The following is a 54,816-nucleotide window of genomic DNA, read 5'->3' on the forward strand; positions in this document are numbered from 1 at the left end:
GTTCGGCAGGCGCCTTCGTCGTCACGAGGTTCTTTCTCATCTCCACCTCCATGTGGGGTCAAGATGAGCCGCAAACCCTCCGCCACGCAATCACGCCAAACTGTTCCATGGGTGCTGATGCCGGACACCGGACAGGAAGACCCCCGCCGAGGCATTCGCCCCAGCGGCTTGACCTGTGCAGAGCCCGCTGGGTCGATACAGCGCCTCGCTGCGGTTCCTCACGGCCGCGGTCGCGCCGAAGGTGATCACCGCGCTCAAGGCGAAGAAGGCCCGCCCGCGCAAGGCGGCGTGACCGGATCGAAGCGAAGGGCGAGGGCGGGCCGAAGGGCCCGCCCCTTGGCGTTGCAGGTCCGGGCCGCGAAAGGGCCTCTCGCCCTCGCCACCCCCATACCCTCGGAAACCCGGCACCCCGTCTAAGAGACACCGGAAACCGCTTCAATCACGCAAATGCGGCGCCGACCCTGGCTGTCGCTGGGCGGCGGCACCTTGAACGGGCTTTTCGGCCGTGCCATTCGGGGCTCCTGGCATCGTCACCCTCTCATGCAGGATGAGGGAACGCCCAGGGCGTAGCGGCAGGGGACGCGCCAGACCGCCCCCTCGCTTGACGCCGCACGCCGCCGGGCGCATCTTCCGGGGGCTGGCGTGACACGGTGACATTCTCGCGGCCGTAGCACGGTCTCCCGACCGGAGCGTCATGCAGGGTTTCCGGGCAACCGGGGGCGAGGCCCTGCCGCCAGCGCCCGCGCGGTGTACCCCGATGGGCAAGGGGGCGCACCTTCAATGGGGCGTTGATGCCGGTTCAAGTCCGGCCCCGCGCGGTCCAAGTCTTCCCGTTCCCCGTCACGGCCCGGCCCTTGCGGATGCCCCGCAAGGGCTTGCGGCTGTTTCGCCTTGTCCCGGTCCCTTACGGTTCTTCCCGAGAGGCAGGCGGCCCCAGCGCCGCGCCTGACGCAACTCAAGGGACCGCATCCGATGCTGATCAACAAGTCCGTCCTGGACCTGGCCTTCCGGGGCTTCAAGCCCGTCTATTCCCAAGCGAACCTTGAGGCTTCGTCCGAGTTCGAGAAGACCGCGATGACGGTGCCGAGCGCCAGCCGCGACGAAACCTGTGCCTGAATCGGCAACCTGCCGAAGATGCGCGAATGGATCGGGCCGCGGGTGGTCAACAACCTGTCGGCCTACGGCTTCACCATCACGAACCGCAAGTTCGAATCGACCGTCTCCGTTTCCCGCGAAGACATCGCGGATGGCCGGCTTGGCACCTTCAAGCCGGCCTTCGCCGAAATGGGCGGCATGGCCCGCCGCCACCCGGACGAGCTGATCTTCGGCCTGCTGAAGAATGGCTTCAACTCCCCGCCCATGACGTTGCCCGCCCTCCCGAAGCCCTGCGCGATGGCCCAGGTCGCGCCCTATGTCGAATGCCTGGGGCCGAGGCTGCGGTGCGGTTTCTGCTGACCTTCGGCGGGGCCGAGCTCTACCTTGCCGCCGATCCGAAGGGCCGCAGCTCGGCCGAGGCCGTTGTCGGGGCCGAAGGCGTTGCCCGCATGGCGGATCACACCCGCATCGGCCAGCGCGCCCGCGTGCCTCTCGCCCGCGCCTGGTTGGCCGTGATGCTGCATTGGCAAGGCCATTCCACCGCCGGAATCGCCCGCACCATCCGCGCCCCGGATGTGTCGGTGCGCCGGTGGATCAAGGAGGGAAGGGCGTGATTGGCTTCGTCGCGGGTTTCGGGCGGTGCGGCACGTCGCTTGCTTGTGCGATGCTGGCCGCGGGCGGCTTGCAGGTGGCCGGGTTGGCGCCGGTCTTCGAGGACCACCGCTTTTCGCCGCGGCGCACCGATCCGGCCTGGCGGCTGGCGCAGACCGGCCGCGTCGTCAAATGGGTCTGCCCGCTGACGACATGGTGCCCGGACAAGGCGCAAGGTCGCGTTCTGTGGCTGGACCGCAACCCCGAAGAACAGGTGAAATCTAAGGTCAAGCTTGCTCTCGCCTGCGGCAAGCGCCGAACCGATCCGGGCAAGATGGCACAGGAGATCGCGGCACAGATCAGGCATCACACCGCGGGCGCCGATGCCTTGGCAGGGGAACAAGGGCCGGTCGAGCGACTTGCCTTCGAAGACCTGCTGGCCGATCCGCTGTATGGGGCAAGGCGCCTGGCTTCGTTCTTCCGGCCCTTCGGTGTGCTGGACGTGGCGGCGGCGGCGGCCGTTGTCCGGCCGCGCACACCGGACTGCCGGCCCGACCTTGAGGTGGATGTGGGCAAGCTTCGCCTGGGGCTCTTCAGCCATGCCTGACCGTCGCGACCCGCGAACACTGGCACGGGATGCCCGGGCCGGACTGGACGCCGCCCGAGCCGCCCTGACCGGCCTTTCAACGGCCCTTCAAGAGGGCGTCAAAACCCCCGTTTGAAGGCCCTTGAACGCCGCCACATGGCGCGCCCAGCACCGCCGCGGAACGCTGTCCAAGCTGGAAACCGACCCCGATCTCCGCGCCTTCGTCCTGGCCCGGATCGACCGCCTCACCTTCGAAGAGACAGCGCCCGAAGTCGCCGCCGCCTTCCCGCCCGACCGCCGCACCGGGGTCAGCCGGGCACCGCTGGTGGCACCGCTGGGGCAGACCGCGCCCCCCTCAATCGCGAAATCCTGGCTGTCATCGGCAAATCCCGATATTCGCCAGCCGTTGTCAGACCTTGCGATCTGCAACCCCCAGACCTTGTGAACACAGACATCAGGCGTCTCCTCGGGCGGGGGGCGCTGCCCCCGTCTTCGCGTGCCGCGAAGACTCCCCCGGGGTATTTGGGCCAAGATGAAGGGGCTTGAGGCGGTTCGGGCCGGGGCGGTAGGCTTGCGGCTGCGGGTCCGAGTCCTTTGCCTCTTCTGTCGGGCCGCCGGGTGCGTTTCCCCGAAGAGGCCGGAGCGAACGCGATGTCCGACATCCTGATCCGCAAGGCCGCCGTGGTGGTGACGATGAACACTGCGCGCGACGAGATTGCCGGCGGCGACGTGTTGATCCGCGGCGGGGTGGTGGCCGCGGTGGGGCAGGGGTTGGCGGTGCCCGCCGGCGCCGAGGTGGTGGAGGCGGCGGGCTGCGTGGTGAGCCCGGGTCTGGTGAACACCCATCATCACCTGTTCCAGACTCTGACCCGCGCCGTTCCGGGCGGCCAGGACGCGCTGCTGTTCGGCTGGCTGAAGACACTGTATCCGATCTGGTCGCGGTTCGGGCCGGACGAGGTGTTCGTCTCGGCCCAGGTCGGGCTGGCGGAACTGGCGCTGTCGGGCTGCACGCTGACCTCGGACCATCTGTATCTTTTCCCCAACGGCGCGCGGCTGGATGACACCATCGCCGCGGCGGCCGAGGTCGGGTTGCGGTTCCATCCCACGCGTGGGGCGATGAGCATCGGCGCGTCGTCTGGCGGCCTGCCGCCCGATGCGCTGGTCGAAGCCGAGGCGGCGATCCTGAACGACATGGTGCGGGTGGTGGATGCCTTCCACGACCCCCGGCCCGGGGCAATGGTGCGGGTCGGGCTGGCGCCCTGTTCGCCGTTCTCGGTCTCGCGCGCGTTGATGCGCGAGACGGCGGTTCTGGCGCGCGACAAGCGGGTGCGGCTGCACACCCACCTGGCCGAGAATGACGAGGACGTGGCCTATTCCCTGGCGCAGTTCGGCTGCCGGCCGGGGCAATATGCCGAAGACCTGGGCTGGGTCGGCGAGGATGTCTGGCACGCCCATTGCGTCAAGCTGGACGCGGCCGAGATCGGGCTGTTCGCGCGCACCGCGACCGGGGTGGCGCATTGCCCCTGTTCGAACTGCCGGCTGGGCAGCGGCATCGCGCCGGTGCGGGCGATGCGCGATGCCGGCGTGCGGGTCGGGCTGGGGGTGGATGGCAGCGCCTCGAACGACGCCGGCAACCTGGCGGCCGAGATGCGGCAGGCGATGCTGTTGCAGCGGGTCAGTCTGGGGGCGGATGCGATGTCCGCGCGTGAGGCGCTTGAGATCGCCACCCTGGGCGGCGCTCAGGTGCTGGGGCGCGACGACTGCGGCAGCCTTGCGCCGGGCCGGCGGGCGGACCTGGCGGTCTGGGATGTCTCGGGGCTGGAGACGGCGGGGGCCTGGGACCCGGTGGCGGCGCTGGTGCTGTGCGGGCCGCCGCGCGTGCGCGACCTTTTCGTCGAAGGCCGGCCGGTGGTGCGCGGCGGGCAGATCACCACGCTGGACCTGCCGCGGGTGATCGAGCGGCAGGTCCGGCTGGCGCGCACCTTGGCGGCGTAAGGGATCAGGCGCGCTGGCCGGTGCCGACCAGCCCCGCCAGCAGAAGGATCACCGCGCCAGCGCCCCATGCCCAGGCGCCCAGACCCATCAGTCCGGTGGCCTGATTGGCGATTTCCGACAGGTCGTTGGTGCCGGGCACCGGCACGCCCAGATCCAGTGCGCCCTGGCGGGCCTGGAAGAAGGTGTAGCCGACCACACCGACCGCCGCGCCACCGGTGACCAGCGCCAGCCCGCGCGAGACCACGCCCAGGATGGCCAGGATCAGGAACAGGGCCGCCAGCACGAAGGTGGCCAGGAAGACCAGCAATGCCGGCGACGATTCGCTGGCGAAGCTCTGCAGGGCATCGGTGCTGAGGTCGAGGGACTTGATCAGGTCCCAGGGCACGAAGCCAGAGCCGGCCTGGCCAAGGTTCATCCAGGGCAGGAACAGGCTGACGACCATGGCCGCAGCAGCAAGCAAGGCGAGGGCACGCATCGGAGCCTCCTAAAGATGGTGCGAACCGATAAAGGCCGGGCGCGGCCCCAGGGTCAAGCGGTCACGGCGACGCGGTCCAGTGTCAGGCAGGGCCGCCTTGCCCTGGCCCGCCGCCGTGCACAAGAAACTCGGAAAACCCGAGACGATCAAGAGCATGCAGAAAAATCATGCGATCGCAGCCGGACGGCCTGCACAATCCGCCATCAAGCAGGGCGATTGCCCGACCGCAACGCCCGCCCGCAAAGCCCCGTGTCTGCTGCCCGACCGGCAACAGCGGTTGAGGCGCCGGAACCGGCGGGCTAGAAGGTGGAATGAGCCACGACTTCGCCCGCCAGCGCCGCGAGACCTTTGACACCTTCCGGGCCTCGAAGGGGGTGAAACTGCCGGCGCGTGCGGTGGTGGACTTCGCCTTCTTCGTCGAAGAGACGGATGCCGACTGGGCCGCCTTCGAACGCGCGCTCAAGGCCAAGGGGTTCCGCACCCGGCGGCTGGAAGACGGCGAGACGGTGATCGCCTCGGTCGGGCCGGTGGCGGTGACGGCCGAGGAAATCTGGCGTTGGGAGGAACTGGCGACCGACATCGCCCTGCGCCACGATTTCTATCCCGACGGCTGGGAACTGGACCTGTAGCACAGGCCGATCCCGCGCGCGGGTCGCGCCGGCCTGGCACCTGAAGGCGCATCTTGCTGGCGCCATTTGGCGGATTCTTGCCGGGCCGCGGACGGGTCCCTTGCCTTGATTGCCGGATCGGGCAAGCGTTTGCGCGCCAAAAATCGGCACGCCACGCCAAGGCACCTGGGGACAGAAGTTCGTGACACGCAACCGCGCCGCATCGCTGCGACTGCCGTTTGTCGGCATCCTTCTGGCCCTGCTTGGCGCCTGCTCGGCGCCGGCCACCCGCAATGAGCCGCCGCCGCCGCTTGAGGTGCACGTCTCCACCAAGCAGGCCGTGGTCGAGGCACAGACCAAGCGCGCCCGGGGCGAGCGGGTCTGGTGCGTGCCCTTCGCCCGCACCGCCAGCGGGATTGCGATCCGCGGTAATGCCGAAACCTGGTGGGCCTCGGCCAAGGGACTTTTCGCGCGCGGGAATGATCCGGCGATCGGCTCGGTCATGGTGTTCTCGGGCACCAGCAAGTTGCCGATGGGTCATGTGGCCGTGGTATCCTCGGTCGTCTCCGAGCGTGAGATCCACATCGACCACGCCAACTGGAAACGCAACCAGGTCTCGCTGGGGATGTCGGTGATCGACGTCTCGCAGGCCGGCGACTGGTCGGCGGTCAAGGTCGAATCGAACCCCGGCGCCTATGGCCGGGTCTATCCGATCAGCGGGTTCATCTATCCGCAGTCGGTTGCCGCCCCCCCAGCCGCCTCCGCCGCCCCGACGGTGGTGGTCAGCACCTCAGGCACGAACTGAGGGCTTGCCGCCCAGCCAGACCGAGCGGATGGCGCGGTCGTCGCCCATCATGATGGTCGGAAACAGGGCCTGCCACAGGGTTTCGGCCCGGCGGGTGGCCTGTTCGATGGCCGGCGTCGAGGCCAGGTCCACCACCACAAGGTCCGCCTCCAGCCCCGGGGCGATGTTGCCAATCTGGCTTTCGGCCCGCAGCGCCCGGGCGCTGCCGACCGTCGCCAGCCACCACAGCTGCGCCGGATGCAGCGACTGGTGGCGCAGCTGGGCCACCTCATAGGCCGCGGCCATGGTGCGCAGCATGGAAAACGACGACCCGCCGCCGGTGTCGGTGGCCAGCCCCACCCGCACCTGCGTGGCCAGCCCCATGTCGAACAGCCCCGAGCCGATGAAGGTGTTCGAGGTCGGGCAATGCACCAGACTTGCCCCGGCCTCGATCAGCCGGGCGCGCTCGCGCGGGGTCAGGTGGATGGCATGGCCGAAGACCGCCCCTTCGCGCAGCAGGCCCGTGGATTCGTAGGTGTCCAGATAGTCGCGCGCCTGGGGAAACAGCGCGTGGACCCAGGCAATTTCGTCGGGCTGTTCGCAAAGGTGGGTCTGCATCAGGCAATCGGGGTATTCCGCCCACAGCGCGCCCAGGGCCTGAAGCTGCCCGGGCGTCGAGGTGGGCGAAAACCGCGGCGTGATGACATAGGACAGCCGGTCCGTCCCGTGCCACTTGGCAATCAGGGCTTTCGACTCGTCATAGGCCGATTGCGCGGTGTCGCACAGCCCGGCAGGCGCGTTGCGGTCCATGCAGGTCTTGCCGGCATAGGCGCGCATTCCGCGCGACCGGGCGGCGGCAAAGAAGGCCTCGACGCTGCCGGGATGGATCGTGCAATAGCTTGCGACGGTCGTGGTGCCCTGCGCCGTCACCAGGTCCAGGTAGCGCCCGGCAATCTTGGCCGCATAGGCGGGGTCGGAGAAGCGCATCTCCTCGGGGAAGGTGTAGTGGTTCAGCCAGTCGATCAGCCGCTTGCCCCAGGAGGCGATGATCGCGGTCTGCGGATAATGCGCATGGGCGTCGATGAACCCCGCCGAAATCAGCGCGCGGCCGTAGTCGTGCCGCCTTGCCTGCGGATGGGCGGCGCGCAGGGCGGCGGCCTCGCCGACGGCGACAATCTTTCCGGCGCTGACCAGCACAGCGCCATCAGCGATGTGGCGGGCGGCGGCGGGGCCGTCCACGAAGGGATCGCCCACGAAGCTGAGCACCTGGCCCAGAAGAAGATCGGCCATCGGCGGTCGTCCTTTCCTTGCAACCTCCCCAGAATAAGGGGTCGGCGGCGAAAGGAAATCCGCTGCTTTCCCCCTGTCTCGCGGAAACCGCATCCGGTAGGCTTGCCGCAGACGCCAAAGGCAGGGCGCAGGACGACGGGGCGCAAGAGGGGCGGCATGGCCGAAGACCGCAGCGGCATCGACGAGGAAGAGGCGCGGCTGATGCGCCTCGATGAGGTGCTGGCCGCGGTCGAAACGGCGGATGCGACGCGGCTGGAAGCCCTGCTGGATGACCTGCACCCGGCCGACATCGCCGACATCCTGGAGCAGATCTCGTCCGACGACCGGGCCTCGCTGCTGGCGCTGTGGCATGGCGGTATAGACGGAGACGTGCTGTCGGAAATCGACGATTCGATCCGCGAAGAGGTGATCGAGTCGCTGCCCGACGAGGTGGTCGCCGAGGCGGTGCGGGAACTTGAATCCGACGACCTGGTCGACATTCTTGAAGACCTTGAGGCCCCGGCGCAGGAAAAGATTCTCGACGCGCTGGAAGACGCCGACCGGGTGGCGGTGGAACAGGCGCTGTCCTACCCGGAAGGCAGCGCCGGCCGCCTGATGCAGCGCGAGACGGTGGTGGCGCCCGAGCACTGGACGGTGGGCGAGGCGACCGATTTCCTGCGCGGGGCGGAATGGCTGCCTGACCAGTTCTACCACGTCATCCTGACCGATCCGCGCATGCACCCCACCGGCTATGTCACGCTGGGGCGCATCCTGTCCTCGGGCCGCGACACGCGGCTGAAGGACATTGCCGAGGACAGCTTCCGCACCGTGCAGGCGACCGAGGCCGAGGCCGACGTGGCCTATATCTTCAACCAGTACCACCTGATCAGCTGCCCCGTGGTCGATGCCGGCGGGCGGCTGGTCGGCGTCGTCACCATCGACGACGCGATGAATGTGCAGGACGAAGAGCATGAGGAAGACATGCTGCGCCTGGCCGGCGTGGGCGAGGAAAGCGCGATCTCGGACGGCGTGTTCGAGACCGTCAGGCAGCGCATCCCCTGGCTTCTGGTGAACCTGCTCACCGCCAATGTCTCGGCGCTGGTGATCGGCCAGTTCTCGGGCACCATCGGCGCCATCGTGGCGCTGGCCGCGCTGATGCCGATCATCGCCTCGATGGGCGGCAATGCCGGCACCCAAAGCCTGACGGTTGCCGTGCGGGCGCTGGCCACGCGCGATCTGACCGGCGCGAACGCAATGCGCGTGGTCCGGCGCGAGGCGGCGGTGGGGCTGGTCAACGGGCTGGTCTTTGCCACCCTGATGGGGGCGGTGGGCTGGCTTGTGCTTGGCATGCCGATGCTGGGGCTGGTGCTGGGGCTGGCCATGGTGATCAACCTGATCGTGGCGGCACTGGGCGGCATCCTGGTGCCGCTGTGGCTGGACCGGCTGGGCCTTGACCCCGCGCTGGCCTCGGGCACCTTCGTCACCACGCTGACCGATGTGGTCGGCTTCTTCGTCTTCCTCGGCCTTGCGACCGTGTTGCTGCTGTGACCGACCTGGCCGCAAGCAAGGCCCGCGCCCGCGAGACCGCCTTTGCCGCCCGCGCCGCGGCGCATGCCCGGGGCCAGGGCCAGGCGGCGGAAATCCTTGCGGATTTCCTGGCGCCCCATCGCGACTTGCCGCTGTCAGGCTACATGGCGATGCGGACCGAGGTCGACCCCCTGGCGGCAATGGCGGCGCACCCCGGCCCGGTCGGCGTGCCGGTGATCCTGGGCCGCGGCCAGCCCTTGAGGTTCCGCGAATGGTCGCCCGGCTGCGCCCTGGTCGAGGGCGCCTTCAAGGCGCTGATCCCGGCCGAAGGCGCCTGGATCGAGCCGGAAGTGCTGATCGTGCCGCTGCTGGCCTTCGACGCCCGCGGCTACCGGCTGGGCTATGGCGGCGGCTTCTACGACCGCACGCTGCAAGGCCTGCGCGCGCGCCACAAGGTGCTGGCCGTGGGCTTCGCCTTTGCCGCGCAAGAGGTGGACGCGGTGCCGACCGAACCCACCGACCAGCGGCTGGATGCCATCGTCACCGAAACCGGCGTCCGGCGCTTCGGTTAGGCCGGGAACCGATTTCCGAAGCCGGAAATCGGGGACGGAATTCGACTTCGAATTCCGGGTCTCTGCGGATGACCTGCCTTGCGCGCGGCATCCGGCAAAGACAGACTGCGCGGAAAGGAGATTTCCATGATCCGTTTCACCGCGCTCTCCCTGGCCTGTCTCGCCCCGCTCGCCGCCCTGGCCGATTGTCCCGACCCATCGGCCCCGCTGACCAGGGTGTCCTACGATTCCGGCGCCACGATGGAAGTGCTGTCGCGCGACGGTGACACCGTGGTGTTCCGCCAGACCATCGCCAAGACCGGCAAGGTCGTCGAGATGACGGTAAGATCGGCCAACTTCACCCTGTCCGCCCTGCGCGACGGCGAAGGCGCGGTGTTCGACTGGAAATCCGCGCTGCCCTCCGCCGCCGACTACACCCCCGGCGCGACCTTTTCGGCCGAGGCGATCCTCACCACGCCCGGCCTGCTGCCGCCGCGGCCTTTCACGACCGAGGTCCAGGTGCTGGGCGAAGAGACCGTCACCATCGCCGGCTGCCCGTTCCCGGCCCTGAAGATGCTGGTCAAGTCCACCGAAGGCGGGCAATCGCTGGGCAGCAACACCAAATGGGTCCACATGCCCACCCTGGTCTCGCTGAAAAGCGTGGTCGAGGACCGTGGCGAGACCCGGCCGCAAGCCGCGGTCGAGGTCGAATAGCGCGCCGGCCCGGCCCTAGTGCGCGATGTCTTCCTGGCGGACGAACATGTTGCCCCAGGCGCGGTCGATCAGGTCGGGGGTCATCTGGGTGGGGATGCCCTCGAACTCGCACATGGCGATCATCTGGTCGATCAGGAAGGTGGGCTGGTAATTGGCATAGTTGTTGTTGATGGTCGGGAAGCGGACCTTCAACAGATGCATCAGCGTCTTTTCGTCCAGCGGCATCTTCTTCTTGCGCGCCACCATGGCAAAGATCTTCAGGAAGTTGGCCTGGTCCGGCCCGTCGATCTTGATCTTGAAGAAGATCCGGCGAAGTGCTGCGCCGTCGAAGATCTCGTTCGGGTGGAAGTTGGTGGAAAAGATCACCAGCGTGTCGAAGGGCACGGTGAACTTTTCGCCCGATTGCAGCGCCAGGATGTCGCGGCTTTCCTCCAGCGGCACGATCCAGCGGTTGACGATCTTTTGCGGCGGCTCGGCCTGGCGGCCAAGGTCGTCGATGATGAAGATGCCGCCGGTGGCCTTGAGCTGCAGCGGCGCCTGATAGGTGCGCGCGGTCGGGTTGTAGGCCAGGTCCAGCATGTCCAGCGAAAGCTCGCCGCCGGTGATCACGCTCGGCCGCTCGCAGAAGACATAGCGGTTGTCGTAGCGGTTCGAGGTGCGGCGCAGCGCGGTGGGGTCGTCGACCGCGGATTCGGCGGCGGCATGGACGATGGGGTCATAGACGCTGATCACCTGGCCGGAATATTCAATGGCCCGAGGCACATAGACCTTGTCACCGATGGCGGCGCGGATGCCGTGGCTGATACTGGACTTGCCGTTGCCGGGCGGGCCATAGAACAGGATCGACCGGCCAGCGGTCACCGCCGGGCCAAGGTTCGAGATCAGGTCGGGCGGCAGGATCAGGTGGCCCATGCCGCTCAGCAGCTGTTCGCGCGACAGCTTGATGTTGCGGATCGACTGCCGCTTGACCTGCTCGGCATAATGCGCCAGCGGCACCGGGCAGGCGCCGTAGTATTCCGATTGCGACAGCGCATCCAGCGCGCGGCTCTTGCCGGCGTCGGTCAACTGGTAGCCCATCTCGTTGCCGGCATTGGCGTGCAGCGTGCCGGTCGCCTCGATCAGGCGCTGGCCGCGGGCAAGGTCCACCAGTTCCTGTACCAGCGGCACCTGCAACGCCATCACCCGTGACAGCGCGCTGACCAGGTCCAGGTTGGTACGGAACACCGTCTTCAACAGCAGGTCGCGCAGCATCACGATGTTGATGCCGGTGTCGGCCAGGGTCCGCGGACTGGGCGGCGACTGCACGCCCGCCGTCTGCGGCGCCGGGTTGAGCTGCACGTTCATGTTCTTCCCCCTGACCATGGCAGATCCTCTGCTTGGTTACCCGAGGTAACGGGAAAACATGTCAGCCTTTGGGCAGGAAGGCGGCGAGAAGGTAGAACAGCACCATGCCGGAGAGGGCCAGGCCCATGGGGAACTTGGGGCTGTCCCAGCTTTTCCAGTCGGGCGTCGCGCGGCGGAAGGCGGGCACATGCTTCAGCCCGCGGTGCGCGGCAAAGGCGGCCAGCGAACAGGCGGCGTACAGCGCCAGGATCAGCCGGACATCGCCGCCGACGAAGACGGGCGACATCGCGGCGGCGAACTTGGCATCGCCGGCGCCGAACAGCCCGGCGGCATTGCCGACGAACCCGGCCAGCAGCACGATGGCCATGATCGCAAAGCCCCAGAGCCAAAGGTTCAGCGGCACCGCCAGCCAGCCGACCAGCGGCCAGACCGCGGCCATGGCCAGCACCGCCTTGTTGGGGATCTTCATCACCTTCATGTCCGACCACGCCACCCACAGCGCAATCGGGATCACCAAGGGCAGAAGCACCAGCGCGGTGCGCAGGGCCGGCAGGGCAAAGTCCATCGCGTCAGTTCACCACGTTGCCGTCCATAGCCTCCAGGCTGCGCGCGGCGGCCTCGAAATGCTGCGGATGGGTGTCTATGGCCTGCTGCAACAGGCCCTTGCCGACCGACACGTCGCCCTGCTTGATGGCCGCAAGCGCCATCGTGTACAGCAGCTCTGCCCGTTCGGTCTGGCTCATCTCGACCACCGGAAGGTCGTACTTGCGCTGGGCGGCGCGCGACATTGCCAGGTTGTTCTTGGCGGTGAACATCGTCGGGTCGTATTTCAGCGCCTCGGTGAACAGCCGCTCGGCGCCCGGGTAATCCTTGCGGGTCAGCTTGGAGAAGCCCCAGTTGTTCAGCACCCCGGCCGGCTTTTCGGTCAGCCCGGTGGCGATCTCGTAGAAGCTGTCGGCCTTCTTCCAGTTCCGCTCGCTGTCGGCGATCATCGCTTCCAGCCGGTAGCGGTCAAAGGTCTCGTGCGTGGGCGGCACCGAGTTCAGCGTCGCCTTGGCCTTGTCCCACAGGTTGGCGCGGATCTGCGCGTCGGCCAGCATCACCTTGTCTTCGTTGGTGCCGTCGGCGGACAGCGTCACCTTCTCCCAGACCTGCGCGGCCTCCAGCGGCTTGCCGGCGCGCACCAGCGACTTTGCCAGGCCGCGCATCAGGTCCACCCGACCGGGGGCCTTGGCCAGCGCGCCCTGGAAATAGGCCACCGATTCATCCGGGTCGCCCACCGTCAGCATGATGTCGTTGAGGTTGGACTCGTCGATGACGTTGACGTCCTTGAGCGCGCGCTGGACCTCGGCATCGGAATTGGCCTGACAGCCTGCAAGAAATGCCGTGCCGCTGAGGCACAGCACCAGAACGACAGGATGGCGCATTGTTCTAGCGTCCTTTTTTCGTTGACTGCTCTTCGTTCACTGCTCGGGAATGCCTTGGCCCGTCAAAGCTGCGTCAGAAGGACATATCGACCCTTCTCCCGCCGCACGAGCTGGAATTCGCCCTCTTCTTCAGCGCCATCATATACGGTGGCCTCGGTTTTCGCGATAGCCAGTTTCAGGTTGTCGCGGATCGAGTCCGATTGGCCACTGTCCAGCGCATAGGCCTTCTGGAATACCGTGCGGGCCTCGCCGTCCTTGCCCTGTTCCATCAGCACGACGCCCAGGTTGTTCAGCGCCGGCACAAAGGACGGATCGTCCTCCAGCGCCCTGCGCAGGACCTGCTCGGCCTGGCCCAGCCGGCCCAGCTTGAGATTGGCCGACCCGATCGCCGACAGGGTATCGACGTTCACCCCGCGTTCGGCCGCGGCGCGATAATAGGCCTTCAGCGCCAGTTCGTATTCGCCCGCCTCCATCAGACGGTGGCCGACGATCAGGCCATCCACCGACTCCTCCCGGGGGTTGACCCCGAACGGCGTGCTGCGCGAAACGCCCGGGCCGCCCATGTTGCCACAGGCGGCCAGAAGAAGTGCCATCAGGAAGGCTGCACCCGGTCTTGTCACATCTGCCCCTTCAGGGCCCGCCGACCGCCCCGCCGCCCAGCATCTGGGCGATGCCATAGACCGAAGGGCCAATGAGAATGATCATCAGTGGCGGAACCGTGAACAGCATAGTGCCAAGCGTCAGCTTCGTCGGCAAGATGTTCGCCTTCTCTTCGGCGCGCATCACGCGTTTGTCGCGCATGTCCGCGGAATAGACCCGCAGCGCTTCGGCGACCGAGGTGCCGAAGGTGGCCGACTGCACCAGCGTGGTCACGAAGCTGGCCACATCGGGCACGCCGACACGCTCGGCCATGTCCTTCAGCACCTGCACCCGTTCCTTGCCGGCCTTGACCTCGTTCGCCACCATGTCGAATTCGTCGGCCAGGGCCGGATAGCCGGCGCGGCTTTCGCGGCCGACGCGGATGATCGACTGGTCCAGCGACTGCCCGGCCTCGACGCAGACCAGCATCATGTCCAACGCGTCGGGAAAGCCCTGGATGATCTCGGTCTGGCGCTTGGCGACCCGCTTGGTCACCCAGTATTGCGGCAGGTAGTAGCCGATGGCCGCAGGCATCAGCGTGTAAAGGATCATCGACTGCGTCGACATCTCGGTCGTGGCCGACTGCACCAGCGTGTAGATCACGCCAAGCACCAGAAAGCCCACGCCCAGAACCAGCTTGGCGGCATGGAACACCCGGACCGAGGACTTTTCGGGATAGCCCGCGCGCAGCAGCCTGAGCCGGACCGCCGAAAGCTCTTCGGCCTTCTGCGGTTCCAGGAAATGCGCATAGCGTTCAAGCTTTTCGCCGCGGCCGGTCGCGCGGCGCAGCTTCTTGTCGGTGGCGCCGGCCGGCCGGGTCTGTTCCTTGAGTTCGGAGAACCGGTCGCGCTGCTTGCGCAGCATGGTCGGCAGCGCGATCAGGATCAGCAGAACGCCCAGCAGGCCGACCACGATGAACGGCCCCAGCGGGCCGAGGGCGTTCTTCAGGGCTTCGTTGACGGTGGTGAACATTGCCCTGCCCTCAGACCTTGATGTTGACCATGATCTTCATGAAGATCACGTTGATGACGAGGAAGGCGCAGACCACCAGCGCGGCAGGGATAAAGGCCGCGGTCTCCTTGACCTCATCGTAATAGGTCGGCTGCAGCACGTTGATCATCACCAGTGCGGCGATCGGAAAGCCCGACAGGAACATGCCCGACCATTTCGCCTCGGCGGTGATGGCGCGGACGCGGCGGAACAGCTTGAAGCGGGCCCGGATCACCTTGGCTAGGCCTTCCAGGATCTCGGCCAGGTTGCCGCCCGATTGCTGCTGGATCGACACGGCCACCGCAAGGAAGCGCAGGTCCTGGCTGTCCATCCGCTCGGCAAAGGCTTTCAGGCTTTCGGCAACGTCGCGACCATAGGCCGCCTCGTCTGCGATCACGCCGAATTCGGTGCCCAAGGGATCGGGGATTTCCTTGGCGACAATGCCGATGGCGCTGCTGAACGGGTGCCCGACGCGCAAGGACCGGACCATCAGTTCCACCGCATCCGGCAATTGTTCTTCCAGCAGCGACATGCGCTTCTTGGCCTTGTTGTTCACCCAGACATAGACGCCGCCCACGCCCATCGCGACGGCGACGATGGCGCGGACCGCGGGGTCGGCCGAGGTGCCCAGCGTCAGGCCCAGGAAGGAAAACACCGATAGGCCCGCCATGATGCCGATCAGCGCCTTGGGAGAGAAGGCGATGTTCGCCCGCTGCGCCTTCTTCGCCAGAATCGAATACAGCGGAATCGACTTCGAATTCAGGTGCTGGTTCATCTCCTTGCGAAGTTGTTCCAGCACCTGTTCGCGGTTGCCGTTCTTTTCCAAGAGCGTCAGGCGGCGCGAGATTCGGCTGTTGAGGCTGATCGACTTGCCGAAGACCGTCAGGTAGATGCCCTCGACCAGGACCACGACGGCCACGAAGATGAGGACGTAGATAAGCGGTGCCGCACTGATTTCCATGCTGTTCGGTCCTCAGGCAATGGGTTCGTAGATCGTCGGCGGCAGGTCGAAACCCCACTGACGGAAACGTTCGGAATAGGCGCTGCGAATGCCGGTCGCGTTGAAGCGGCCGATGATCTTGCCCGAAGGCTCGATCCCCAGGCGCTCGTAGCGAAAGATTTCCTGCATCGAGATCACGTCGCCTTCCATGCCGGTGATTTCGGTCACCGATGTCATGCGGCGCGAACCGTCCTGCAGGCGGCTGGCCTGCACGATCAGGTTGACCGCGCTGGCGATCTGGCTGCGCATCGCCTTCAGCGGCATCTCGATGCCGGCCATGGCGACCATGTTTTCCAGACGGCTGACGGCGTCGCGCGGGTTGTTGGCGTGGATCGTGGTCATCGACCCGTCGTGGCCGGTGTTCATGGCCTGCAGCATGTCGATGACTTCCTCGCCGCGGGTTTCGCCGACGATGATGCGGTCGGGACGCATCCGCAGGGCGTTGCGCAGGCAGTCGCGCTGGGTGACCGCGCCCTTGCCTTCGACGTTGGCGGGGCGGCTTTCCATCCGGCCGACGTGGACCTGCTGCAGCTGAAGTTCCGCGGTGTCCTCGATCGTCAGCACGCGCTCCTGGTTGTCGACAAAGCTGGACAGCGCGTTCAGCGTGGTGGTCTTGCCCGAGCCCGTCCCGCCCGAGACGATGATGTTCAGCCGGGTGGAGACGGCGGCCTGCAGATAGGCGGCCATTTCCTCGGTGAAGGCGCCGAACCGGACCAGATCCTCGATCCGCAGCTTTTCCTTCTTGAACTTCCGGATCGAGACCAGCGAGCCGTCCACCGCCACCGGCGGCACCATGCAGTTGAAACGGCTGCCGTCCTGCAGACGGGCGTCGCAATAGGGGTTGCTCTCGTCGACCCGGCGGCCCACGGCCGACACGATCTTGTCGATGATCCGCAGCAGGTGGCGTTCGTCGCGGAAGGTGACGTCGGTCAGTTCCAGCTTGCCCGAGCGTTCGACGAACACCCGCTGCGGGCCGTTGACCAGAATGTCGTTGACGGTGTCGTCCTTCAGCAGCGGTTCCAGCGGGCCAAGGCCCATCACCTCGTCATACAGCTCCTGCACCAGGGTGGTGCGGTCGTCCTTGTTCAGCGCCACCGACATCTCGTCCAGCGCCTCGTTGGCCAGCGACGAGATCTCGGACTTCAGGTTCTGCTCGCTGGCATGTTCCAGCGCCGACAGGTTCAGCGTTTCCAGCAGCCGCTTGTGGATGTCGAGCTTCAGCTCCATCAGGCGCTCTTTGCGCTTCTTCTCCTTGTCCACCGCAATGGTCTCGGCCGGGCTGCGGCCGGCCATCGCGGGCGCGGCCGGACGCGGCGCCATCATCGCGGGCTTCGGCGCGACGGCCGGGGCGGCGGCGGGGCGCGATGCGCCCGCGGTCGCCGGGGCAGGGGCGCCGCTGCGGGCGGGAGGAGCGTCTTTGCGGAAGCGGCTGAACACGAGTCAGGTCCCCTTGGTTGGTCTCAGGCCTTGCCGGCCTCGGTGGCGCGGTTCAGGTCGAAAAGCGATTTCGCAAGCTTTTGCAGTTCCTTGCGCAGCGGATTCTTGACCGCGTTCACCGCCAGCGGCAGGCCGTGGTCGTTGGCCTGGGTGACCTGGCTGCCGCCATCGGGCAATTGCACCTCGATGTCGATGTCCAGGCTTTCGGCCATCCGCTTGACCCGCGACTTCGCCGACAGGTCGGTGAACTTGGGCGCCCGGTTCAGCACATAGCGCAGCTTGTCATGCGGCAGCGCCTCGGCCTTCAGCGCCCGCACGAAGCGCAGGATGTTCTGCGCATTGCGCAGGTCCAGTTCCAGCATGGCGAAATAGACATGCGCCCGGGTCAGCACCGCCTCGGTCCAGGCCACCACGGCGGTGGGCATGTCGATCACCACGAAGTCGAAGTTCGCCAGCACCATGTCCAGCAGCCGGCCCAGATCCTCGCCCGAGACGATGTCCAGCGGCAGCATGTCGTTGGGCGCGGTGAAGACGTGCAGCTTCTCGTTGAAGGTCTGCATCGACTTCAGCAGCGAATCGCTGTCCTGCGAGCCAAGGTCGGTCAGCACCTCGAAGATCGCATCCTTGCGCGGCAGGTCCAGGTAGGTGGCCACCGCGCCGAACTGCAGGTTCAGGTCCATCAGGCAGACCCGCGGCGGGTCCTTCGGATCGACCGTGGCCAGCTCCCAGGCCAGGTTCACCGCAAAGGTCGAGGTGCCGGTGCCGCCGGCCATGCCATGCACCGGCAAAAGCACGCCCTGGCGGTCGCCCTTGGCCTTGAAGCTGGGCGGCGGCAGCGCCTCTTCGGGCGGCAGCGCCGGGGCCGGGGCCGCGGCCACCGGGTCCGGGGCGCGGACGCGCTCGATGGCATCGTGCAGCGCGCCCTCCGGCAGCGGATAGGGCACGAAATCCTCGGCCCCCAGGCGCATCAGCTGGTGCAGCGCCATCGGGCTGATCTGGTTGGCGACGAGAATCACCTTCACCTTGCGCGCCTTGGCGGCGCGGATCACCTCGGTGATGCGGCTCAGATCGCCCTCGTCCTCGGCGTCGACGGCGACGGCGATGAACTGAAGCGAGGCCGAATCGGGCTGGTCCAGGAACACCAGGGCATCGTCAAAGCCCAGATCGCCCCAGGCCTCGCCCAGTTCGGCTTCCATGTCGTCGATGAGAATCTCGAAATTCTGCACGTCGCGCGACACCGTGCACGCAACGATTGGCGCCGGATCCGGCTGAAGGGTCGCCACACTCGTCATTTCGCCTTCCGTCCTTTACCTTTGCGGCACCCGATCCCCTGGCGCGCCGGTTCGAACCGGTGGCGTGCAAAGAGGCCGGGCACCGGGCGCAAGACCATTCTGGCCCCACGCGACCGTTCCCATTACGTGCAAGGTGACCGGGGATATTGGCGAGATTGGGGCCGAAACGGCGTCAATCTTTGATATTTGCCCGGATCGAAACGAACAAAGGCCGGGCGTGCGGCCCGGCCTTTGGAAAATGCGCTGTCCGGGCCGTCAGCCGCCGTCGCCGGGGTTCGTGGCCGTGGTGATGATGGTGTTCACCGGATGCGGCCGCTCGGCCAGGCTGGTGATGCTGCCGGGGTTGGCGTAGGTGCGCCAGACGATCTGGGCATACTTGCCGTTCAGCACCAGCGGGTGGCCCTTCACAAAGCCCGAGACCTCGGTCACCGTGCGGCGGTTGCGCTGTTCCGGCTGGTTGGTCTGGATCAGCGGCCGGGTCTTGCCGTAGCTGACCACCGCTTCCAGTCTGGACCGGGAAATGCCCTGCGAAACCAGGTAGTTCACCACCGCCTTGGCGCGCCGCAGGCCCAGGTTGTAGTTGTAGCCCTGGCTGCCGACCAGATCGGTATGGCCGAACACCTTGAAGCGCACTTCCGGGAACTGCTTGATGAAGTTGGCCTGCCTTTGCAGCACGGCCATCGCTTCGGGCGTCAGTTCGGCCCGGTCGAATTCGAAGGTGACGGTGTCCGTCACCTCGGCCGCAAAGCGCTGGGCCAGGGCGACGGTGTATTCCATCTCGCCGGTCTGCAGCAGCGTGTTGTTCATGGTGGCGTTGCCGAACTGGCCCTTGTCCACCTCGGCGCCCTGCTCCCTGTCGAAGCTGGTCGAGGTGTCGCCGCAAGCCGCAATCGCCAGCAGGCAGCAGGTGGCCATCAGTCTGGATTGGATGCGCGACATCGCCTTACTCCATCACGTAGCCGTAAGAGGACGAGAAGTCTTGCCGCGCGACCTCGCCCGCGGCGCCCTTCGGGCCGCCGGCGACGTCGCCGAACAGGAACAACTCGCGCTCGGTGGGGATGCGGACGCGGTCGGTGGGCAGCGCCAGCGCCTCGCCCTGCACCGGGGTCACCAGGTGCGGCGTGACGATGATCACCAGTTCCGACTGGGCCCGTTGGTATTCGGCGCTGCGGAACAGCGACCCCAGGATCGGAATGTCGCCGATCCAGGGCAGCTGGTTGTTCAGGTTGCGGAAATCGTCCTGCAGCAGGCCGGCGATGGCAAAGCTCTGGCCGTCGCGCATCTCGACCGTGGTCGAGGTCTCGCGGCGCTTGAAGGCGTTGATCGAGAAGCCTTCCGATTCGATCGCGATGGTGGTGTCGATCGACGACACGGCCGCGTTGATCGTCAGGTTGATGATGTCGCCATCGACGACGACCGGGGTAAAGTTCAACTCCACGCCGAACGGCTTGTATTCGATCTTGATGCCGTCGTTGTCGGGCACCGGAACCGGGTATTCGCCGCCGGCCAGGAACTTGGCTTCCTGGCCCGACAGTGCGGTCAGGTTCGGTTCGGCCAGGGTGCGCACCATGCCCTTGGTTTCCAGCGCCTCAAGCAGCACGGCGAATTCCACCGACCCGGCGGTAAAGCCCAGGGCAAGGGCGCCGTTGGCGGTGTTGCGGGCCGTCAGCGTGGGCGCGTTGATGCCGTTGCCGGGGTTCAGCCAGGTGCCGGACTCGCCGATGATGCCGACGTCGGCGGTCGCCGGGTTCACGTTGCCGATGGCCAGTGAGGACGACAGGTTCTTCGACACCGACCGCTGCATCTCGGCGAAGCGCACCTTCAGCATCACCTGCTGGGTGCCGCCGACGACCATCAGGTTCGACACCCGGTCGGGGGCATAGCGGTTGGCCAGGTCCAGCGCCCGGTCCAGCTTGGCGGTCGAGCTGACCGTGCCCGACAGCACGATGCCGTCGTTCGCGGTGCGCACCTCGATCGACTCGCCGGGCAGGATCTGCTGCAGACGCTCCTTGAACTCGGCGATGTCGGGGGTGACGTGGACATCGACGTTCGAGATCAGTTTGCCGTCCGGCGACAAGAGCGTCAGCGTCGTGCGGCCCGGCGCCTTGCCCAGGACGTAGATCGATCGGTCCGACAGCGTCGAGATATCGGCGATGCCGGGGTTGGCGATCGAAAGTTCCGCGAAGGGAACGTCGCTTTCGACAACGACGGCCCGGTTCATCGGCACGTTCAGCGCGCTCGAGGCCTGCCCTGTCATCACGCGCAGGACTTCGGCCGATGCCGGCGTCAGGCCGGAGGCGGTGATCACCGCTCCGAACAGGCCGGCTGCAACGAAGGTCTTCATGCTCATGTGATCTGCCCTTTCGATCACGCCTCGGTCTGGGTCTTCTTTGCCCATATTCCGCGCCAGATTGCAGGACGCGGTGTTTTTTTGCAAGAATCAAATGGTTGGAGGCCGATCCTTATGTGGATAACCTGCAACACGTCGCAACAAATGGTAAATGAAACGGGCGCGGACCCCAGATTCTGTGCCCCGCGCCCGCAATGTCGACCCGCTCAGTTGGTGCAGGGGATCTCGACGTCCACCATCTCTGACCCCTTGCGGGTCTTGATGGTGCAGACTTCCGGCGCCTCGACCTGGATCACTTCCTTCTGCTCGATGCCCAGCAGCGCATTGCCGTCCACCTCGATCAGGCCGGCCGTGGAATCGTCCGACGTGGCGACCAGCGACATCGCAAGCCGGCCGGTGGCCTGCGCCTGCGCCAGCCGCGCCACCTGCTCGGGAGAGGCCGCGACCGTCACCGTGCGCGCCACCGTCCCGACCGAGCTCTGACCCTCGCCCGAGGCCTGGTCCACCGCGATCACGCGCACCGCGCTTTCGATCAGCCGGGTCACGTCGCCGGCAAACTCGCCGCTGCTGGACCCGGTCCAGTAGATGTCGATCAGGTCCTCCGGCATCACGAAGCCGGCCACGCCCGAGGCGACATCGACCTTGATCTGGAACGCGCGCATGCCCTTTTCCAGCTTCCCGGTCAGGCCCGCCATCTCGCCGGGTTCGGTCACGCGGGTGGCCAGGATGATCTCGTTCGGCTCGAACGAGCGCATCGCGAAGCGCGGCTTGTCCTCGTTCTCGGGGAACAGCACCGGCCGCGGCTTGGCCGCTGCCGCGTCATCGGACTTGGCCGCCGCGGCGGTGGCATCGCCCTTCGCCGCGGTCGAGGCGGCGGCCGCCTTGCTGGCATCGGTCGGCGGTTTCGGAACCAGGAACGCACCCTCGGGCAGGAACTTCTCCTGCAGGTAGATCACCTGGACATCCGCCTCGGTGATCGCGGTGCCGAACTTCAGCGCCTTGTTGGTCGCATAGACCTCGACCAGCTTGCCGACCTTTTCGCGATAGGCCCGCGCCCGCACCAGTTCGGCCTGCGACTGGCTCATGAAATTCTGCGCCATGTAGACGGCGACGCCCGCAAGCGCCATGCCGACCACCAGCACCAATGCAAAGACTGCCCTCATTCCCAAGTCCTTTCGAACCCAACGCCCCGCCACATGGCTGCGGCGGGGTCATGCCCCGGAGGCGGCCCTGGACGGGCCGCGCCCCTATTCCAGGAATTCCCCGTATTCGGTGACCTTATCGCCAACGCTTTCCGACACGTCCACCATGGACACGCGCATCGAGGCGATCAGGACGATGATCTGAATCCCCAGGATCAGGGCGGTCAGCACCACCCAGTCGACGGTGATCGCCCCATCTTCGTCTCGTGCGAAGGTTTTCATCGCTTTCAGCATTGCGGTCTCCGAACGCTCTTTGGCACGACTTGCGGCCATACATCCCTGAATTTTCCGTGCGATTGCGGCGAAACTGTGGGTCTTCCGCGAGGATTTCTGGAAGATTGGCAATTTTGGCGCAGCTCGGATCGGCGGTATCTTGCCAGCCTGGCAAGGGAAAGGCCGCGCCCCGGCAGGAGACGCGGCCCTTCAGGACGACCGGGAAACCCGGCGTCAGGCTCAGAAGTCCTTGTCGGCTTCGTCGATTTCGGTCGCGATCGAGCCGGACAGGCCGACGATGGCCGGGCGGATGGCACCCATGACGATCAGGCCAAGGCCGACGACGGCGGCGGTCAGCACGACCCAGTCAACGGTCACGGCACCGTCTTCGTCTTTCTTGAAGCGCTTCAGCAGGTTCAGCATTTTCATTTCTTGATCCCTTTCCAGGTGCTCAGGTTGTCATCTCCGCCACGGTGGTCGCTTGGTTGGGCCTCTGTTCCGCCCCAAGCTCCGTTCGGGATGGGCTCATAAAGCCCCCCAATCGTGGCAAGGTTTGGGTCGCCAACCGGGCAAATGCGGCAATTCCGAGAATTCTTGCCCCCTTGCGGGAAACAGCGCGCAATCACCGTTTCTTGCGGCCCGGGATGCGGCCGATTCACTCGCCGGGTCTGGCGGGGCCTGTCCGGCTGGCGCGAAGGGGGGGCGACGCGGGGTGCGCCCCGCAAGCCGCGCCCCGCAACCTGCGCCTTGCGGACTGGCATGATGGCGCGCGTCCACGCGCGCCCGGGCGCGGGTCGCCGGCAGCTGGCGCAGCCGGGGCGGCAGTCTGGCCGAACTGCCCGGGCCGGGACCCGGCGCGTCCGGGCTGGCCGGCAACTGCTTTTTCGTCAGGCTGAAATGACAAGGGCCGCGTCCAGCGGCGCGGCCCATCTGCCCGCTGGGGGGCAGATCCTGTCTGGTGGTCAATCGATCAGAAGTCCTTGTCGGCCTCGTCGATCTCGGTCGCAATCGAATTCGACAGCCCCGTGATCGCCGGCCGGATGGCAGACATGACCACCAGGCCCAAGGCGACAATGGCGGCGGTCAGCACGACCCAGTCGACGGTCACGGCACCGTCTTCATCCCGCTTGAAGCGCCGCACAATGTTCAGCATAGCCATATCGCGTTCCTTCCCAGGTGCTGGTGTCTCAAAATCCGCCACGGTCGGCGCTTGGTCGGGCCATTGTTTCCCGCTCGATCGCCGTTAACGACGTTTTCATATGGCCAGCCAAACGTGGCAACTTTGGGTCGCGCCGGCGCGAATTGCGGCTTTTTTGGGGAATTTGCCCAAGCCAAAAGGGACCGTTCGGCGCGATCTTGCCGACGGTCGGATGGTTGCGGCACCACCGGCCTTGCAGCCAGGCCTTGCAGCCAGCGCTTGGGCTGGTTCTGCGCAGGTCTTGCGGCGCCGGGCGGTCAGGTCACCGGAAAGCAAAAGGCCGCGTCCGGGTGGACGCGGCCCTTCAGTACTGCCGGGAAACCCGGCGTCAGGCTCAGAAGTCCTTGTCGGCTTCGTCGATTTCGGTCGCGATCGAGCCGGACAGGCCGACGATGGCCGGGCGGATGGCGCCCATCACGATGATGCCCAGGCCGACGACGGCGGCGGTCAGCACGACCCAGTCAACGGTCACGGCACCGTCTTCGTCTTTCTTGAAGCGCTTGGCGATATTCAGCAGTTTCAGCATTTCAGTTACCCTTTCCAGGTGCTCAGGTTGTCATCTCCGCTACGGTGGTTGCTTGGTTGGGCCTCTGTTCCGCCCCAAGCTCCGTTCGGGATGGGTGTATATGGCCCCCCAATCGTGGCAGGGTTTGGGAAGGCTCGGGGCATTTTTGGCGCCGCCCGGAAAGCCGCCCGGCTGGCCTGTAACCAGTTGAATCCAATTGATTCATTTTTTGCGCTTGCGGGCGCGGTCGGGCCGGGCGGCGTGATCATTTGGCCGAATCTGGCAGGAATGCCACGATCCGGCGATGATTGTTCTTGGCGGACACGGGAATTCGGTGCAGCCTTGAATGCAGAACAACAAGAGCAGGCATCGCAAAGATGCGCATCCACACAGGCACGGTCCTGGCGATTCTGGTCTTCGCCGCGCTTCCTCATGGGGCCGCGGGCGAAGAGGATTTCACCTTTCGCCGCATCAAGGCGGGCGACCGGGTGTCCGGCAAGCTGATCACGGTGCAGATCGACCCGGTGGAACAGGCCCGCCGTCTTGCGGCGACGGCCTGGAAGGACCCCGCACTCAGGTCCAGCGACCCGCCGGCGGCGGCCGCGGACAACACGCCGGGGCCGGCGCCGAGTTCGTCCTATGCCTGGTTCTGGGATCTGGTGCCGGCCGGCATCGGTGATGTCCAGGGCCGGTTTCCTTCGGCCATGGCGGCATTGTCGCAGGGGCCTGGCGGGGCGCAGGTGGCGGCGCCGCGGATGCAGTCGATGCAGACCATCGCCGAGGTCTACGGCAAGGACATCTTGGGGGCGACGGTGGGCACCAATGTCTCGCCGGCCCTGGTGCTGGCGGTGATGGGGATCGAAAGCGCCGGCAAGTCCGATGCCGTCAGTTCGGCCGGCGCGACCGGGCTGATGCAGTTGATGCCGGACACCGCAAAGCGGTTCGGCGTGACCGATTCAACCGTGCCGGCCCAGAACATCAAGGGCGGGGTGGCCTATCTCGATTGGCTGCTTGACGAATTCGACAATGATCCGCTGATGGCGCTGGCGGCCTACAACGCCGGCGAGGGGGCGGTGAAGGCCAACGGCGGCGTGCCGCCCTATGCCGAGACGCGCGACTATGTGCCCAAGGTGCTGGCGGCCTGGCAGGTGGCGCAGGGGCTGTGCCTGACGCCGCCCGAACTGGTCACCGATCCTTGCGTGTTCGCGGTTCTGGCGGCCGGCGGATAGCGGCGCCGAACCGCCGGCGCGGGCCGCCAAATCTTAACAGATCATGAAGTCGCGCGCGCAAGCCCTTGAGTTCATTGTGGCCAGAGTCTGTCCCATGATGGGACAGGGCAAATCCGGCCTAGTCGACGATGGTCGCCTCGGTGGCCGCGCGCAGCTCTTCCTCGGTCACCCCCGGCGCCAGCTCGACGATGTGCAGGCCCTTGTGCCCCACATCCAGCACGCCCAGGTTCGAGATGATGCGGTCGACCACCGCCTTCCCGGTCAGCGGCAGGGTGCAGTCCTTCAGCACCTTCGATTCGCCGTGCTTGCTGGTGTGGTCCATCACCACCACCACCCGGCCGACGCCGGCCACCAGGTCCATCGCGCCGCCCATGCCCTTGACCAGCTTGCCGGGGATCATCCAGTTCGCCAGGTCGCCCTTTTCGGAGACCTCCATCGCGCCCAGGATCGCCATGGCGATCTTGCCGCCGCGGATCATCGCAAAGCTGGTCGCTGAATCGAAATAGGCCGTCTGCGGCAGCTCGGTGATGGTCTGCTTGCCGGCGTTGATCAGGTCGGCATCCTCTTCCCCCTCGACCGGAAACGGCCCCATCCCCAGCATGCCGTTTTCCGACTGCAGCGTGACATGCACGCCGTCGGGGATGTAGTTTGCCACCAGCGTCGGGATGCCGATCCCGAGGTTCACGTACATGCCGTCGCGCAGTTCCTGTGCGGCGCGGGCGGCCATCTGATTGCGGTCCCAGGGCATCTCAGCTCTCCTTGGAAAGCGCCAGGGCCGCGCGCAGGCCCTCAAGCGAGGTTTCGATCTGGCCAAGGCGATCCGCGATCATCAGCGAGCGCGCGGTATCGATGACCATCTGGTTGTGCGGTTCGGTGCGCTCGGCGGGGAAATGGTCGGCCACGACCTGCCGCGCCAGCGTCACCCAGAGCAGAAAGTCGTCGGCCACCGCCTTCCGCCGGGCCAATCTTGCCTCGGTCATGCCCGCCTCCTTGTCAGCCGCGCGGCCGCACGGTGCGCTGTTCGATGCGCTTTTCGTGCCGGCCGGTGACGATGCGGTGAACGTAGAGGCCCGGCAGGTGGATGCCGTCGGGGTCGAGGCTGCCCAGCGGCACGATTTCCTCGACCTCGGCCACGCAGATGCGGCCGCAGGTCGCCGCGGGCACGTTGAAGTTGCGCGCGGTCTTGCGGAAGACGAGGTTGCCGCTGGTGTCCGCCTTCCAGGCCTTGACGATGGCAAGGTCGGCGACGATGCCGCGCTCCAGGATGTAGGTCTCGCCGTCGAAGTCATGGTGTTCCTTGCCGTCCGCAATGACGGTTCCGACACCGGTGCGGGTGTAGAAGCCGGGGATGCCCGCACCACCGGCGCGCATCCGTTCGGCCAACGTGCCCTGCGGGTTGAATTCCAGCTCCAGCTCTCCCGAGAGATACTGGCGCATGAATTCCGCGTTCTCGCCGACGTAGGACGAGATCATCTTCTTCACTTGCCGCGTCTCCAGCAACTGGCCCAGGCCGAAGCCGTCCACGCCGGCGTTGTTCGAGGCCACCGTCAGCCCCTTCACGCCACTGTCGCGGATGGCCGCGATCAGCAATTCGGGAATGCCGCACAGGCCAAAGCCGCCGGCTGCGATGAACATGCCGTCGTGCAACAGCCCTTCAAGCGCTGCCGCCGCGCCGGGATAGACCTTGGTCATGTCAGAAGACCCCCGCAAACTCTCGACCGCCATAAAGGCGGGGGGCGCAGGCGATGTCAATTGCCGCGCTGCGGCGCCTTGCAGACGGATGTGCCGACTGCCGTTCGCGGACCCTTTCGTCTGGCCCGGCATCGGCTAATCTGCCGGGCGCAGCGCCGGCGCTGCCCGCGTGGTGAAATGGTAGACACAGGGGACTTAAACTCCCCAGGCCGCAAGGCCGTGCCGGTTCAAATCCGGCCGCGGGCACCAGCGCGAGGCTGCACCGGATCGGCCGGTGCCCAGTGTTTCAGCCGGTGTCTCAGGCGGTGCCTCAGGCGGCGTCGCGGTCGGCGGTCTGGGCCGGCGCAGCGGGGCGAACCTGATCGGCAGCTGCCACCCGGAACCGCGCCACCAGATCGGCCAGACCAATCGCCTGCCGGTTCAGGCTTTGGCTGGTGTGACCGACGCGGTCAGCCATGCCGGCGTTGTGCTGCGTTACCCGGTCCAGCTGGCCGACGCCGGTGTTGATCTCGGTCAGGCCCTGGGCCTGTTCCACCGCACCCGAGGCGATGCTGGACACCAGTTCTGCCATCCTGGTGACCTGGCTGACCACGGAGGTCAGTGCGGTGCCGGTCGCGTTGACCTGACCGACGCCGCGCCGGATCTGTTCCGAACTGTCGCCGATCAGGGTCTTGATCTCTTTCGCGGCCTGCGAGGACCGCTGCGCCAGTGCCCGCACCTCGGAGGCCACCACCGAGAATCCCTTGCCGGCCTCGCCCGCCCGCGCCGCCTCGACCCCCGCGTTCAGCGCCAGCAGGTTGGTCTGGAAAGCGATGTCGTCGATCACCCCGATGATCTGGGCGATGTGGCTGGAGGAAGTCTCGATTTCGGTCATCGCGCTGACCGCATCGGCGACCACGCGGCCGCTGTCCTCGGCCTCTTTCCGGGCCGTGGCCATGGCCTGTTCCACCGCAGTGGCGTTCTGCGACGCCGAGCGGACGCTGGTCGTGAGCTGTTCGAGCGCGGCGGCGGTTTCCTCCAGCGTGGCGGCCTGCGATTCGGTGCGCTGCGACAACTCTCCCGTGGCCTGGCTGATCTCGCCGCTCATCCGGTGAATCTGCGCGCTGGCGGAGACCACGTCGGAGATCAGGACCCTCAGCCGGTCGACGGTTTCGTTGAAATCGCACCGCAGGGGTTCGTATTCGGCGCTCATCGGGCTTTCGATCCGATTTGTCAGATCGCCGGCGGCCAGCCCTGTCAACCCCTCGCTCAGCGCGACGATGACGGCGCGTCCTTCCGCCTGCAGGCGTTCCTGCTCGGCCAGGGCGGTGCCGATCCGTTCGGTCAGCCGGTCGATGTCGCGGGCGATGGCGCCGATGTCGTCGTTGCGGGTGATCAGGCCGATGCGAACGCCGAAATCGCCCTCGGCCACCTTGGCCAGGGCGGTGCGCAGCCGCTCGATCGGCTTCATGATCGAGTTCGCGGTCTTGCGGTTGGCCAGGATGCTGGCTGCCGCGGCCAATGCCGACACCGCCAGCAAAACATACATCAGCGTCTTGTTGGTGGCGACGGCGGTTTCGCCGGTGGTGTCGGCATGCGCCTCGATCAAATCTGCCAGCGGTTCAAGCGTTCCCTTGAGCCGGTCGAATTCCGTCAGGAAGGCCGGATAGCCGGCGACCCCCAGTTCCGGGTCGCGGCGCGCGGTGTCGGCCAGCGCGATGGCCGCTTCGCCATAGGACGCGGCCACCTCGCGGGCAAGCGTGACCTGGGCGGCAACTTCCGGCGGCACCGGCAGGCCGGTCAGGTCGGCCACCGTGGCGTTCAGCAGCGCGGCATTCTCCGCGACCCTGGCGGCCGCGGCATCGCTTTCCGCCACCGCGCCGCGTTCGGCATGCAGCAGCGTGCTGGCCACGTCGGCGTAGATGCCGTCGTGCAGCATGTCCATCAGCATGCCGTCGCGCATCGCCGAATTCGCCGTCGCCTGCGCCTGCAGGCCCTTGTTGCTTTGCCACATGCTGAAAAGTCCGACCCCGGCGGTGGCAACAAGTGCCAGCAGCGCCAGCACGCCGGCGGCAAGCAAGTAGGTCCGAATCGACAGGGTGCGGAGCATGTCCAGAGTCCTTTGCGGGCGGTCCGCGAAAGGTGTAGGCCCGAATCCGCTAAGAAAGCGCAAACGGCCTCAGGCACCGTCCTTGACCGCCTCCATCGCCACATAGGTCGAGGTCTGCGCCACATGCGGCAGGGCGCTGATCCGTTCGGCCAGCACCCTGCGGTAATCGGCGATGTCGGCCGTGCGCACCTTCAGCAGATAGTCGAAACGGCTGGCGATCATGTGGCATTCCTCGATTTCGGGCACCTGCCGCACCGCGCGGTTGAACGCCTGCAAGGCCGCCTCGCGGGTGTCGGACAGCCGCACCTCGACAAAGGCCACATGGGCCGCGCCCATCTTCACCGGGTCCAGGATGGCGCGGTAGCCGGCGATGACCCCCGCCTCCTCGAGCCGCTTCATCCGGGCCTGGGTGGGGCTTTTCGACAGCCCGATGCGGCGGGCCAGGTCCACCGCGCTGATCCGCCCCTCGGTCGCCAGCACCCGCAGGATGGCCTGGTCGAAGCCGTCCAGTGCAGTCCGGTCGTTTCGCATTGCCTGTGCCCCGCAAATCAGCCGTTTGGCCTGCATACTACGACCAGAACAGGAAAACAGCCCGCCCTTTCGCCTGTATCCTGCCCCGATCGGACAGGAGCCCGCCATGACCGCCTCGGCCTGGACCACGATTACCACCGCAGCCCTTGCAGACGAGACCGCGCTTGTGCACCGGCTGATCGCCGAGGCCCGGCTGGACCCGGCCACCCGCGCCCGCATCACCGGGCAGGCGGCGGACCTGGTGGCCCGCATCCGCGCCGGCGCGAAGCCCGGGATGATGGAGGTTTTCCTGGCCGAATATGGCCTGTCCACCGACGAGGGCATCGCCCTGATGTGTCTGGCCGAGGCGCTGCTGCGGGTGCCGGATGCCGAGACGATGGACGCGCTGATCGAAGACAAGATCGCGCCGTCCGACTGGGGCCGGCACCTGGGGCGCTCGGCCTCAAGCCTGGTCAATGCCTCGACCTGGGCGCTGATGCTGACCGGCAAGGTGCTGGAAGACCGCGAGCCGGGCGTGGTGGGCCACCTGCGGGCGGCGGTGCGGCGGCTTGGGGAACCGGTGATCCGTGGCGCTGTGGCCCGGGCGATGAAGGAGATGGGGCGGCAGTTCGTGCTGGGCGAAACCATCGAATCCGCGATGGACCGCGCGCGCGAGCTGGAGGCGCGCGGCTACACCTACAGCTACGACATGCTGGGCGAGGCGGCCCGCACCGAGGCCGACGCTCGGCGCTATCACCTGGCCTATTCCAAGGCGATCACCGCCATCGCGGCGGCAGCGCGCGGCAGCGACATCCGCGAAAACCCCGGCATCTCGGTCAAGCTCTCGGCCCTGCACCCGCGCTACGAAGTCGCCAAGCGCGCCCGCGCAATGGAGGAACTGGTCCCCCGCGTCCGCGCCCTGGCGACCCTGGCCAAGGCCGCCGGTCTGGGCTTCAACATCGACGCCGAAGAGGCCGACCGCCTGGCCCTGTCGCTTGAGGTGATCGAGGCGGTGCTGTCGGACCCGGCGCTGAAGGGCTGGGACGGCTTCGGCGTGGTGGTGCAAGCCTATGGCCGCCGCGCCGGGGCGGTGATCGACTGGCTTTATGCCCTGTCGCAGCGGCTGGACCGCCGCATCATGGTCCGGCTGGTCAAGGGCGCCTACTGGGACGCCGAGGTGAAGCGGGCGCAGGTGCTGGGGCTGGACAGCTTTCCCGTCTTCACCCGCAAGCAGGCCACCGACGTCAGCTACATCGCCAATGCCCGCAAGCTGTTGGGCATGACCGTCCGCATCTACCCGCAATTCGCCACCCACAACGCCCATACCGTTGCGGCGGTGCTGGACATGGCGCAAGGCTTGCCCGAAGGCTCGCTCGGCTATGAATTCCAGCGCCTGCACGGCATGGGCGAGCGGCTGCACGACCTGGTTCTGGGCGACCACGGCACGCGCTGCCGCATCTATGCCCCGGTGGGCGCGCACCGCGACCTGCTGGCCTATCTGGTGCGGCGTCTGCTGGAGAACGGCGCGAATTCCAGCTTCGTCAACCAGATCGTCAACGAGGAGGTGCCGCCCGAAAAGGTTGCCGCCTGTCCGTTGGCGTTCATGCAATCCGTTGCGGCCGTGGAAAGCCCCGCCGTGCCGCCCGGGCCCCGCCTGTTCCCCGGCCGCCGCAATTCTCGCGGCTGGGACCTGACCGACGCCGCCGATCTGACCGCGATCGAGGCCGCCCGCGCACCGCAAAAGGACCGGCTGTTCGAGGCCGCACCGATGATCCACGGCGCGGTGACGGGGGCCGAGCGGCTGGAGTTGACGAACCCTGCCACCGGCGTGCGGGTCGGCCATGTGCTGACCGCCGCGCCCAAGGATGTGGAGACCGCCCTTGCCGCCGCCACGCCGTGGACCGCCCCAGCAGCCGAGCGGGCGCAGGTGCTCAACCGCGCAGCCGACCTGTATGAGGAACACGTCGGCCCGATCTTCGCGCTGTTGGCACGCGAGGCCGGCAAGACCCTGGCCGATGCCGTGTCGGAACTGCGCGAGGCGGTGGATTTCCTGCGCTACTATGCGACGGGGGCCACGGCACTGACCAACCCGGCACGCGGAGTCTTCGCCTGCATCTCGCCCTGGAACTTCCCGCTGGCCATCTTCACCGGCCAGATCGCCGCCGCCCTGGCCGCCGGGAACGCCGTTCTGGCCAAACCGGCGGAACAGACCCCGCTGATCGCCGCCTTCGCGGTGGACCTGCTGCACCGGGCCGGCGTGCCTCAGACGGCGCTGCAACTGCTGCCCGGCGATGGCCGGGTGGGCGCGGCGCTGACCCGCGATGCGCGGGTGAAGGGCGTGGCCTTCACCGGCTCGACCGAGACGGCGCTGCTGATCCGGCGGTCCATGGCCGAGCATCTGGACCCCGCCGCCCCGCTGATTGCCGAAACCGGCGGGCTGAACGCGATGCTGGTGGACAGCACCGCCCTGCCCGAACAGGTGGTGCGCGACATCCTGGCCTCAAGCTTCCAGTCGGCCGGGCAAAGGTGCAGTGCGCTGCGCTGTCTGTACTTGCAGGAAGACGTGGCGGAAACGGTGACGCGGATGCTGTTTGGCGCGATGGACGACCTTGCGGCGGGCGATCCCTGGGATCTTGCCACCGACATCGGCCCGGTCATCGACGCCGAAGCGCAAGGAGCGATCCGCGCCTACGTCGACGCCGCCCGCGCCGAGGGCCGGGTGCTGAAGGAAGGCGTGGCGCCTGCGACCGGCACTTTCGTCGCGCCGGTGGTGCTGTCCGTGCCCTCGATCCGCGCCATGCCGCGCGAGATCTTCGGGCCGGTCCTGCATGTGGCGACCTTCCGCGCCGGCGAGATCGACCGGGTGATCGACGAGATCAACGCCACCGGCTACGGGCTGACCTTCGGCCTGCACAGCCGGATCGACGACCGGGTGCAGCGGGTGGTGGACCGGCTGCGGGTGGGCAATGCCTATGTGAACCGCAACCAGATCGGCGCGGTGGTCGGCAGCCAGCCCTTCGGCGGCGAGGGCCTGTCGGGCACTGGGCCAAAGGCCGGCGGGCCGGACTACCTGGCCCGCTTCACCGCCGCGCCGCCGCCGCAGGTGGCCAGCGCGGACGCCCCGCCGCTCTCCGAGGCTGAGGCCGCGCGCCGCCTGGCCGCCGCCGGGCCGGGCGGCGAGGAGCAGGTGACCGATCTTCCCGGCCCGACCGGCGAATCGAACCGCTTGCGCCATGCCCCCCGTGCGCCCCTGCTGTGCCTTGGCCCCGGCACGGCGGCCGCCCTGGCCCAGGCCGAGGCGATCCGTGCCCCCGGCGGCGTGGCGGTCGAGGCCCCCGGCCTTGACCCTGCCGCCCTGACCCGGCTGCAAGGGTTCTCCGGGGCGCTATGGTGGGGTGACGATGCCGGGGCCTGCACCCGCGCCCGGGCGCTTGCCGCCCGCACCGGCCCGATCCTGCCGCTGATCACCGGCGCGCCCGACCGCGCCCATGCCCTGATCGAGCGTCATGTCTGCATCGACACCACCGCTTCGGGCGGCAATGCCCGGCTGCTGGCCGAGGTCTCGGCCGACTGACCGGAGGAGATCGAGCGCAGCGGCCGCGCCCGAAGAGGGTACGGCCGCAAGCGTCTTCGCTTGCCACTGGGCGCAGGCGCGCATCCGGCTCGGCCGCCCGGCCCCCCGGCGAGATGCCCTTCTTTCGACGCTGCACCCGGCATCGGAACTGGGCCTCCGGCGGGGGTATTTTCGCCAAGGTGAAGCTGCAAGCCCTTCATCTTGGTCGAAATGCCCCGGGGGTTTGGGGGCGGCGCCCCCATCGCCCGAGGCGAAGCGCGCCAGCGCGACGGCAAGGCAACAGGTTTGCGCCGCAAAGGTGCCCGCATGAATCAGCGCCGGGGATTGACCGGCGCGATCGGATCGGGAAGGCTCGCGTGACATGTTTCCGATCCGCGACCACAACCCGTCGGGCCGCACGCCCTTTGTCACCATCGCGCTCATCTTGGTGAACGGTCTGGTGTTTCTGGCCTATTTCCCGTCGTCCGGAGACCTGGAACTGCAGCGCTTCTACATGACCTGGGGGCTGGTCCCCGGCCGCGTCCTGTCGGGTGACGGCAGCGTGACCTTGCTGACCCACATGTTCCTGCACGGCGGCTGGATGCACCTTGCGGGCAACATGCTGTTCCTGTGGATCTATGGCGACAACCTGGAAGAAGAGATGGGCCACGTCGGCTTTCTGCTGTTCTACCTGGCTGCGGGCCTGGCCGCCGCCGGACTGCAGATCGCCCCCGATCCGGGCTCGGGCGTTCCCATGGTCGGGGCCTCGGGGGCCATCGCCGGCGTGATGGGGGGCTACCTGCTGCTGTTCCCCAAGGCCAAGGTGGACGTGTTGTTCATCATCGTCATCTTCATCCGCGTCATCGCCCTGCCGGCCTGGGTGATCCTGGGACTCTGGCTGGTTCTGCAGGTGGTCTCGGGCTTCGCCACCCCAATGGATGGGGGCGGAGTGGCCTACTTTGCCCACATCGGAGGGTTCATTGCCGGGCTGATCCTTACCGTTCCGGTCTGGAAGAAGCGCGGGGCCTGGGCCTACTGGCAGCGGACGGAAGGCCACCCGCCACACCCGGTTGCCAGCTATCCGTTGGAAAAGACAAAGATTCCCCGTGTGGGCCGGGACTAGCATGCTCGGCAGTTGCCACTGCGGAGCCGTGCTGCTGGAGCTGCGCCTGACCGACGGGTTCGCCACCGCGCTGGGACTGTAGTTTCTGTCGCCGGCGCGGGGCAATCGCCGTCTCGGCCGCGCTGGACGGCGTCACGGTGGTGCAGGGGGCCGAAAACCTGACGCTTTACCAATGGGGCACCCGGACCGCGCAGCACTGGTTCTGCAAGACCTGCGGCATCTACACCCACCACCGCCGCCGGTCGAACCCGAACGAATACGGGGTGAACGTGGCGATCCTGGCGGGCGTCAACCCGCGCGACCTGGGCGAGGTGGCCTGGGTGGACGGCGTGAACCATCCCGCCGACCGGCGCTGAGATCACCACTCAAGCCCTTGGTTTCGATGAGGATTCCGGCCCGTTCAGCCGCGGATCGCCTTGCGGAACGTCTCGAACATCGCCTCGCTGCCGGCAATCAGCGCGCCGTCTTCCAGCGGGTTTTGCCCTTCGCGCAGACCTGAAACCAGGCCACCCGCCTCTTTCACCAGCAAAAGGCCCGCGGCGATGTCCCAGGCCTTGACCTCACGCTCCCAGTAACCCTCGTAGCGGCCGGCCGCGACATAGGCCAGGTCCAGCGCGGCCGAGCCCCAGCGGCGCACGCCGGCACAGCTGGGCATCAGCCGCGCCAGATCCTGCAGCATGGCGGGCAGGGTGGTCTTGGCGCCGAAGGGCACGCCGGTCGCGAAGACCGACTCGACCATCTGCCGCCGCCCCGAGACCCGCAGCCGCCGGTTGTCGTTCAACCAGGCGCCGGCGCCCTTTTCGGCCCAGAACATCTCGTCCTTGGCCGGGTCGTGAACGACCGCCGAAACGATTTCGCCCTTGTATTCCAGCGCGATCGAGACCGCCCAATGCGGCATCCCGTGCAGAAAGTTCGTCGTCCCGTCCAGCGGGTCGACGATCCAGCGCCGGGTCGGGTCTTGGCCCGGCGTTTCGCCCGTCTCCTCGCCCAGCCAGCCGTAGGTCGGCCGCGCGCCCAGCAGGTCTTCCTTGATCAGCCGCTCGGACTCGCGGTCGGCCCGGGTGACGAAATCGCCCGGACCCTTGGCCGAGACCTGCAGGTTCTCCACCTCGCGGAAGTCCTTGACCAGACTGCGGCCCGCCTTGCGGGCGGCCTTGATCATCAGGTTGAGGTTGGCACTGCCCTGCATCGCGCATCTCCGACGTTTCAGCCGGGCGTCCTAGACGCAAAAGGCCCGGAAGGAAAGCCCGCGCCTATTGCGCGATGGTGATGCGCATGTTGTCCATGCCCTCCGCCTTGACCATGCGGAACAGGATCTGGGCATTGTCCGGGTGCAGCCGGACGCAGCCATGGCTGGCGGGCCGTCCCAGTTTCTTGACCTGCGTCGTGCCGTGGATGGCGTAGTTGCCGTCATAGAAGATGGCAAAGGGCATCGGCGCGTTGTTGTAGCGCCGCGAGCGGTGGTTCTTCGACAGGAACTCGGGCTTGTAGGTGCCCGAGGGCGTGATGCTGCCGCGGCCGGCCGTGGACACCGGCCATTCGTAGAGCTTTCGCCCCTCATGATAGACGTGCATTTTCTGTTGCGAGATCGAAATCCGCACCTCAAGCCGCTCGGCCCAGGCCGATCCGGCGTGAAAAGTCGTCAGCATCAATCCAAGCGCAAGCGCAGCCCAATTTCCGCGCATCTTCTGCCTCCTTCTCAGGCGGTGAAATGACCGCCTTGCGTGACCTCAGGATTTCGCGCAAGGCCCGCTCAGTCAACGGCAAATCGGTTAACAAAGGGTCAGGATTTCTGCCGCCGCTCCGGCGCGTTCAGCGACAGCATGTCGGTCAGTTCGCGAAACAGCTTGCGCCGGATGGCGTGGGGAAAGTCGGTGTGGCGGGCCGCGCGTTCGACGAAGGCGCCCGGGCCGCGGATCACGGTTCCGAAGAAATAGTTCTCGATATCAAGTTCATGCGCGCCGATGGCCAGGGCATTGACGGTGATCCCGTCCCAGCCGCCGGCGGCATAGATGCGCTCGGGCGAGGGGCCGGCGTTGTTGCGGCCGTCGCCGGAGACGTCGATCACCCGGCGTGTGCAGGGCGGAGCCCTGGCCATGAGGCCAAGCCCGAATCCCAACCCGCGCCCCAGCGCCGTGTTCAGCGCCCGCTCGGGCGGCGGCAGGGCGCGCAGGCGTACGGCGACCGGGTCCAGGTCCGCCGGCGCCGAAACCAGCGTCCAGTCAAGGATAACCTCCTGATGATCCTCGCCGCTCCACTGGTAGATGGCCAATGCCACATCGCCCGCAGTGGAAAAGAAGGCGCGGCGGATGTCGGGGGCCTCGAGTGCGATGGCAAGGCCTTCGGTCTGCACCACGAAGTCGGCCGCATCGACCGAGCGCGAGACATCCAGCGCCAGCGCCAGGGCCAGGCGACAGTCGGCTGCCGCCGGGGCGGCCGCAAGGGCGAAAGGCAGACCAAGGCGCAACGGCATGGGCGGGACCCTCCGGCCGCCGATCCTGCCACGAAACCGGCGGGGCCGGGGGACGATTCGTTCCGAGCGCGGGTCTGCACCTCGGATGGCTGAGGCATGGCTGGCGTGCATGTCTTCGCGTTGCGCCGACCCGGGGGAGAGGGCCGGGGTCAGGCGCCGCGTTGCAGCTTGACCGGCTCGCTGCGGGCCAGCCGCAGGAAATGGGCGATGAAGGGGCGTGTGGCATCTTCCTCGCGCGTGGCGGCATACATGCGCTTGGTCACCACCTGCGGACCCAGCGGGCGGGTCACGTAGTCGGCGCTGGACTTGACCTCTCGCATCACCCAGTCGGGCAGGACCGCCACGCCGCGGTTCGACCCCACCAGCATCAGGATGACGGCGGTCAGTTCGGCGGTGCGCTGGGCGCGGGGTTCGACCTTGGCCGCGGTGAGAAGTTCGGTGAACACGTCCAGCTTGTCGCGGCTGACCGGGTAGGTGATCAGCACCTGGTCGCGGAAGTCCTCGGCGGTGATGAAGGGCCTGGCCGCGAGGGGGTTCTGCGCCGAGGCGACGAAGGTGGGGTGATAGTCGAACAAGGGGTTGAAGATGATCCCCGGCGGCGGGATGCGGTCGGAAGAGATGACCAGATCAACCTCCTCGCGGTTCAGCGCCGGCAGGGCCTCGAACGCCAGGCCAGCGCGGATGTCGACGTCGACCTCGGGCCAGGCGTGGCGGAACAGTTCCAGCACCGGAAACAGCCAGTCGAAACAGGCGTGGCATTCGATGGCGATGTGCAGCCGGCCGGTCTTGCCCGACCGCAGGGCGCGGAATTCCTCTTCCATCGCGTCGATCTCGGGGAGGATGCGGTCGGCGGCGCGCAGCATCCGCTGCCCGGCGGCCGACAGGCGCATGGGTTTCGAGCGGCGGACGAACAGTTCCATCCCGGCCTGGTCTTCCAGCCCGGCAACCTGATGCGACAGGGCGGACTGGGTCATGTTCAGCATCTCGGCAGCGCGCGCGAGGCCACCGGCCTGTTGGATGGCCCGGATGGTGCGAAGGTGTTTGAGTTCCACGTACATGAGCAGCTTTCATAATCATGCTGAGGATTATGAATTGGTCTCACATCTCTGGTTCTGCGACAAGGGGGCATCCAAGGAGCAGACCCATGACCAAGGCGCCGCGCATTTCGTTCGAGTTCTTCCCACCGCAGACGCTGGATGCGTCGTTCCGGCTGTGGGAAACGGTGCAGGCGCTGGCGCCGATGGGGCCGGAATTCGTGTCGGTGACCTATGGCGCCGGCGGCACCACCCGCAAGCTGACGCATGAGGCGGTGGGGACGATCCACCGCAACTACGGGCTGAACGTGGCGGCGCATCTGACCTGCGTGCAGGCGACGAAGGCCGAGACGCTGGAGATCGCGGCTGCTTACGCCGAGGCGGGCGTGACCGAGATCGTGGCGCTGCGCGGCGATGCGCCGAAGGGCGCGGAGCGGTTCACCCCGCATCCCGAGGGTTTCGCGTCCAGCGTGGAACTGGTCGAGGCGCTGGCCAAAACCGGCAAGTTCAAGCTCCGCGTCGGTGCCTACCCCGAACCGCACCCGGACAGCACGGGGACCGCCGCCGACGTGGCGTTCCTGAAGCGCAAGATCGACGCCGGCGCCTCATCGGCCATCACCCAGTTCTTCTTCGAGGCCGATACCTTCTTCCGCTTTCGCGACCAATGCGTGAAGGCGGGCATCACCGCCCCGATCATCCCGGGCATCCTGCCGATCACCAGCTGGGACGGCGCCAAGAAATTCGCCACCCGCTGCGGCGGCGCGGTGCCGAAGCGGCTGGACGAAGCCTTTACCCGCGCCATCAAGGACGGCCGCGAAGAGCTTTACGCGCTGGCCCATTGCACCGCGCTCTGCGACCGGCTGATCGAGGGCGGCGTGCAGGACCTGCACTTCTACACCCTGAACCGCCCCCACCTGACCCGCGAAGTGGTACGGGCGCTGGGCATCCAGGCCCCTGTGGTGCTGGAGAAGGTTGCCTGATTTCGGACGTTCGAAGGTCTTTCCCGGTCTCCCTGTATGGCCCTTCGCCCGCGTGCGGAGGGCCCTTTTTTCTGCGGTTGCCCAGACTGCCTGATCGGCTAAGGTCGGGCGACTTGCGCAAAGGACGCCGCGATGCCGAAGCTGATCACGCTGTTGAACGGGCCGAACCTGAACCTGCTGGGCCGCCGCCAGCCTGACATCTATGGCCACGAGACGCTGGACGATGTCGTCTCGGCCTGCGCGGAACTGGCCGAGGATTTGGGGCTGACGGTGCGGGCGCTGCAGTCGAACCACGAGGGGCAGCTGGTCGACTGGGTGCAGGAGGCGCGCGGCAAGGCGGCCGGGATCATCATCAATCCGGGCGCCTACAGCCACACCTCGGTGGCCATTCTTGACGCGCTGAACGCCTTTGAAGGGCCGGTGCTTGAGGTGCATATCTCGAACATCCACAAGCGCGAGGCGTTCCGGCATCATTCGTTTGTCTCGGGTCGGGCCGACGGGGTGATCGCCGGGTTCGGCACCGAGGGCTATCTGCTGGCCTTGCGTCGCATGGCCAGCCTGGTGGCGAAATGAACCTGCCGGTCAACGGGTTCAAGCGGGCGCTGCGCGAGGGGCGGTCGCAGGTGGGCATCTGGAATACCATCCCCGGACCGGTGGTGGCGGAACTGCTGGCTGGGGCGGGGTTCGACTGGATACTGCTGGATACCGAGCATGCGCTGACCGATGTGCCGGATATCTTTGGCATGTTGCAGGCGGTGGCGGCCTATCCGGTGGCGCCGGTGGTGCGGGCCGCGGTCAACGACACGGTGCTGATCAAGCGCCTTCTGGACCACGGCGCGCAGACGCTGCTGCTGCCTTACGTCCAGTCGGCGGCCGAGGCCGAGGCCGCGGTGCGCGCCATGCGCTATGCGCCGCGCGGGGTGCGGGGTGTGTCGGGCATGACCCGGGCCAGCCGGTTCGGGGCGATTCCGGACTATGTGAAGTTCGCCGAGCAAGAGCTGTGCCTGCTGGTCCAGGTCGAGACGGTGCAGGCCCTGGCGCGGCTGGAAGAGATCGCGGCGGTGGACGGGGTGGACGGGCTGTTCATCGGGCCATCGGACCTTGCCGCCTCGATGGGGTATCCGGGCGAAGCGGGGCATCCGGCAGTGGTGGCCGCCATCGAGGATGCCATCCGCCGGATCGTCGCCTGCGGCAAGGCGGCCGGAATTCTGACGCTGGACCAGGGCTTTGCCCGGCGCTGTGTCGGATTGGGAACCACGTTCACCGCGGTGGGCGTGGACATGGCGCTGCTGCGCCAGGCCGCAACCGGACTGGCGCAGGTGTTCGGGCGGGGCTGAGCTGCGGTCAGGCGCGCGACGGCGGTCAGGCGCGCGACAGCAGCGAACCGGGGCGCATGCGCGCGATCGACTGGGTGACAAGGCCGGCAAGGACCGCCTTGATCGCGTCGCCGGGCAGGTAGGCGCCGGTCAGGAGCGCGGCTTCGCCGAGGCTTTTCTTCAGCACAAGGGCCATGCCCGGGATGCCAAAGGCATAAAGCACCGCGATTCCGCCGATCACCGCGGCGGCGGTGGCGGCAAAGCCGACCGGCAGGGTCGTCCGTTCCACGATCCAGCCGGCGACGAAGGCGGCGATCGGAAAGCCGATCAGGAAGCCCACCGTCGGGCCGGCAAAGACGCCCAGGCCGCCGCGACCGCCGGACAAGAGCGGCAGGCCGGCCGCCACCAGCGCCAGGAACAGCAGCACCGCCAGCGCCCCGCGCCGGGCGCCCAGAACGGTGCCGCACAGCATGATCCCCAGCGACTGCGCCGTGATCGGAACGCCCGAGGCCAGGCTGATCTGCGGCACCAGCCCCAGGATGGCGATCAGCGCCGCAAAAAGGGCGATGTGGGTGAGGCTGCGTTCCATGTGGCAAGGACTCCTGTTTGCGCGTCCAATGGGATTAGCCCGCACCACCCCGGGCACGCAAGGCCTCGGCCGCGTGGTCCGCATCGTCCAGCGCGGCCAGGGTCAGCGGAACCACCACCCGCCAGCCCGGCCGGCGCGGGCTGCGCGCGCGCCAGGCCTCGAGGATCCGGTCCATCCGCTCGGACAGCGTGGGGACGAAGCGGATCACCAGCGCGAAGGCCAGCGCCAGCCGCCGCGGTGGCAGAAGCGGCGACAGCGGCAGCGCCAACCACTCGAACACCGCCAGCATGTCGGAAAGCCGGGTAGTCATGGTGACCAGATTGGCCGCGGCAACGGCGGTGACCATGCGCAGAAGGATGGCGGTGCCCGAAGCGATCTCGCCCGTCCACAAATGCCAGCCCGCCACCACCACCACGAAGGGCCAGAGCGGCCGCAGCATCCGCGCGGCATGGGCCGCAAAGGGCCGGCCCCAGGGCAGGTGCAGCCCGACGACCCCCGCCAGCGCCAGCGCCAGCGCCCAGGGCGAGGTGAGCCAGAACAGCAGCACCGTGCCGGCCGCCAGCGCGGCCAGCTTTGCCGAGGCCGGCAGCCGGTCGAGCGGCGTCCTAACCGGCGAGGTCAGTGTCAGCATCGCTGTCTCCGATCCGCGCCATTTCGGCCGCAAAGGCCGGCAAGACCTGTGCCGGCGGGCCGTCCGCCGCCACCCGGCCCGCGTCAAGCCAGATCACCCGGTCGGCCCCGGCCACGGCGGCAGGGTCGTGGCTGATGGTCACCAGCCGCTGCGCCAGGCCGGCCAGCCGGCGCGTGATCCGCGCCGCGGTGGGAAGATCAAGGCCGGCAAAGGGTTCGTCCAGCAACAGCGTCTGCGGCTGCATCATCAGCACCGCCTGCAGGCAAAGCCAGTGCTTCTGCCCGCCGGACAGGGTGGAGACCGGCGCCGCGGCCCAATGCGCCCGGCCCTCGGCCCTGAGGGCGGCCCGCGCGGCGTCCAGCGCGCGCGGTTGCGGCAGGCCCTGCTGGCGCAGGCCGAAGGCCAGTTCCTCTTCCACCGTGGGGAACAGGATCTGGTGATCGGGGTTCTGGAACAGGATACCAAGGCGCGACAGCGCGGCCTTGCGGTCCGTGCAGGGGTCGATCCCGTCCACCTGCACGCTGCCGGTCGAAGGTGCGACCAGGCCGGCGATCAGGCGCAGGAGCGTGGTCTTGCCGCTGCCGTTGCGGCCGACGATGCCGATGCGCCGTTCAGCCAGATGCAGGGACAGGCCGGAAAGAATGGTCTTTCCCCCGGCGGCATAGCTTGCATCCCTGAGAGCGATCCCGGTCATCCCGTCTCCGCAGCCCCCGGTCGCGTGATAGCCGCCGGCCGACCCTGGCTGCAACGGCAAAAGGGCAGGCCCTGGGGCCCGCCCTTCCGCCGATGCGATGGCGCGCGCTTCCGCAGGCTCCGGGGGGCCGGCGGTCAGCAGTCCGCGATGTAGCGGTTGCCGTAGCCGTCGTTGTAGTAGCACTGGCCGGGCTGCGAGGCGGGCCCGATCAGCGAGCCTGCAAGCGCGCCGACCGCTGCTCCGGTGATGATTCCCTTGGCGCGGTCATCGTCCGAGGACACGGCCGCGCCGATGGCGGCCCCGCCCAGCGCGCCAACGGCAGTGCTCTGTTCGGTTGGGGTGCAGGCCGAAAGGCAGAGGGCAATCGCAGGGATGGACAGACCGAGATATTTCATTCCGTACTCCTTCGCGGATGTCGATCTCCTTGCACCCATTTCGGGTCAGCGACCCGGCCGGGGCAAGTCAGATTTCCGTGCTTCGCAGGATTCCGCCCGCCTGATGCCGGCCGAAGCGGGCGCCGAAGGTGGCGGCGGTCCGGTTTGGCGGGGAAACGCAGGCCGCCAGACCTGGCCTGGTTGCGGAAAGGATCGCAGCGAAGGGTTGCATGACACACCCGGTTCAGGGCGCGACCGAGACACCAACGACTGAGGGCCGGGAAGGTTCCCGGCCCTGAGGACGTGTTCCGCACAGGAAGCTCAGCCCGCGCGGGCGGCTGCGACCGAGGCTTCCAGGATGTCCATCGCCTCGGCGAAGTGCGCCTCGGGGATGGTGATCGGGGCCAGGAAGCGGACCACGTTGCCATAGACGCCGCAGGTCAGCAGGATCAGGCCGCGCTTCAGCGCCTCAAGCCGCACCCGGGTGGTGAAGCCGGCATCGGGTTCCTTGGTGCCCGGGTTGGCGAACTCCACCGCCACCATGAAGCCGGGGCCGCGGATGTCGATGATCTCGGGGGTGGTGGCGCGCAGCGATTCCAGCTTTTGTTTCAAGCGGCTGCCCAGTTCGTTGGCGCGTGCGCAGAGGTCTTCTTCCTCGATCACGTCCAGCACGGCATTGGCGGCGGCGATGCCCAGGGGGTTGCCGGCATAGGTGCCGCCCAGGCCGCCGGGATTGGCGGCGTCCATCAGCTCGGCCTTGCCGGTGACGGCGGCCAGCGGCAGGCCGCCGGCCAGGCCCTTGGCCATGGTCGTCAGGTCGGCGGCCACGCCATGGGCCTGCATCGCGAACAGATGGCCGGTGCGGGCAAAGCCGGTCTGCACCTCATCGGCGATCATCACGATGCCGTGCTTGTCGCACAGGGCGCGGATCGCCTTCACCAGATCGGTCGGCGCGGGGTAGAAGCCGCCCTCGCCCTGCACCGGTTCGAAGATGATCGCGGCGACGCGGGCGGGGTCGAGGTCGGACTTGAACAGCTTCTCGATGCCGGCCATCGCCTCTTTGGTGGAAATGCCGTGCACATCCTGCGGGAAGGGCACGTGATAGACGTCGGGCATCATCGCGCCGAAGCCCTTCTTGTAGGGGTCGACCTTGCCGGTCAGCGTCATGCCCATGAAGGTGCGGCCGTGGAAGGCGCCGCCGAAGGCGATGACGGCGCTGCGCCCGGTCGCCACGCGGGCGATCTTGATGGCGTTCTCGCAGGCCTCGGCGCCGGTGGTGACGAAGATGGTCTTCTTCTTCCACGGCCCGGGAACCTTGTCGTTCAGGCGTTCCGCCAGGCGGATGTAGTTCTCATAGGGCAGCACCTGGTGGCAGGTGTGGGTAAAGCGCGACATCTGCTCGGTCACCGCGGCCATGACCTTGGGGTGGCAATGCCCGGTGTTGACCACCGCGATGCCGGCCGCAAAGTCGATGTAGCGGTTGCCCTCGATATCCCAGACCTCGGCGTTCAGCGCGCGGTCGGCGTAGATCTGGGTGGTCATGCCCACCCCGCGCGAGATGGCATCGTCACGGCGCTTGGCGACGTCGGCGTTCTTCATGGCGGTCTCCTCTGGCAGGGCGGGCGCCCCTTTGGCGCCATTTGATCAAAGAACGGGGCCCGCTTCAATCCGCTGGTAGGGCCAGATCGGGGCTTTCGGTCGGACCAGACCGACGCGCCGGATTTTCCGGGATTCGTTCACACTCCGTTAACCACCGCTGCCCCAAGGTGCGACTCGCGAATGAGGCGAGGCTGGCATGGCGGACGGTTTGCTTTCGAACCCCACACACCCCACCCCACCCCGTACGGAGGATGACCGTCTCGACTGGCTCCGCCTCATTCGCTCTCGCCGGGTCGGGCCGGCGACGTTTCACCGCCTGATTGCCGAACACGGCAGCGCCCGCGCGGCGCTGGAGGCGCTGCCCGAGGTGGCGCGCGCCGCTGGCGTGCAGGATTACCGGGTCTGCCCGGTCGAGGTCGTTCGCGCCGAACTGGCCGAAGCGCGGCTAAGCGGCGCGGTGCCGCTGTTTCATGGCGGGCCGGGCTATCCCGCGGCCTTGACCGAGCTGTCCGACGCGCCGCCGGTGCTGTGGGTGCAGGGCGACCCGGGGCTGCTGGCCCGCCCCATGGTCGCCGTCGTGGGCGCCCGCAACGCTTCGTCGCTGGGCGTGCGGATGGCGCGCAGGCTGGCCGAAGGGCTGGGGCAGGCGGGCTATGTGGTGGTGTCGGGCCTGGCCCGAGGCATCGATTCCGAGGCGCACATGGCGTCGCTGGCCACCGGCACGATTGCCGTGCAGGCCGGCGGGGTGGACGTGATCTACCCCGAGGAGAACGCCGCCCTGGCCGAGGAGATCCGGCAAAAGGGCGCCCGCGTGTCGGAACAGGCGATGGGCATCGCGCCGCAGACCAGGCATTTCCCGCAAAGAAACCGCATCATCGCCGGGCTGGCCCGCGCCGTGGTGGTGGTCGAAGCCGCCGCCCGGTCGGGCAGCCTGATCACCGCCCGCATGGCGCTGGACCAGGGCCGCGACGTGATGGCGGTGCCCGGCCACCCGTTCGACGCCCGCGCTTCGGGCTGCAACATGCTGATCCGCGACGGGGCCACGCTGGTCCGCGGCCCGGCCGATATTCTTGAGGCGCTGGGCCATGTCGGCGCCACCCGCCCCGAGGAGACGGGCTCGGAGATGAGCTCAGAGACAGGCGAGGTGCTGCCCGATCTGCCCGGCCCCAACGCCCCGCCGCGCCCCCTGGCTGCGACGGCAGAGTTGCACAGCCTGATCCTGGCGCGCCTTGGCCCCAGCCCCCTGGCCGAGGACCAATTGATCCGCGATCTCGCGCTGCCGCCGTCGCATCTGGCGTCCGAGTTGCTGGCACTGGAGCTGGAGGGCCGCATCCAGCGCCAGCCCGGCAGTCTGCTCAGCCGGCCCTGATCGGGGTCAGGTCTCCCCCCGGTTGACATTTCGCCGGCTTGGCCCGCATCTTGCCGCGCCATCGGTCCGGGTCATCGCAAAGGGGCTTCATGCCAGTCGTCGTCGTCGAATCTCCGGCCAAGGCCAAGACGATCAACAAGTATCTCGGGCCCGATTTCGTGGTGCTGGCGTCTTACGGCCACGTCCGCGACCTGCCGGCCAAGGACGGCTCGGTCGCCCCCGACGACGATTTCGCGATGACCTGGGAGGTCGCGCCCGAAAGCCGCAAGCACGTGAAGGCCATCGCCGAGGCCTTGAAGACCGACGACACGCTGATCCTGGCCACCGACCCCGACCGCGAGGGCGAGGCGATCAGCTGGCACCTGAAGGAGGCGCTGAAAAGCAGTCTCAAGAAGGGCAAGACGGTCGCCCGGGTGACTTTCAACGCCATCACCAAGGATGCGGTGACCAAGGCGATGAAGGAGCCGCGCGATGTCGACGAGGCACTGGTCGACGCCTACCTTGCCCGGCGCGCGCTGGATTATCTGGTGGGCTTCACGCTGTCGCCGGTGCTGTGGCGCAAGCTGCCGGGCGCCCGGTCGGCGGGCCGGGTGCAATCGGTCTGCCTGCGCCTGATCGTCGAGCGTGAAATCGAGATCGAAGCCTTCAAGGCCCAGGAATACTGGACCGTAAGGGCGGTGTTCCGCACCCCGCGCGGGCAGGAATTCGACGCCGGGTTGGTCACCCTTGGCGGCAAGAAATTGCAGAAATTCGACATTCCGACCGTCGCGGCGGCGGAACTGGCGGTGCAGGCTGTCACTTCGCGAACCTTCACCGTTGCGGGCGTGGAATCCAAGCCCGCCACCCGCAACCCCTGGCCGCCGTTCATGACCTCGACCCTGCAACAGGAGGCCAGCCGCAAATACGGCATGGGCGCCAAGCAGTGCATGAACGCCGCGCAGCGCCTGTATGAGGCCGGCCACATCACCTATATGCGGACCGACGGCATCGACATGGCGCCCGAGGCGGTGATGGCCACGCGGGCCGAAATCGAGCGCCGCTTCGGCAGGTCCTATGTCCCCGACAGTCCGCGGATGTACAAGAACAAGGCCAAGAACGCGCAGGAAGCGCATGAATGCATCCGGCCGACCGACATGGCCGTCGGCCCCGAAAAGCTGCGCGTCGAGGAAGACCAGCGGCGGCTGTATGACCTGATCTGGAAGCGCACCATCGCCAGCCAGATGGCCGCCGCCCGGCTGGAGCGGACGGTGGTCGATGTGACCAGCCCCGACGGCCAGGTCGGCCTGCGGGCGAACGGCCAGGTGGTGCTGTTCGACGGCTACCTCAAGGTCTACGACCAGGGCCGCGACGACGAGGATGAGGACGAGGGCCGCCTGCCGCAGATCATGCAGGGCGAGAAGGTCGATCCCGCCCGGGGCGCGCTGGAGCCGGTCTTTGCCAAGGCCGCGGCGGTGCCGTCCGATGACGTGGTGGAACCGCTGACGCGCGAATTCCGCAAGACCTCGGCCGCGGTGCTGGGGCCGGACGGGGCGGTGCTGGCCAGCCAAAGCCACACCCAGCCGCCGCCGCGCTATACCGAGGCGACGCTGGTCAAGCGGATGGAAGAGCTGGGGATCGGCCGGCCGTCGACCTATGCCTCGATCCTGACCACGATCGTTGACCGCGAATATGTGCGGAAAGACAAGAACCGGCTGATCCCGGAAGACAAGGGCCGGCTGGTCACGGCCTTTCTGGCCAACTTCTTTCACCGCTATGTGGAATATGATTTCACTGCCGATCTTGAGACGGAACTTGACGACGTCTCGGCCGGGGCGCGCGACTACAAGGATGTGCTGGCCCGGTTCTGGCGCGACTTTTCGGCCGCGGTGGCGGAAACCGCCGATCTGCGCATCAGCGAAGTGCTGGACAAGATTGATGATTTCCTGGCGCCCCACCTGTACCCCGCGCGCGCCGATGGCGCCGACCCGCGCGCCTGCCCGACCTGCGGGACGGGGCGGCTGCACCTGAAGACGGCGCGCTCGGGCGGGGCCTTCATCGGCTGCGGCAATTACCCGGAATGCCGCTACACCCGCCCGCTGGCGGGGGATGCCGAAAGCGTGGCCTCGGATGGGCGCATCCTGGGGCAGGATGAGAACGGCAACGAGATCAGCCTGCGGGCTGGCCGCTTCGGGCCATACGTCCAGCGCGGCGAGGCGACCGAGGCGCAGCCCAAGCCCGACCGCAGCAGCCTGCCCAAGGGCTGGACGCCCGACGGCCTGACGCTGGAGCGCGCGCTGGCGCTGTTGTCGCTGCCGCGCCTGATCGGCCCGCACCCCGAGGACCGCCAGCCGGTCGAGGCCGGGATCGGCCGCTTCGGGCCTTACGTCAAGCACGGCCCGACCTATGCCAACATCCCGGATGTCGAGGAAGTCTTCACCCTGGGCATGAACCGCGCCATGGAAGTGCTGGCCCAGAAGGCCGCCCGCGGCGGGCGCGGCGGCAGCACGCCCGCCGGCCCGCTCAAGGTGCTGGGCGCGCACCCGGACGGCGGCGAGGTGCAGGTGATGCCGGGCCGCTATGGGCCTTACGTCAAATGGACCAAGGTCAACGCGACCCTGCCCAAGGGCGCCGACCCCGAGACGGTGACGCTGGACGAAGCGCTGGCGCTGATCGCCGAGAAGGCCGGCAAATCGGGCAAGCCCGCCCGAAAGGCTGCGCCGAAGGCCGCGCCCAAGGCCGCAAAGGCCCCCAAGGCAGCCGCGAAGAAGCCGGCTGCGAAAAAGGCCGCGCCGAAGAAGGTGGCGAAGAAACCCGCCTGATCCTTCGCCTGTGAGGAACGTCCCGCGGGGCCGTCAGCCGCGCGGGTTCAAGAGGCGGCCCAGAACATCCGCCGCCCGGATGGTGCCGATCCGCTGCCCGCCGTCGACCACCGACAGGGCCGGCTCGCCACGGCGCAGTGCCTCCATCACCTGCTTGACCGGGGTTTCGGCGGCGACCGGCTTGCCCTCGGGGCCTTGCGGCGCCGACATCACGTCGCGCGCGGTCAGCACGCCCAGCGGGTTCATGTGAGCCACGAAATCGGCCACATAGTCGCTGACCGGGTTGGCGATGATCTCGCGCGCGGTGCCGCACTGCACGATGCGGCCGCCTTCCAGCAGCGCAATGCGGTTGCCGATCTTGAAGGCCTCGTCCAGATCGTGGCTGACGAAGATGATGGTGCGCTTGAGCTTGGCCTGCAGGTCAAGCAGTTCATCTTGCAGCTTGGCCCGGATCAGCGGGTCCAGCGCCGAAAAGGGCTCGTCCATCAGAAGCGTCGGCGCATCAGTGGCGAAGGCGCGGGCCAGGCCGACCCGCTGCTGCATGCCGCCCGACAGTTCCCCGACCTTGCGGTCGGCCCATTGGGTGAGGTTGACCAGTGCCAGCTGCGCATCGACGCGCGGGCGGCGTTCGGCAGGCGGGATGCCGGCCAGTTCCAGCCCCAGGCCGACGTTTTCCCGCACTGTCCGCCAGGGCAGCAGGCCGAACTGCTGGAACACCATCGCCACCCGGGTCGAGCGCAGGCGGCGCACCTCGGCCGGGTTGGCCTTGGTGATGGACACCAGCCGTTCGCCGTCGCAAATCCGCACATCGCCCCGGACGACAGGGTTCAAGGCGTTGACCCCGCGCAGCAGGGTGGATTTCCCCGAGCCGGAAAGCCCCATCAGAACAAGGATTTCGCCCTCGGCCACGGACAGGCTGCAATTGTGTACGCCAAGGATCTGGCCGGTCTTGGCCTGAATCTCGGACCGGCTCATCCCCTGGTCCATCAGCGGCAGCGCAAGGCCGGGTGCGTCGCCGAAGACGATCGAGACGTTGTCGAATTCGACGGCAGGCAGCGTCATTTCGTGACCCTCAGCATCCGGTCCAGCAGGATCGCCAGCGCCACGATCACCGTGCCCGCCTCGAAGCCCTGGTCGGGCCGCACGCGGTTCAGCGCCTCGACCACCGGCACGCCAAGGCCGGCCGCGCCGACCCAGGCCGAGATCACCACCATCGACAAGGACAGCATGATGGTCTGGTTGAGGCCCGCCATGATCTGCGGAAAGGCATAAGGCAGCTCGACCTTCCACAGCACCTGGCGCGGCGTGGCGCCAAAGGCGGTGGCGGCTTCCAGAAGGGCGGTGGGGGTGGTGGACACGCCCAGATGGGTGAGGCGGATCGAGGTCGGCACCACGAAGATGATCGAGGCGAAAAGCGCCGGCACCACGCCGATGCCGAAGAGGATGACGAAGGGAATGAGGTAGACCGGCGCGGGCAGGGTCTGCATCAGGTCAAGCACCGGCTGCATCGCCTGGTAAAGCCGGGGCCGGTGGGCGGCGGCCACGCCGATGGGCACCCCCAGCACCATGCAGATGATGCAGACAAAGGCCACCAGGCCCAGGGTTTCGGTGGTCTTGTCCCAGTAGCCCTGGTTGATGATGAACAGGAACCCGAGCGCAACGATCACCACTGGCTGCCAGCGCCGTTGGATCACCCAAGTCAGCGCCATGAAGGCCGCCACGACGACCAGCGCGGGGGGCCATTGCAGCAGCGAGATCAGCGCCTCGATGGCGTTTTCGGTGGCGTCGCCAAAGGCCTTGAAGGTGGGCTTGAAGTTCAGCTTCAGCCAGTCGAAGACGATCTTCGCCGTCACGCCGACCGGAATCTGCCATGCGGTCAGAAACTCCATCCGTTCCCCCCGAAACGCGTCCCCTCGCCGGATAGGAAAAGGCCCCGAAGACTTGCGCCTCGGGGCCGGTTCGTCAACCGATCACTGCAGCGCGGCAGTGACGGCGGCCTTGGCATCGCCGCCGTCCTTGGTGGTGACGCCGTCCAGCCAGGCTTCCCAGGCGGCGGGGTTCGCCGCCAGCCAGGCCTTGGCGGCATCGCGCGGATCTGTGCCGTCGTTCAGGATGGCGCCCATGATCTCGTTTTCCATGGCCAGCGAGAAGCCAAGGTTCTGCAGGAACTTGCCGGTGTTGGGGCATTCCGCGACATAGCCGGCGCGGGTGTTGGTCGCCACGATGGCGCCGCCCAGGTTCGGGCCGAAGTAGTCATCGCCGCCGGTGAGGTAGGTCATCTTGAAGTTGGCGTTCATCGGGTGGGGTTCCCAGCCGAGGAAGACGATCGGCTTGGCCTCGGCGTCCTTGTTGGCCACCTCGGCCAGCATCCCCTGTTCGCTGCTTTCGACGATCTCGAAGCCGTCAAGGCCGAAGGGGCCGGAGGCGATCATGTCGGTGATCAGGCGGTTGCCGTCATTGCCCGGCTCGATGCCGTAGATCTTGCCTTCCAGCGCGTCCTTCTGGGTCGCGATGTCCTTGAAATCCTTGATGCCAAGCGCGGCGCCGGCTTCGTTGACGGCCAGGGTGTACTTGGCGCCTTCCAGGTTGGTGCGCACGGTGTCGACGGTCTTGGCGTCGCGATAGGGGGCGATGTCGGCTTCCATCGTGGGCATCCAGTTGCCGAGGAACACGTCGATGTCGCCTTCGGCGAGGCCGGTATAGGTGACCGGCACGGCAAGAACCTTGGTCTCGGTCTCATACCCCAGCGCTTCCAGAACCAGCGTGGTGGCGGCGGTGGTGGCGGTGATGTCGGTCCAGCCGACATCCGAGAAGATGATCTTGTCGCAGCCTTCGGCGAAGGCGCTGCCGGCCAGCGCGAAGGTGACGGCGGTGGTGAGAAGGGTCGAACGGACGGACATGGAAGCTCCCCGGGTTTTTGTTGATTGACGAGTCAATAAACTTCGTGCTTCGTCCGCCTGACAAGAGAAAAGTTGAGCGAACGATATGCCGAAGCTTGGAATGGAGCCTATCCGCAAGGCGGCGCTGGTAAAAGCCACGATTGTCGAGATCGGGCGCACCGGGTCGCTGGACGTGACGGTCAGCCAGATCGCCAAGCGGGCAGGCATGTCGCCGGCGCTGGCGCATCACTACTTCGGGTCCAAGGAAGACATGTTCCTGGCGGCGATGCGCCACATCCTGACCTTGTATGGCGCCGAGGTGCGGGGGGCGCTGGCGGCGGCCGACAGCGGCCCCGAGGGGCGGGTGCGGGCGATTCTGCGGGCGTCGTTCTCGGCCGGGAACTTTCGGCGCGAGGCGGTAGGGGCCTGGCTGAACTTCTGGGTGCTGGCGCAGACGGTGCCGCAGGCGCGGCGGCTGCTGGCAGTGTATCAGGGGCGGCTGCGGTCGAACCTGGTGAGTGCCTTGCGGCCGCTGGCCGGTGACCGGGCGGCGGGCATTGCCGAGGGCCTGGGGGCGCTGATCGACGGGCTGTATCTGCGCGAGGTGCTGAAGTCCGGCGCGCCGGACGGGGCGGCGGCGGTGGCGACGGCGCTGGCGTTCCTTGAGGCAGAGTTGCGGCGGGACTAGCGGCCGCAAGGGAATCAAGGGAGGGACCGCGCCCCAAAACGCTGTTCGCGCTCTGGGGCACTGCGTGGCGACAGGTGGACATCGGGACAGGACGAGACGGCAGACGATGCATGCGGATTACGTGATCGTGGGGGCGGGGTCGGCGGGTTGTGCGCTGGCCTATCGGCTGGCCGAGGCCGGGCGCCGGGTGGTGGTGATCGAGTTCGGCGGCAGCGACGCCGGGCCGTTCATCCAGATGCCGGGCGCCCTGAGCTACCCCATGAACATGCCGCGCTACGACTGGGGCTTCCAGTCGGAACCCGAGCCGCACCTGAACGGGCGCCGGCTGGCGACGCCGCGCGGCAAGGTGATCGGCGGGTCGTCCTCGGTGAACGGCATGGTCTATGTGCGCGGCCATGCCCGCGATTTCGACACCTGGGCCGAGATGGGGGCCACCGGCTGGGGCTATGCCGACGTGCTGCCCTATTTTAAGCGGATGGAACATGCGCATGGCGCCTCTGGCCCCGAGTTTCGGGGCGGCAAGGGGCCGCTGCACGTGACGCGGGGGCCGCGGCACATTCCCTTGTTCGATGCCTTCATCGAAGCGGGGCGGCAGGCGGGCTATCCGGTGACGGAAGATTACAACGGTCGCCAGCAGGAAGGCTTCGGCCCGATGGAGGCGACGATCTGGCGCGGCCGGCGGTGGTCGGCGGCGAATGCCTATCTGCGCCCGGCGATGGCCGGCGGGAACGTGCATCTGGTGCGGGGCCTGGCCCGCAAGGTGGTGATCGAGAACGGCCGGGCGGTGGGGGTCGAGGTCGACGCGCAGGGCGGCGTGCAGGTCATCCGCGCCAAGCGCGAGGTGATCCTTGCGGCCTCGTCCATCAACTCGCCCAAGCTGTTGATGCTGTCGGGGATCGGGCCGGGGGCGCATCTGGCCGAGCACGGCATCGAGGTCTTGGCGGACCGGCCGGGGGTGGGGGCAAACCTGCACGACCACCTGGAAATCTACATGCAGTTTGCCTCATCGAAGCCAGTCACCCTATTCAAGTACTGGAACCTGTGGGGAAAGATCTGGGTTGGCGCGCAGTGGCTGGCCTTGCGGCGGGGCGTGGGCACGTCGAACCAGTTCGAGGCTTGCGGTTTCATCCGCTCGAAGGCCGGGGTGGAATATCCCGACATCCAGTATCACTTCCTGCCTTTGGCGGTGCGCTACGATGGCCGGTCGGCCGCCGGGGGGCACGGGTTTCAGGCGCATGTCGGGCCGATGCGGTCGAAGTCGCGCGGGGCAGTGACGCTGCGGTCAGCCGACCCCGAGGCGCCGCCGGTGATCCGGTTCAACTACATGTCCACCCCCGAGGACTGGCAGGATTTCCGCGCCTGCGTGCGGCTCACGCGCGAAATCTTCGCGCAATCGGCGATGGAGGGGTTTGTTCGGGGTGAAATTCAACCGGGGCCGGCGGTGCAGACCGACGACGAGATCGACGGCTTTGTCCGCGAGCATGTGGAAAGCGCCTATCATCCTTGCGGGACGTGCAAGATGGGGCGGGCGGATGACCCGATGGCGGTGGTCGATCCGGAGGCCCGCGTGATCGGGGTCGATGCCCTGCGGGTGGTTGACAGTTCGATCTTCCCGCAGGTGACGAACGGCAACCTGAACGCGCCGTCGATCATGGTGGGCGAAAAGGCGGCAGACCACATCCTGGGCCGCCCGATGTTGCCCGCAAGCAACCTTGAGCCCTGGATCAACCCCGCCTGGCGCGAAAGCCAGCGCTAGGTTGACCCCGGTCAAGGCAAAGGCCAGAAGCGCCGTTCAGGTTTGGCTTTGAAGAAACAAGGAGAACGCCATGTCCAACACCCCGCACACGTTGCAGGAAGAGTTTCCCGCCGAGGCGGACCGGATAACCGCACTGAAGGCCTCGGACGCACATTTCGCCAAGATGCTGGAAGAATATGACATGGTGAACGACCAGGTTCACCGGGCCGAGACCCGCATCGACACCGTGACCGAAGAGCATGAGGAAGCCCTGCGCCGTCAGCGCATGCGGCTGAAGGATGCGATCTGGGCGGCGATCCGCAAGGTCTGATCTCTCAGCCGGCGATTTCGTAAGGCAGCAGGTCCCGCCGGTCTGGATTGACGCGCAAGCGTCGTTCCAGCGGCGGGACCGATCTTTGATGGCAGGTCGGGCGTTCGCAGATGCGGCACGAGATGCCGATGGGTTCGAACCTTCCCTTCAGGTCAAGGCCGTCGGAATAGACCAGGTCGGGGGCGTGCTGCACCTCGCACCCCAGGCCAATGGCATAGCGGCGGACGGGGGCGAGGTATGCACCGCCCGGTTTCGACACATCGCGCGACAGGCACAGATAGCGCACGCCGTCAGGGGTTTCGGCCAGTTGGCGCTGGAAATGGCCCGGCGTTTCAAAGGCGCGGTGGACGTTCCACAAGGGGCAGGCGCCGCCGAATCGGGCGAATTGCAGGCGGGTGGCGCTGTGGCGCTTGGTGATGGTGCCGGCCTGATCGACGCGGACAAAGAAGAACGGAATGCCTTTGGCGCCGGGGCGTTGCAAGGTGGACAGCCGGTGCGCCACCTGCTCGATGCTGGCGCCGAACAGGTCGGCCAAGCGTTCGAGGTCGTGGCGGGTGTCCTTTGCGGCCTGCAGGAAGGCGCGGTAGGGCAGAAGGGCGGCACCGGCGAAATAGTTGGCCAGGCCGATCTTGGCGATTTCGCGCGCTTCCGGCGTGGAAAAGCGGGCGAGGTCGAGGGTGGCATCCAGCAGGTCATTGTGGGCGATCAGGGCAACCTGATGCAGCAGTTGGAACCGCTGCGTTGCGGTCGAGGCCCGGGCCGAGATCTCCAGCCGGCGGGTGGCGGGGTCATAGCGGCGAATGCCGGTATTGTCGCAGAACTGCAAGCTGACGCCAAGACGGCGGAACAGCTCTTCTGCCAGAATTCGCGGGTCTTTTCTTGTGCCTGCGGGCATCGCGAAATGTTCCGCCGCCCGGTCCACGGCATCAATGTAATTATCGCAATAGTGAAAGAAGTCGCGGACCTCTTCCCAGGGGCTGGGCTTCAGGCTGGCGTCTTCCCGGCCCAAAGCCTCGTCCAGTGAGGCCAGGCGTTCGTGGGTTTGCCGGTAGGCGCGGTGCAGGTCCAGGAAGGCGCGGGCCAGCGCCGGGGCGTTCGACGCCGCCAGCCGCAGGTCGGCAAGCGGCGGGCTTGCGGAAGTGAAGACCGGGTCGGCCAGCGCCTCGCGCATGTCACTGACAAGGCGTTCGCTTTCGCCCACGGTCAGTTCGGTGACGTCCAGCCCGAATTCCTGCGCCAGGGCCAGCACCACGGCGGCCGAGACGGGCCGGTGGTTGTTCTCCATCTGGTTGAGATAGGGCAGGGACACGCCCAGCTTGTCGGCAAAGGCCTTTTGCG

57 protein-coding genes, 1 tRNA gene and 1 pseudogene (1 of these 59 only partly in view) are annotated in these 54,816 nt (G+C 67.4%); 24 read left to right on the top strand and 35 right to left on the bottom strand.

From position 1 onward, the window contains the following. The first annotated feature begins 972 nt into the window (after positions 1 to 972). From LHP98_RS16105 to LHP98_RS16130, 6 genes are all read left to right on the top strand, one after another. The gene (locus LHP98_RS16105; protein ID WP_227253581.1) at positions 973 to 1,116 is read left to right on the top strand and encodes a Mu-like prophage major head subunit gpT family protein; all 144 of its coding nucleotides are present in this window, start codon (positions 973 to 975) and stop codon (positions 1,114 to 1,116) included. Positions 1,117 to 1,125: 9 nt separating this feature from the next. Further along, the gene (locus LHP98_RS16110; protein ID WP_264473829.1) at positions 1,126 to 1,455 is read left to right on the top strand and encodes a Mu-like prophage major head subunit gpT family protein; all 330 of its coding nucleotides are present in this window, start codon (positions 1,126 to 1,128) and stop codon (positions 1,453 to 1,455) included. Further along, entirely contained in the window at positions 1,440 to 1,709 is a 270-nt protein-coding gene (locus LHP98_RS16115) for a hypothetical protein (protein WP_227253583.1), read from the top strand. Before LHP98_RS16110 ends, LHP98_RS16115 begins: the two co-directional genes overlap by 16 nt. Further along, the gene (locus LHP98_RS16120; protein ID WP_227253584.1) at positions 1,706 to 2,293 is read left to right on the top strand and encodes a hypothetical protein; all 588 of its coding nucleotides are present in this window, start codon (positions 1,706 to 1,708) and stop codon (positions 2,291 to 2,293) included. Before LHP98_RS16115 ends, LHP98_RS16120 begins: the two co-directional genes overlap by 4 nt. A gap of 121 nt (positions 2,294 to 2,414) precedes the next feature. Further along, entirely contained in the window at positions 2,415 to 2,717 is a 303-nt protein-coding gene (locus tag LHP98_RS16125; protein WP_227253585.1) for a hypothetical protein, read from the top strand. A gap of 206 nt (positions 2,718 to 2,923) precedes the next feature. Beyond that, the gene (locus LHP98_RS16130) at positions 2,924 to 4,267 is read left to right on the top strand and encodes an 8-oxoguanine deaminase (RefSeq protein WP_227253586.1); all 1,344 of its coding nucleotides are present in this window, start codon (positions 2,924 to 2,926) and stop codon (positions 4,265 to 4,267) included. A gap of 4 nt (positions 4,268 to 4,271) precedes the next feature. Here the strand turns inward: LHP98_RS16130 and LHP98_RS16135 are convergent, their stop codons facing one another. Beyond that, positions 4,272 to 4,742 carry a hypothetical protein gene (locus tag LHP98_RS16135; protein ID WP_227253587.1) on the bottom strand — a complete coding sequence of 157 codons (471 nt, stop codon included), beginning with the start codon at positions 4,740 to 4,742 and terminating at the stop codon, positions 4,272 to 4,274. Between the two features lie 311 nt (positions 4,743 to 5,053). Between LHP98_RS16135 and LHP98_RS16140 the strand changes: the two genes are divergently transcribed. Next, entirely contained in the window at positions 5,054 to 5,371 is a 318-nt protein-coding gene (locus LHP98_RS16140; protein WP_227253588.1) for a ribonuclease E inhibitor RraB, read from the top strand. Between the two features lie 181 nt (positions 5,372 to 5,552). Beyond that, a complete protein-coding gene (locus tag LHP98_RS16145; RefSeq protein WP_227253589.1) occupies positions 5,553 to 6,155 on the top strand; it encodes a CHAP domain-containing protein in 603 nt (200 codons plus the stop codon). On the opposite strand, the gene guaD is transcribed toward LHP98_RS16145, so the two are convergent. Continuing rightward, positions 6,141 to 7,424: a guanine deaminase gene (gene guaD / locus LHP98_RS16150; protein WP_227253590.1), complete on the bottom strand. Its 1,284-nt coding sequence runs from the start codon at positions 7,422 to 7,424 to the stop codon at positions 6,141 to 6,143. The two genes, LHP98_RS16145 and guaD, sit on opposite strands and share 15 nt — an antisense overlap. Positions 7,425 to 7,580: 156 nt before the next feature. Here guaD and mgtE point away from each other — a divergent pair, with 156 nt between their 5' ends. The 3 genes from mgtE to LHP98_RS16165 all read left to right on the top strand — a co-directional run bounded on the left by mgtE (position 7,581) and on the right by LHP98_RS16165 (position 10,195). Next, a complete protein-coding gene (gene mgtE, locus LHP98_RS16155; protein ID WP_227253591.1) occupies positions 7,581 to 8,951 on the top strand; it encodes a magnesium transporter in 1,371 nt (456 codons plus the stop codon). Then, positions 8,948 to 9,502, top strand: coding sequence for a 5-formyltetrahydrofolate cyclo-ligase (locus LHP98_RS16160; protein ID WP_227253592.1), 555 nt, complete (start codon positions 8,948 to 8,950; stop codon positions 9,500 to 9,502). Before mgtE ends, LHP98_RS16160 begins: the two co-directional genes overlap by 4 nt. A gap of 126 nt (positions 9,503 to 9,628) precedes the next feature. Beyond that, the gene (locus tag LHP98_RS16165; protein ID WP_227253593.1) at positions 9,629 to 10,195 is read left to right on the top strand and encodes a hypothetical protein; all 567 of its coding nucleotides are present in this window, start codon (positions 9,629 to 9,631) and stop codon (positions 10,193 to 10,195) included. A gap of 15 nt (positions 10,196 to 10,210) precedes the next feature. Here the strand turns inward: LHP98_RS16165 and LHP98_RS16170 are convergent, their stop codons facing one another. The 15 genes from LHP98_RS16170 to LHP98_RS16240 all read right to left on the bottom strand — a co-directional run bounded on the left by LHP98_RS16170 (position 10,211) and on the right by LHP98_RS16240 (position 23,810). After that, on the bottom strand, positions 10,211 to 11,539 hold the full coding sequence (locus tag LHP98_RS16170) for an ATPase (protein ID WP_227253594.1): 1,329 nt from the start codon (positions 11,537 to 11,539) through the stop codon (positions 10,211 to 10,213). A 61-nt stretch (positions 11,540 to 11,600) separates the two neighbouring features. Further along, positions 11,601 to 12,104 (bottom strand): prepilin peptidase, encoded by a 504-nt coding sequence (locus tag LHP98_RS16175; protein ID WP_227253595.1) that lies wholly within the window; start codon positions 12,102 to 12,104, stop codon positions 11,601 to 11,603. Between the two features lie 4 nt (positions 12,105 to 12,108). Further along, positions 12,109 to 12,966, bottom strand: a complete 858-nt coding sequence (locus tag LHP98_RS16180) for a tetratricopeptide repeat protein (RefSeq protein ID WP_227253596.1) — start codon at positions 12,964 to 12,966, stop codon at positions 12,109 to 12,111. A 62-nt stretch (positions 12,967 to 13,028) separates the two neighbouring features. Continuing rightward, positions 13,029 to 13,586, bottom strand: coding sequence for a tetratricopeptide repeat protein (locus tag LHP98_RS16185; protein WP_413687720.1), 558 nt, complete (start codon positions 13,584 to 13,586; stop codon positions 13,029 to 13,031). A 10-nt stretch (positions 13,587 to 13,596) separates the two neighbouring features. Continuing rightward, positions 13,597 to 14,577 carry a type II secretion system F family protein gene (locus tag LHP98_RS16190; RefSeq protein WP_227253598.1) on the bottom strand — a complete coding sequence of 327 codons (981 nt, stop codon included), beginning with the start codon at positions 14,575 to 14,577 and terminating at the stop codon, positions 13,597 to 13,599. 10 nt (positions 14,578 to 14,587) lie between these two features. Continuing rightward, a complete protein-coding gene (locus LHP98_RS16195; protein ID WP_227253599.1) occupies positions 14,588 to 15,556 on the bottom strand; it encodes a type II secretion system F family protein in 969 nt (322 codons plus the stop codon). A gap of 12 nt (positions 15,557 to 15,568) precedes the next feature. Next, positions 15,569 to 17,032, bottom strand: a complete 1,464-nt coding sequence (locus LHP98_RS16200) for a CpaF family protein (RefSeq protein WP_227253600.1) — start codon at positions 17,030 to 17,032, stop codon at positions 15,569 to 15,571. A gap of 23 nt (positions 17,033 to 17,055) precedes the next feature. Beyond that, entirely contained in the window at positions 17,056 to 18,324 is a 1,269-nt protein-coding gene (locus LHP98_RS16205) for an AAA family ATPase (RefSeq protein WP_227253601.1), read from the bottom strand. 255 nt (positions 18,325 to 18,579) lie between these two features. After that, positions 18,580 to 19,263 carry an OmpA family protein gene (locus tag LHP98_RS16210; protein ID WP_227253602.1) on the bottom strand — a complete coding sequence of 228 codons (684 nt, stop codon included), beginning with the start codon at positions 19,261 to 19,263 and terminating at the stop codon, positions 18,580 to 18,582. A gap of 4 nt (positions 19,264 to 19,267) precedes the next feature. Beyond that, entirely contained in the window at positions 19,268 to 20,674 is a 1,407-nt protein-coding gene (locus LHP98_RS16215; RefSeq protein ID WP_227253603.1) for a type II and III secretion system protein family protein, read from the bottom strand. A 206-nt stretch (positions 20,675 to 20,880) separates the two neighbouring features. Then, on the bottom strand, positions 20,881 to 21,837 hold the full coding sequence (gene cpaB / locus LHP98_RS16220) for a Flp pilus assembly protein CpaB (RefSeq protein WP_227253604.1): 957 nt from the start codon (positions 21,835 to 21,837) through the stop codon (positions 20,881 to 20,883). 84 nt (positions 21,838 to 21,921) lie between these two features. Continuing rightward, positions 21,922 to 22,098, bottom strand: a complete 177-nt coding sequence (locus LHP98_RS16225) for a hypothetical protein (RefSeq protein WP_413687721.1) — start codon at positions 22,096 to 22,098, stop codon at positions 21,922 to 21,924. A gap of 231 nt (positions 22,099 to 22,329) precedes the next feature. Further along, complete coding sequence (locus LHP98_RS16230; protein WP_227253606.1) at positions 22,330 to 22,518, bottom strand: Flp family type IVb pilin; 189 nt, start codon at positions 22,516 to 22,518, stop codon at positions 22,330 to 22,332. A gap of 541 nt (positions 22,519 to 23,059) precedes the next feature. Continuing rightward, the gene (locus LHP98_RS16235) at positions 23,060 to 23,248 is read right to left on the bottom strand and encodes a Flp family type IVb pilin (protein WP_319638959.1); all 189 of its coding nucleotides are present in this window, start codon (positions 23,246 to 23,248) and stop codon (positions 23,060 to 23,062) included. Between the two features lie 373 nt (positions 23,249 to 23,621). Further along, entirely contained in the window at positions 23,622 to 23,810 is a 189-nt protein-coding gene (locus LHP98_RS16240; RefSeq protein WP_227253686.1) for a Flp family type IVb pilin, read from the bottom strand. A 365-nt stretch (positions 23,811 to 24,175) separates the two neighbouring features. Here LHP98_RS16240 and LHP98_RS16245 point away from each other — a divergent pair, with 365 nt between their 5' ends. After that, complete coding sequence (locus tag LHP98_RS16245; RefSeq protein WP_413687722.1) at positions 24,176 to 25,021, top strand: lytic transglycosylase domain-containing protein; 846 nt, start codon at positions 24,176 to 24,178, stop codon at positions 25,019 to 25,021. Positions 25,022 to 25,139: 118 nt separating this feature from the next. Here LHP98_RS16245 and LHP98_RS16250 read toward each other — a convergent pair whose 3' ends face one another. From LHP98_RS16250 to LHP98_RS16260, 3 genes are read right to left on the bottom strand one after another with little or no spacing between them, the layout of a single operon-like run. Then, a complete protein-coding gene (locus tag LHP98_RS16250) occupies positions 25,140 to 25,769 on the bottom strand; it encodes a 3-oxoacid CoA-transferase subunit B (protein WP_227253608.1) in 630 nt (209 codons plus the stop codon). 1 nt (position 25,770) lies between these two features. Further along, entirely contained in the window at positions 25,771 to 26,001 is a 231-nt protein-coding gene (locus LHP98_RS16255; RefSeq protein ID WP_227253609.1) for a hypothetical protein, read from the bottom strand. Between the two features lie 13 nt (positions 26,002 to 26,014). Beyond that, positions 26,015 to 26,713 carry a CoA transferase subunit A gene (locus tag LHP98_RS16260; protein ID WP_227253610.1) on the bottom strand — a complete coding sequence of 233 codons (699 nt, stop codon included), beginning with the start codon at positions 26,711 to 26,713 and terminating at the stop codon, positions 26,015 to 26,017. A gap of 163 nt (positions 26,714 to 26,876) precedes the next feature. Between LHP98_RS16260 and LHP98_RS16265 the strand changes: the two genes are divergently transcribed. Next, positions 26,877 to 26,962: transfer RNA gene (locus LHP98_RS16265), tRNA-Leu, on the top strand. Between the two features lie 61 nt (positions 26,963 to 27,023). Here the strand turns inward: LHP98_RS16265 and LHP98_RS16270 are convergent. Both LHP98_RS16270 and LHP98_RS16275 read right to left on the bottom strand, forming a co-directional pair. After that, positions 27,024 to 28,802, bottom strand: a complete 1,779-nt coding sequence (locus LHP98_RS16270; protein WP_227253611.1) for a methyl-accepting chemotaxis protein — start codon at positions 28,800 to 28,802, stop codon at positions 27,024 to 27,026. A 69-nt stretch (positions 28,803 to 28,871) separates the two neighbouring features. Further along, positions 28,872 to 29,333 carry an Lrp/AsnC ligand binding domain-containing protein gene (locus LHP98_RS16275; protein ID WP_227253612.1) on the bottom strand — a complete coding sequence of 154 codons (462 nt, stop codon included), beginning with the start codon at positions 29,331 to 29,333 and terminating at the stop codon, positions 28,872 to 28,874. A gap of 106 nt (positions 29,334 to 29,439) precedes the next feature. On the opposite strand from LHP98_RS16275, the gene putA reads away from it, so the two are divergent. The 3 genes and pseudogenes from putA (at position 29,440) to LHP98_RS16290 (ending at position 34,344) form a co-directional block, all read left to right on the top strand. Then, a complete protein-coding gene (gene putA / locus LHP98_RS16280; RefSeq protein ID WP_227253613.1) occupies positions 29,440 to 32,886 on the top strand; it encodes a bifunctional proline dehydrogenase/L-glutamate gamma-semialdehyde dehydrogenase PutA in 3,447 nt (1,148 codons plus the stop codon). A gap of 361 nt (positions 32,887 to 33,247) precedes the next feature. Beyond that, positions 33,248 to 33,988 (top strand): rhomboid family intramembrane serine protease, encoded by a 741-nt coding sequence (locus LHP98_RS16285; RefSeq protein WP_227253614.1) that lies wholly within the window; start codon positions 33,248 to 33,250, stop codon positions 33,986 to 33,988. Between the two features lies 1 nt (position 33,989). After that, positions 33,990 to 34,344, top strand: a pseudogene (locus tag LHP98_RS16290) (GFA family protein). A 44-nt stretch (positions 34,345 to 34,388) separates the two neighbouring features. On the opposite strand, the gene LHP98_RS16295 reads toward LHP98_RS16290, so the two are convergent. The 4 genes from LHP98_RS16295 to LHP98_RS16310 form a co-directional block, all read right to left on the bottom strand. After that, the gene (locus LHP98_RS16295) at positions 34,389 to 35,177 is read right to left on the bottom strand and encodes an inositol monophosphatase family protein (RefSeq protein WP_227253615.1); all 789 of its coding nucleotides are present in this window, start codon (positions 35,175 to 35,177) and stop codon (positions 34,389 to 34,391) included. A 64-nt stretch (positions 35,178 to 35,241) separates the two neighbouring features. Beyond that, complete coding sequence (locus LHP98_RS16300) at positions 35,242 to 35,673, bottom strand: L,D-transpeptidase (protein WP_227253616.1); 432 nt, start codon at positions 35,671 to 35,673, stop codon at positions 35,242 to 35,244. A 98-nt stretch (positions 35,674 to 35,771) separates the two neighbouring features. Next, positions 35,772 to 36,461 (bottom strand): DUF1194 domain-containing protein, encoded by a 690-nt coding sequence (locus tag LHP98_RS16305; RefSeq protein ID WP_227253617.1) that lies wholly within the window; start codon positions 36,459 to 36,461, stop codon positions 35,772 to 35,774. 149 nt (positions 36,462 to 36,610) lie between these two features. Then, a complete protein-coding gene (locus LHP98_RS16310) occupies positions 36,611 to 37,519 on the bottom strand; it encodes a LysR family transcriptional regulator (protein ID WP_227253618.1) in 909 nt (302 codons plus the stop codon). Positions 37,520 to 37,605: 86 nt separating this feature from the next. Here LHP98_RS16310 and metF point away from each other — a divergent pair, with 86 nt between their 5' ends. From metF to LHP98_RS16325, 3 genes are all read left to right on the top strand, one after another. Then, positions 37,606 to 38,475: a methylenetetrahydrofolate reductase [NAD(P)H] gene (gene metF / locus LHP98_RS16315; protein ID WP_227253619.1), complete on the top strand. Its 870-nt coding sequence runs from the start codon at positions 37,606 to 37,608 to the stop codon at positions 38,473 to 38,475. A 132-nt stretch (positions 38,476 to 38,607) separates the two neighbouring features. Next, positions 38,608 to 39,048: a type II 3-dehydroquinate dehydratase gene (gene aroQ / locus LHP98_RS16320; protein ID WP_227253620.1), complete on the top strand. Its 441-nt coding sequence runs from the start codon at positions 38,608 to 38,610 to the stop codon at positions 39,046 to 39,048. Continuing rightward, the gene (locus LHP98_RS16325) at positions 39,045 to 39,812 is read left to right on the top strand and encodes an aldolase/citrate lyase family protein (protein ID WP_227253621.1); all 768 of its coding nucleotides are present in this window, start codon (positions 39,045 to 39,047) and stop codon (positions 39,810 to 39,812) included. Before aroQ ends, LHP98_RS16325 begins: the two co-directional genes overlap by 4 nt. Before the next feature lie 25 nt (positions 39,813 to 39,837). On the opposite strand, the gene LHP98_RS16330 is transcribed toward LHP98_RS16325, so the two are convergent. From LHP98_RS16330 to LHP98_RS16350, 5 genes are all read right to left on the bottom strand, one after another. Beyond that, complete coding sequence (locus tag LHP98_RS16330; protein WP_227253622.1) at positions 39,838 to 40,380, bottom strand: biotin transporter BioY; 543 nt, start codon at positions 40,378 to 40,380, stop codon at positions 39,838 to 39,840. A gap of 34 nt (positions 40,381 to 40,414) precedes the next feature. Beyond that, positions 40,415 to 41,011 carry an energy-coupling factor transporter transmembrane component T gene (locus LHP98_RS16335; protein WP_227253623.1) on the bottom strand — a complete coding sequence of 199 codons (597 nt, stop codon included), beginning with the start codon at positions 41,009 to 41,011 and terminating at the stop codon, positions 40,415 to 40,417. Continuing rightward, positions 40,986 to 41,705 (bottom strand): energy-coupling factor ABC transporter ATP-binding protein, encoded by a 720-nt coding sequence (locus LHP98_RS16340; RefSeq protein ID WP_227253624.1) that lies wholly within the window; start codon positions 41,703 to 41,705, stop codon positions 40,986 to 40,988. The genes LHP98_RS16335 and LHP98_RS16340 overlap by 26 nt, the downstream gene beginning before the upstream one ends. A gap of 134 nt (positions 41,706 to 41,839) precedes the next feature. Next, positions 41,840 to 42,100 (bottom strand): YMGG-like glycine zipper-containing protein, encoded by a 261-nt coding sequence (locus tag LHP98_RS16345; protein WP_227253625.1) that lies wholly within the window; start codon positions 42,098 to 42,100, stop codon positions 41,840 to 41,842. A 300-nt stretch (positions 42,101 to 42,400) separates the two neighbouring features. Next, positions 42,401 to 43,678, bottom strand: a complete 1,278-nt coding sequence (locus tag LHP98_RS16350) for a 4-aminobutyrate--2-oxoglutarate transaminase (protein WP_227253626.1) — start codon at positions 43,676 to 43,678, stop codon at positions 42,401 to 42,403. Positions 43,679 to 43,874: 196 nt separating this feature from the next. Between LHP98_RS16350 and dprA the strand changes: the two genes are divergently transcribed. Both dprA and topA read left to right on the top strand, forming a co-directional pair. Next, positions 43,875 to 45,047, top strand: coding sequence for a DNA-processing protein DprA (dprA, locus tag LHP98_RS16355; RefSeq protein ID WP_227253627.1), 1,173 nt, complete (start codon positions 43,875 to 43,877; stop codon positions 45,045 to 45,047). A gap of 89 nt (positions 45,048 to 45,136) precedes the next feature. Further along, the gene (gene topA, locus LHP98_RS16360) at positions 45,137 to 47,845 is read left to right on the top strand and encodes a type I DNA topoisomerase (RefSeq protein ID WP_227253628.1); all 2,709 of its coding nucleotides are present in this window, start codon (positions 45,137 to 45,139) and stop codon (positions 47,843 to 47,845) included. A gap of 33 nt (positions 47,846 to 47,878) precedes the next feature. Here the strand turns inward: topA and choV are convergent, their stop codons facing one another. The 3 genes from choV to choX form a co-directional block, all read right to left on the bottom strand. After that, positions 47,879 to 48,901, bottom strand: coding sequence for a choline ABC transporter ATP-binding protein (choV, locus tag LHP98_RS16365; protein ID WP_413687723.1), 1,023 nt, complete (start codon positions 48,899 to 48,901; stop codon positions 47,879 to 47,881). A 2-nt stretch (positions 48,902 to 48,903) separates the two neighbouring features. Next, positions 48,904 to 49,734 (bottom strand): choline ABC transporter permease subunit, encoded by an 831-nt coding sequence (gene choW, locus LHP98_RS16370; protein ID WP_227253630.1) that lies wholly within the window; start codon positions 49,732 to 49,734, stop codon positions 48,904 to 48,906. 81 nt (positions 49,735 to 49,815) lie between these two features. Then, entirely contained in the window at positions 49,816 to 50,745 is a 930-nt protein-coding gene (choX, locus tag LHP98_RS16375) for a choline ABC transporter substrate-binding protein (RefSeq protein ID WP_227253631.1), read from the bottom strand. 85 nt (positions 50,746 to 50,830) lie between these two features. On the opposite strand from choX, the gene betI reads away from it, so the two are divergent. The 3 genes from betI to LHP98_RS16390 all read left to right on the top strand — a co-directional run bounded on the left by betI (position 50,831) and on the right by LHP98_RS16390 (position 53,478). Next, positions 50,831 to 51,412 (top strand): transcriptional regulator BetI, encoded by a 582-nt coding sequence (betI, locus tag LHP98_RS16380; RefSeq protein ID WP_227253632.1) that lies wholly within the window; start codon positions 50,831 to 50,833, stop codon positions 51,410 to 51,412. 106 nt (positions 51,413 to 51,518) lie between these two features. Further along, positions 51,519 to 53,168, top strand: a complete 1,650-nt coding sequence (gene betA, locus LHP98_RS16385; RefSeq protein WP_227253633.1) for a choline dehydrogenase — start codon at positions 51,519 to 51,521, stop codon at positions 53,166 to 53,168. A gap of 70 nt (positions 53,169 to 53,238) precedes the next feature. Next, positions 53,239 to 53,478 carry a YdcH family protein gene (locus LHP98_RS16390; protein WP_227253634.1) on the top strand — a complete coding sequence of 80 codons (240 nt, stop codon included), beginning with the start codon at positions 53,239 to 53,241 and terminating at the stop codon, positions 53,476 to 53,478. Between the two features lie 4 nt (positions 53,479 to 53,482). Here LHP98_RS16390 and LHP98_RS16395 read toward each other — a convergent pair whose 3' ends face one another. Then, positions 53,483 to 54,816: the 3' portion of a helix-turn-helix domain-containing protein gene (locus LHP98_RS16395; protein WP_227253635.1), read on the bottom strand. The gene runs 64 nt beyond the window's last position; the window shows 1,334 of its 1,398 coding nt (coding positions 65–1,398); its start codon lies off the right edge, out of view; the stop codon is at positions 53,483 to 53,485.

This window comes from Rhodobacter sp. Har01 (genome assembly GCF_020564565.1).
Taxonomy (GTDB): Bacteria; Pseudomonadota; Alphaproteobacteria; order Rhodobacterales; family Rhodobacteraceae; genus Pseudogemmobacter.

Coding starts and splice junctions, on each gene's coding strand:
- LHP98_RS16105 (WP_227253581.1), top strand. CDS start 973: ATGCTGATCAACAAGTCCGTCCTGGACCTGGCCTTCCGGGGCTTCAAG.
- LHP98_RS16130 (WP_227253586.1), top strand. CDS start 2,924: ATGTCCGACATCCTGATCCGCAAGGCCGCCGTGGTGGTGACGATGAAC.
- LHP98_RS16135 (WP_227253587.1), bottom strand. CDS start 4,742: ATGCGTGCCCTCGCCTTGCTTGCTGCTGCGGCCATGGTCGTCAGCCTG.
- LHP98_RS16140 (WP_227253588.1), top strand. CDS start 5,054: ATGAGCCACGACTTCGCCCGCCAGCGCCGCGAGACCTTTGACACCTTC.
- guaD (WP_227253590.1), bottom strand. CDS start 7,424: ATGGCCGATCTTCTTCTGGGCCAGGTGCTCAGCTTCGTGGGCGATCCC.
- mgtE (WP_227253591.1), top strand. CDS start 7,581: ATGGCCGAAGACCGCAGCGGCATCGACGAGGAAGAGGCGCGGCTGATG.
- LHP98_RS16165 (WP_227253593.1), top strand. CDS start 9,629: ATGATCCGTTTCACCGCGCTCTCCCTGGCCTGTCTCGCCCCGCTCGCC.
- LHP98_RS16170 (WP_227253594.1), bottom strand. CDS start 11,539: ATGAACGTGCAGCTCAACCCGGCGCCGCAGACGGCGGGCGTGCAGTCG.
- LHP98_RS16175 (WP_227253595.1), bottom strand. CDS start 12,104: ATGGACTTTGCCCTGCCGGCCCTGCGCACCGCGCTGGTGCTTCTGCCC.
- LHP98_RS16180 (WP_227253596.1), bottom strand. CDS start 12,966: ATGCGCCATCCTGTCGTTCTGGTGCTGTGCCTCAGCGGCACGGCATTT.
- LHP98_RS16190 (WP_227253598.1), bottom strand. CDS start 14,577: ATGTTCACCACCGTCAACGAAGCCCTGAAGAACGCCCTCGGCCCGCTG.
- LHP98_RS16195 (WP_227253599.1), bottom strand. CDS start 15,556: ATGGAAATCAGTGCGGCACCGCTTATCTACGTCCTCATCTTCGTGGCC.
- LHP98_RS16205 (WP_227253601.1), bottom strand. CDS start 18,324: ATGACGAGTGTGGCGACCCTTCAGCCGGATCCGGCGCCAATCGTTGCG.
- LHP98_RS16210 (WP_227253602.1), bottom strand. CDS start 19,263: ATGTCGCGCATCCAATCCAGACTGATGGCCACCTGCTGCCTGCTGGCG.
- LHP98_RS16215 (WP_227253603.1), bottom strand. CDS start 20,674: ATGAGCATGAAGACCTTCGTTGCAGCCGGCCTGTTCGGAGCGGTGATC.
- cpaB (WP_227253604.1), bottom strand. CDS start 21,837: ATGAGGGCAGTCTTTGCATTGGTGCTGGTGGTCGGCATGGCGCTTGCG.
- LHP98_RS16225 (WP_413687721.1), bottom strand. CDS start 22,098: ATGAAAACCTTCGCACGAGACGAAGATGGGGCGATCACCGTCGACTGG.
- LHP98_RS16230 (WP_227253606.1), bottom strand. CDS start 22,518: ATGAAAATGCTGAACCTGCTGAAGCGCTTCAAGAAAGACGAAGACGGT.
- LHP98_RS16235 (WP_319638959.1), bottom strand. CDS start 23,248: ATGGCTATGCTGAACATTGTGCGGCGCTTCAAGCGGGATGAAGACGGT.
- LHP98_RS16250 (WP_227253608.1), bottom strand. CDS start 25,769: ATGCCCTGGGACCGCAATCAGATGGCCGCCCGCGCCGCACAGGAACTG.
- LHP98_RS16255 (WP_227253609.1), bottom strand. CDS start 26,001: ATGACCGAGGCAAGATTGGCCCGGCGGAAGGCGGTGGCCGACGACTTT.
- LHP98_RS16260 (WP_227253610.1), bottom strand. CDS start 26,713: ATGACCAAGGTCTATCCCGGCGCGGCGGCAGCGCTTGAAGGGCTGTTG.
- LHP98_RS16270 (WP_227253611.1), bottom strand. CDS start 28,802: ATGCTCCGCACCCTGTCGATTCGGACCTACTTGCTTGCCGCCGGCGTG.
- LHP98_RS16275 (WP_227253612.1), bottom strand. CDS start 29,333: ATGCGAAACGACCGGACTGCACTGGACGGCTTCGACCAGGCCATCCTG.
- putA (WP_227253613.1), top strand. CDS start 29,440: ATGACCGCCTCGGCCTGGACCACGATTACCACCGCAGCCCTTGCAGAC.
- LHP98_RS16285 (WP_227253614.1), top strand. CDS start 33,248: ATGTTTCCGATCCGCGACCACAACCCGTCGGGCCGCACGCCCTTTGTC.
- LHP98_RS16295 (WP_227253615.1), bottom strand. CDS start 35,177: ATGCAGGGCAGTGCCAACCTCAACCTGATGATCAAGGCCGCCCGCAAG.
- LHP98_RS16300 (WP_227253616.1), bottom strand. CDS start 35,673: ATGCGCGGAAATTGGGCTGCGCTTGCGCTTGGATTGATGCTGACGACT.
- LHP98_RS16305 (WP_227253617.1), bottom strand. CDS start 36,461: ATGCCGTTGCGCCTTGGTCTGCCTTTCGCCCTTGCGGCCGCCCCGGCG.
- LHP98_RS16310 (WP_227253618.1), bottom strand. CDS start 37,519: ATGTACGTGGAACTCAAACACCTTCGCACCATCCGGGCCATCCAACAG.
- metF (WP_227253619.1), top strand. CDS start 37,606: ATGACCAAGGCGCCGCGCATTTCGTTCGAGTTCTTCCCACCGCAGACG.
- aroQ (WP_227253620.1), top strand. CDS start 38,608: ATGCCGAAGCTGATCACGCTGTTGAACGGGCCGAACCTGAACCTGCTG.
- LHP98_RS16325 (WP_227253621.1), top strand. CDS start 39,045: ATGAACCTGCCGGTCAACGGGTTCAAGCGGGCGCTGCGCGAGGGGCGG.
- LHP98_RS16330 (WP_227253622.1), bottom strand. CDS start 40,380: ATGGAACGCAGCCTCACCCACATCGCCCTTTTTGCGGCGCTGATCGCC.
- LHP98_RS16335 (WP_227253623.1), bottom strand. CDS start 41,011: ATGCTGACACTGACCTCGCCGGTTAGGACGCCGCTCGACCGGCTGCCG.
- LHP98_RS16340 (WP_227253624.1), bottom strand. CDS start 41,705: ATGACCGGGATCGCTCTCAGGGATGCAAGCTATGCCGCCGGGGGAAAG.
- LHP98_RS16345 (WP_227253625.1), bottom strand. CDS start 42,100: ATGAAATATCTCGGTCTGTCCATCCCTGCGATTGCCCTCTGCCTTTCG.
- LHP98_RS16350 (WP_227253626.1), bottom strand. CDS start 43,678: ATGAAGAACGCCGACGTCGCCAAGCGCCGTGACGATGCCATCTCGCGC.
- dprA (WP_227253627.1), top strand. CDS start 43,875: ATGGCGGACGGTTTGCTTTCGAACCCCACACACCCCACCCCACCCCGT.
- topA (WP_227253628.1), top strand. CDS start 45,137: ATGCCAGTCGTCGTCGTCGAATCTCCGGCCAAGGCCAAGACGATCAAC.
- choW (WP_227253630.1), bottom strand. CDS start 49,734: ATGGAGTTTCTGACCGCATGGCAGATTCCGGTCGGCGTGACGGCGAAG.
- choX (WP_227253631.1), bottom strand. CDS start 50,745: ATGTCCGTCCGTTCGACCCTTCTCACCACCGCCGTCACCTTCGCGCTG.
- betI (WP_227253632.1), top strand. CDS start 50,831: ATGCCGAAGCTTGGAATGGAGCCTATCCGCAAGGCGGCGCTGGTAAAA.
- betA (WP_227253633.1), top strand. CDS start 51,519: ATGCATGCGGATTACGTGATCGTGGGGGCGGGGTCGGCGGGTTGTGCG.
- LHP98_RS16390 (WP_227253634.1), top strand. CDS start 53,239: ATGTCCAACACCCCGCACACGTTGCAGGAAGAGTTTCCCGCCGAGGCG.